A 57,671-nucleotide genomic window follows, 5' to 3' on the forward strand; every position below is an offset into this window, starting at 1 on the left:
CCGGGCCCCGTGGCGAGCCGCCGCGCGGGCGACGTGCTGGGCCCCGACGGCGTTGACGGCGAAGGCCGTCGCCTCGTCCGCCTCGGCGGCGTCGACGGCCGTGTACGCCGCGCAGCTCACCACGACGTCCGCACCGGCGAGCGCGCGCGTGACGGCGTCCCCGTCCGTGACGTCGAGCGCCGCGCGGTCGAGCGCGCGCACGGGCTCCCCGCCGGCGCGCAGCAGCGCAACCACCTCGGTCCCGAGCATCCCGCCGGCCCCTGTCACCGCCCACCGCACCACGACCACCTCCGCACGGCACCCTACCGAGGAGCACCATGAACGTCCGTGAGCTCACCGTCCCCGGCGCGTGGGAGCTGCTGCCGCGTCAGCACGCCGACGACCGAGGGGTCTTCCTCGAGTGGTTCACGGCCGCAGCCCTGCGCGAGGCGACAGGGCGCGACCTCGACCTCGCCCAGGCGAACGCCTCGGTCTCGAGGGCGGGCGTCGTGCGCGGGATCCACTACGCCGACGTCCCGCCCGGGCAGGCGAAGTACGTGACGTGCGTCGCGGGGTCCGTCCTCGACGTCGTGGTCGACCTCCGCGTCGGGTCGCCCGCCTTCGGGCGCTGGGACGCGGTCCTGCTGGACGCCCACGAGCGCCGCGCCGTGTTCCTCCCCGAGGGCGTCGGGCACGCGTTCATGGCGCTCGAGGACGGTGCGACCGTCGTCTACCTGTGCTCGAGCGGGTACGCCCCCGAGCGGGAGCACGGCGTCGACCCGACCGACCCCGAGCTCGCCATCGAGTGGCCGGCCACCGGCCCGGACGGGCGCGCCCTCGTGCCGTCGTTCTCCGCCAAGGACGCGGCGGCGCCGTCCCTACGGGAGGCGCTCGCGGCGGGAGCCCTCCCCCGTGCGGACGAGGTCGACGCGTTCGTCCGGACGCTGCAGGCGTAGGTCAGTCGGCCTCGGCGCGCAGGACCCGCAGGTGCCCGCGGCGCCCGACCTCGGTGACGTCCGGCGGCTCCGGCTCGGTGCGGACCTTGCCCGCCTCCCGGACGGCGTCGGCGAGCGCCGAGAGGTCGTCGTCGCTGGGACCGGTCTCGACGAACTGCGGCGACAGGCGCACGACCTCCCAGCCGCGCGGGGCGGTGAGCCGCTCCGCGTGCTCGGCGCACAGGTCGTAGCTGTGCGGCTCGGCGAGGTGCGCGAGCGGGCCCAGGACCGCCGTGGAGTCGGCGTAGACGTAGGTGAGGGTCGCGACGGCGGCACGGACGCACGCCGTGCGCGAGCACTGCCTGACGGATCTCACGGCCTGACCTTACGCCTTCCGGAGGGGTCCTGGGGACGGCACACGCCGCCCGCCTCCGGCGGAGGCCGACTAGAGTCGGGGTGTGCGTGGCAACTCTTCGTCCCCCGGCTCGCGCCCCGACCCAGCCGGCGCCGGGCGCCGGGCCCGCGACCGCTGGTCGCGTCGCAGCGCCGTCACCCCTCCCCCGGTCTCGTTCGACGAGCTCCTCATCCCGCCGCGCGCCCCCGGGCCGGGCGGCCACGGACCGGTGCCACGACGGCGCGACCGCCGGGGACGCGGCATCCGAGGTCCTCTCCTCCCGCCGACCGCGCCCGCGAGCCGCACCCGCGCGGAGAAGTTCGACGACGTCGTGCTCGACGTCGTGGAGCGCGTGCAGCGCTCGTGGGCGAAGCAGCTGCGCGGGACGGAGTTCGCGGTGGAGGACGTCCCGCCGTCGGACCCGGCGCCCTGGGAGGACGGCGGCGTGCCGCTCGGCCGGTGCTTCCCGGCCGAGTCGGGCCAGCCCGCCCGCATCGTGGTCTACCGGCGGCCCGTCGAGGCGCGCGCGTTCGACGCCGAGGACCTCGAGGACCTCGTCCGCGACGTGCTCGTCGAGCAGGTCGCGCACCTGCTGGCCCGCACCCCCGAGGAGATCGACCCGCGCTACACGGGCGACCGCTGACCGTCGCCTAGCGTCCCAGCCCGGCCGTGTCCGACGCGCGGACCGCGACCTCGTGCGCGGCGGGCGCGTCCGTGACCGGCAGGAGCACCGACACGAGGCTCGGCAGGCCGTCGCCCTCGTCGCCGCTCGTCGGGCCGGCGCTCGCCGTGAGCGACCAGACGGGGAGCAGGCCGTCGTCCTCCCCGACGACGTCGACCGTCACCGCCGCGGGGACGGCCTCGGACCCCTCCGCCCGCACCGTCGCCGGGTCGAGCGTCTGCGTCGTGCCCGCGCGGAGGGTCAGGGTCGTCGTGCCCGCCTCCGCGCCGCTCTCGTCGTAGACGCGCACGAGGAGCTCGAGCGAGCCCGTCGGCTCGTCCTCGTCGGCACGCGCCGCAGGGACGGCGGCGAGCGTGAGCGCGGAGGACGTGCCCGGGACGAGCGCCACCTGACCGGCGGGAGACGTGTCGTCGGTGGACCCGGCACTCTCGTCGGCGCCCTCCGCGTCCGTCAGGGACGGCAGCGGTCGCGCCGCGACCCAGGCGCGGTCGTACTGCCGCTCCTCGTGGAGCAGGTCGGGATCCGGCTCACCGCGGCGGTCGACGGACGCACCGCCGACGACGGGGACGTCGGCGTGCACGGAGACGGCGTACGCGCCCGCGGGCAGGCCGCCGAGCGACACGTCCGTGACGACGCCGGGCGCGAGCGCGACCTCCTCGGCCCCGCGCAGGGGCACGGCGCCGTCCTCCCCGTACACCGTGACGCGCGCGGTCCCGGCCTGCTCGCCGGGGGCGAGCAGGCGCAGCTGCGGCGCGTGCGGGTCGTCGACCGCCTCCCCGACGCTCGTGACGCCGGCCAGCGCGAGGTCCGTCGTCGGCTCCCCGCCCGGGACGACGTGGTCGACGCCGAGCGGCACCAGGCCGTCGAGCGTCGAGTGCTGCAGGTACGCCGACACGAGTCCGCCCGACGCGGCCACGTGGACGACGAGGCGGCGCTGCTCGGGAGCCGCTGCCTCGACCAGGGTCACGACCTCCTGCCCCGGACCGACCAGCTGCTGCCCGCCCCCGGAGAGCGCGACCTCGCCCCCCTGCCCCCAGACCTGCACCTGGACGACCGCGGGCGTGAGGCCGGGGTTCTGGAGCACGAGCTGGGAGCTGCTGCCGATCTCGGTGCTCCCGCCGACGAGCCACTGGCTGATGCCCGGCCGCGTGCAGCTCGCCGCGGCGAGCCCGCGCAGGTCGCCGTCGGTCGTCACGGAGCCGACGGACGCGGCCACGCGCGGCGACGAGTCCTGGGCGGGGCGCACGGTCAGGACGGTGCCGTGCGCGGGGTCCTGGACATCGCCCACGGTGACGTCGGCGCCCGACCCGGGCGCGAGCTCCTGCTCCTCGAGGTCGCCGCCGTCGAGAACGCCGAGCCCGGCGGCCCCCTCGCCCTCGACCACCGCGCGCAGCCGGCTGGACGTGCCGACCGGGGCGGGACCGAACTGCGCGTCACCCACCGTCTCCGGGTCGGTGAGCCGCGCCGGTCCCGGGCAGACCGAGACCTCTCGGGCGGGCTCGACCGTGACCTCCTCGACCGCGTCCGCCGGGGCCGGGGCCGCGGGCAGGAGCGCCGCGCCCGTGCCCCCGAGCACGACGACCGCACCCACCGCCAGGATGCCGACCAGCCCGGCGCCCGTCGTCGTGACGCGGCGCACCACCGCCCGGGCGCGCCCGGGGCGCGCGTCCGTCTCCGGAGCCTCGTCGGGGCTCGTCCCGTTCGTCGTCTTCACCGTTCCTACCTCGTTCCCGCGCGACGGCGCCGGACCGGCACCGCGAGCAGCACGTACACGACCAGGGTCACGCCCGCCGCCGCCATCCAGCCCGACCGGTGGTCCGCGGCGTGGTACACCTCGAGCCGCCCGGCGTCGGCCCCGAGGGCGAAAGCCTGCAGCCCGCCGGTCGTCGCCGGGTCGACCGCCCCCAGCGGGCGGCCGTCGAGCGTGGCGCGCCACCCGGACGACGCGTCCTCCGCGAGCACGACCTGCCGGTCCTCGGCCCCCTCCGGCACGGTCGCGACGACCGGGCGCAGCGCCTCGCGGTCCGCGGCCAGCGGCTCGACCCCCGCAGCGGACTCGACGCGCGCCCACGACGGCTCGCCGCCCTCGGGCACGACGCGCCAGAGCAGCGCTGCCCGGCCCTCCGTCATGCGCTCGAGCCCGGGCACCATGTCGAGCCGGGCGACGAGCTCGGCCCGCGCCTGGTCCTCCGGCGCGGACGCCGGCAGGAGCACCGCCCCGACGCCCAGACGGCCCAGGCCGCCGGCGACGTCCGCCGAGGTCCCGGAGACGAGCTCCGCGACGAGCCGGGGCAGCTCTCCCTCGGTCACCGCGGGGTCGGCCGCCTGCCACGCGTGCACGACGGCCGACGAGTCGACCGCCTGCGGACCGTCCGAGCGCAGCGCCGCGTACTCGACGACGCCACCCGGCCCGTGCTCCAGGGTGAGCACGCGCGCCTGGCGCGGCGAGGACTGCATCTGGCGGCCGACCGGCGGCACGACCGGCTCGGTCGTGGCCACGACCGAGCCGACCCGGGCGTCGTCCCGGTCGAGCACGCCCACGGTCCACGACGCGGCGGCCCCCAGGGGCAGCAGGGTGACGACCAGGGCGAGCGCGACGACGGCGCCCGAGCGCCAGGCCGGGGCGCCGGCACCGGGCCACCGCGGGACGCCGACGAGGGCGGCGCCAAGCAGGGCGAGCAGCGCGAGCGACAGCCCGGCGCCGGGCCACCCCGTGACCGGGGCGTCGGGCGACACCCCGGCGGCCACGACGGTCGACCCGGCGAGGACGGCGGCGGCCAGCCCGAGCGCCGCGACGAACCACGCCCCCACGGCCAGACGCCGGCCGCGCAGCACGGCGAGCACGGCGAGCACCACGACGACCGCGCCGGCGGCGAACGGAGCCCAGCGCGCGAGGAGCTCGCCCGCGCCGCTCCCGTCGAGCCCGAACCACGCCTCGGGCGCGGTCGGCAGCCCCAGGAGCTGCTGCCACGGCGCGGCGGGCGTGGCCGCGACCGGCGCGCCCGGGTCGGCGAGCAGCAGCCGCCACCCGCCGTCGTCCGCGGTGCGGGCCACGTGCACGAGGAACGGGGCGAAGAGCACGAGGGCCGGCACGGGGACGAGGGCGAGGTAGCGGCGGTGCGCCCGGACCCCGAGCGCCACGACGACGAGCACGACCACGCCGACGGGCAGGAGCACGGGCGCCCCGGCGACGGCGACCGCGAACAGCAGGCCCGCGGTGGCGGCGGCCGCGAGCGACCCCGGCTCGCGGCGCGCAGCCCGACGGACGACGTCCTTCGTCGGGGGCGCGACGACGTCGAGCCGCTGGAGACCGAGCGCGCGGACGACCGCGAGCGCGAGCCACGGGAGCGTCGCGTGCACGAGGACGGCGCCGACCCGGCCGGCACCCACGGCGGTGAGGAGCGCGGGAGCGGCGACCCAGACGAGCGTCGCCCAGGCGCGGAGCGGCACGGAGCGCGTGACCGCGCCCGCGGCGAACCACGCGCCCAGGCCGGCCGCGAGGAAGCACGCGGGGACGAGCAGGTTCACGGCGGTCTGCGTGGCGCCGCCGGCGAGCAGGGACGCCGGGACCAGCGCGGACACGAACGGGTCCGCCGGCGCGGGTGCGCCGAGCCCCGTGGTGACCCAGCCGGTCGTCGCCGCGCGCCACACGTCCCCGAGCGTCCCGGTGGCCGGGAGCAGCGAGCCGCCCACGAGCCGACCGCCCGCGAGGAGAGCCCCTGCCAGCGGCCCGAACACGACGGCGGTGAACCCCGCCAGCCCCACGGCGGCTCCGGCGAGCCCGGCCCGACGCCGCACCGCGAGGGCGCGCAGCTCGCGCCGCTCGATGTCGGTCGGCGCCCACGCGGTGCGCCGCTGCTCGGCACGCGCGAGGCGGCGGTCGCGCCGCTCGACGAGCACCTCGCGCCACGTGCCGCGCAGCGGGCGCAGCGCCCGGCGCGGGAGCGTCCGGGTCCGGCGCGCCACGCGGCGCGCCCGCACGACGGGCCCGACCCGCACGAGTGCCCACAGCGGCGCGAGCAGCTCGTCCCGGGCCTGCCCCGGCTGCTTGACGAGCAGCCGGAACGCGGCGTGGAAGGGTGCGCCGACGACCATCGCGAGCGCGACGAACGGGAGCCACGGCGCCGCGACGCCGACGAGCCGCGCGTGGAGCTGGGAGTGACGGCGGGCCGCCGAGGACGCGTCGGGGTCCGGGGCGGGGAGCGCCGTCGTCCCGCGCCGACGCTCGCGCAGGCCGAGCAGGGACGCCTGCGCGTGCCGCACCACGGCCGACGGCACGACGACGACCCGGTGCCCCGCGAGGCGCGCCCGCCGGCACAGGTCCAGGCCGTCGCCGAACGGGCCGAGCTCGGGGTCCGTGCCGCCGAGCTCCTGCCACACGGCCCGCCGCACGAGCGCCCCGGCGAGCCCGACGGCGAGCACGTCCTCGCGCACGTCGTGCTGCCCCTGGTCGACCTCGTCCTCGTCGATGCCGGTCAGGCGGCGCCCGAGCGGCGTCGTGGTCACGCCCACCTCGACGAGGCGGCTGACCGTACCCGGCTCGAACGGCGCCGCCACCTGCGCGTCGGTGCCGGGCACCCAGCGCTCCTGCTTGGGGCCGGCCACCGCGACAGCGCTCGAGTGCTCGACGGCCCGCAGCAGCTCGGCGAGCGCGTCGGGCGCGGGCGCGGAGTCGTCGTGCAGGAGCCAGAGCCACGTGCCCGGCTCGACGTTCGCGAGCGCCGCGTCGACCGCGTCGCCGAACGAGCGGGCGCGCGGGGCCGCGACGAAGCGTGCGTCCCCGAGCTGCAGGCCCTGGTGCTCGCTGCTGGCGTCGCCGATCGCGGCGTCGACGACGACGACCTCGTGCGGGCTCGTCGTCTGGGCGCGCAGCGCCGCCAGCGTGTGGGCGAGGAACGGGGTGCGGCCGCGCGTCACGACGACCGCCGTGACCGTGGTCACGACGGGGAGCGCGCCGGTCACGGCGGCGACGATCCCGGGTGCCGCGACGACGCCCGGCACGGCGGCGGCGCGCGCGGCGGCCCCCGGCGTGACGTCGCCGGGACGGGCGCTGCGCGCGGACGTGGTGAGGTCGGAGGAAGTCATGTCCCGTCGATCATGCGACGGACACGGCTCCAGGCGCGGCATTTGCGCGCCCCGGTGTGGCGGGTGTCGGCCACCCGTCACGACGCTGCTCGTCGGCGACGCCGACGAACCCTCCGGGCCGGGGCCCGGTCGTCAGACGACGCGGCGCTTGAGCTTGCGGCGCTCCCGCTCGGAGAGCCCGCCCCAGATGCCGAAGCGCTCGTCGTGCTCGAGCGCGTACTCCAGGCACTCGGCCCGGACCTCGCAGCCCGTGCAGACCTTCTTCGCCTCGCGCGTGGACCCGCCCTTCTCCGGGAAGAAGGCCTCCGGGTCCGTCTGGGCGCACAGCGCGCGCTCCTGCCACCCCATGAGCGAGTCGTCGACCGGCTCACCGAAGAGCGGCAGCACCGGTGCCACGCGCTCCACCTCTCGCTCAGCGTCGGAGGGGAAGACCCCGCCCGTCCCGTCCAGCATGTTCCACATTGCTCGCCCCTTCATGCCGTTCGCCGGGCCTCGAGCGAGAACCAGGCAGGAAACTGCATTGAAGAAATTACACGCGTGTCATCCGCGGGCGTCAAGCCGAAATGTGATAGCCCCGCGGAGGCGGCGGGTGAAACCATCACATCTCGGGTGTCGATATCGGCACCCTAGGGTGGTGTCCATGGTGTCCGCTCCCCACGCCCCCGCCCCTCGCGGCGACCGCCCCACCCACGTCGCTGACCTGCTCCGACTCGTCACGCGCGACCCCGGTCGGCCCCGGCTCACGTGGTACGGGGACGACGGCGAGCGCGTCGAGCTCTCCGGCGCGGTGCTCGAGAACTGGGTGAACAAGACGACGAACCTGCTCGTCGAGGAATTCGACGCCGGTCCTCGAACGCAGGTCGTTCTCGATCTTCCCGTGCATTGGCGGACCGTCGTCTGGGCGTTCGCTGCATGGCGCGTGGGAGCGACCGTGGTCCTGACGGACGAGAATGCCACCGGTGCGAGCACGCCGCACGCCGACGTGGTCGTCACCGACCGCCCGGACCGGTGGACGGCGTCCGGCGCGGAGCTCGTCGCCGTCGCGCTTCCTGCCCTCGCCCGTGCGTTCGACGGCGCGCTCCGGGCCGGTGCGATCGACGCTGCGTCGGCGGTGATGACGTACGGCGACCAGGTCGGGTGGGTCCCGCAGGTCGAGCCCGCAGCACCGGCGTGGGTCTCCGGCGCCGGCAGCGCGGCGCACGAGGAGCTCGTGCCGCGCACCGGGACCGCGCCCGGGGCGCGGACGCTGGTCACTCCGGGCGCGGGCTCCGCTACCCTGGGGGCGTGCCTCGCGGTCCTGGCCGACGACGGGTCGGTCGTCCTGGTCTCCCCGAGGTACGCGCGACGGCTCCGCACGGACGAGGACGCGGCGCGGCGCCTCGCCACGGGCGAACGGATCGACGCCGAAGCGCACGTCGACAGGGACGCCCCCCAGCCGGACCGACCCCGGTCCCCGACGACCTCGACCTGAAGCAGGGGAGCATCATGCCCGTCCGTCGGATCGGCCCTCGGGCTGCCGAACTCCTCACCAGTCTCGGTGTCGCCGTCGGCGTCGTCGTCGCCGCCGTCCTCGTCAAGGCGTTCGACCGGATGTTCGGGTTCTGGGGGGACAACGCAGAGTCGTTCGCCCCCCTGTGGCACCACCTCGGGACGGAGCTCCGCGCCGGCCGCTGGCTGCCGATGGACCCCGCAGGCTGGGCCGGGGGCAACTACGTCGCCGAGGCGGCCTACGGCGTGCTCAACCCCGTAAGCCTCGCCAACTTCGTCCTGCTGTCCGGCTTCGACGACCTCGCTCGAGGGATCTTCGTCGTCATGACGGAGTTCCTCGCGCTCCTGGGCGTCGCCACCTACCTGCTCGCACGGTCCTACGGTGCGGCGCGGGGCCCGGCGGTGAGCGTCGGTCTGGCCATGCCGCTCGCCGGCTTCACGCTGTTCTACGGTGCCGGCAACTGGGCGTCCGGCCTCATGGCCACGACCTGGGTGGTGTGGTTCTGGTGGGCCTCGCACCGGTACTCCCGCGGCACCCTGAACCCGCTCGTCGCGTTCGCGTTCGGCGGGCTGGCCGTGACGGTCGGCAACCCCTACGCGATCCTCGGCATCCTCGTGGTCCTGGCGGCCCTGGCGGCGGACCTCGTCGTGCGGCGGCGGTGGTCGACGCTCGGGCGTCTGGTGGTCCTCGGAGCGAGCGTCGGGGCGCTTGCCGCCGTCGTGTACCTGCCCCTGGTGGGGACGCTCGGGGTGACCGTGCGTCAGGCTCCCGAGGCCGTCTCCAACGACGGGTACATGGTCCCCGACCTCCAGGACCTCGCGGGCATGAGCAGCCCCTCCTACTTGCCGTCCATGCTGGCGTGGTACTCCCGCTCGGACTACGTGCCCTCGACGTACCTCGCGTGGTTCGTCCTCCCGCTCCTCCCCTGGCTCCGCTGGGGAGCGGCGCGAGCACTCGGCAAGCGTCTCGTAGGACCGCTCGTCTTCACCTCGCTCATGCTCCTCCTCACCGTCGGACCCGCCCAGATCTGGCTTTTCCGGTGGCCCATCCGGTTGGTCGAGTACACGTACGTCGGGGTCTGCGTGCTCTTCGCAGCGCTGCTCTCCCTCGGTCTCGCGCGCTCCCACCGGGGTCTCCGCGCCGCGCTCAGCGCGACCGTGGTCGCCTTCGGTTTCTTCAACGCCTGGGCCGTCACGCCGCAGGACTGGACCGTGCACCTCGCGTTCGCCGGCACGGTGCTCGCGCTCGTCGCGGCCGCCGTGCTGGTCGCACGCCGCTTCGGGGCGCGCTGGGTCGTGGTGCCCCTCGTCGCAGGGTGCCTCGTCGTGGCGCCGGCGCAGGCGTCGCTGTTCGGGTGGAGCCACCAGCAGCTCGGCGTCGCCGCCGACCGCGGGGCGGCGCACGACCTCACCGAGCTGCGCGCCGCGACCGCGCCCTACTTAGGAGCGGTGCTGCAGCTCGGCTCGATCGAGGCGCTGGAGCCCGGTTCCAGCGCCGTGCGGGAGGGCCACCTCGTGTTCGGTCATCAGGGCGCGGCGGCGGGACTGGAGACGCTCGGCCGCTACACCGGCATCGACTTCCCGTCCTTCACGTCGCCGCTGTGCATGGACTACCGCGGCGGCACGGGCTGCGCGAGCCTCGCGGAGCGCCTGCAGGACCCGGTCGAGGGCGGCTACGACGCCACGCTGCTCGATGCGCTCGGCGTGGACACGCTCGTCTACAGCAAGGCCTCGTTCGAGCCGGAGGAGATCGTGCGGCCCAGCGGCTGGCGCGAGGTCGTGGACGACGCCGACCGTGTCGTCTTCGTCCGTCCCACGCCCGCACCCGACGTCACGGCCACCCCGTCGGAGGAAGTCGTCTCGGCCGAGGCGACGACGGCCGAGGACGGCTCCGTGCACGTGCGCGTCGTCGCCGACAGAGACGGGACGGTGCTCCTCGACCGGCTCGCGTGGCCGGGGTACGGCGCTCAGGACGGCGAGGGTCGTGCGCTCGCCGTCCGCGAGGGGCCGTACGGACTCCTCGAGGTGAGCGTCCCCGCCGGGACCACGGACGTCACCCTGTCGTTCCGCAGTCCCGGGCTGACGACCGGAGCGGCGATCGCCGCTGGCGGGCTCCTGGCGGCTCTCGTGCTGGCCGTCGTCCACGTGCTGGGCGGCCGACGCCGGGCCCGCCCCTTCCCGCCCGAGGACGACCGGGTCGTGCCCCTTCAGGCGGTGACCGAGTCCAGCTCGTCGACGATGTGACCGGCGATCTCGAGGGCGCACGTCGCGGCGGGTGACGGGGCGTTCAGCACGTGCACCTGGCGCGACGTGCCCTGGACGAGGAAGTCGTCGACCATCGTGCCGTCCCGGCGCAGCGCCTGCGCGCGGACCCCGGCCTCCGCCGGGCTCAGGTCGTCGACACCGATGCCAGGGACGAGCTCGGAGAGGCTGCGCGCGAAGGCGCGCCCCGAGACGGACCGCAGACCCTCCTTCACGCCGGCGGCGACGTTGCGCGCCGCGAGCCTCCACAGTCCCGGCCACGCGAGGGACCCGGCGAGCTCCTTGACGTCCACGTCACGCCAGCGGTATCCCTCGCGCGCGAGCGCGAAGACCGCGTTCGGGCCCGCGTGCACGGACCCGTCGACCATCTTCGTCAGGTGCACGCCGAGGAACGGGAACGCCGGGTCGGGCACCGGGTAGATGAGTCCGTTGACGAGGTAGCGACGCTCGGGGACGAGCTCGAAGTACTCGCCTCGGAACGGGACGATGCGCGCCTCGGGCTCGAGCCCGGAGGCCGCCGCGACACGGTCGCTGTAGAGGCCCGCGCACGCGACGAGCGAGTCTGCGCGGACCTCGCCCCGGGTCGTCTCGACCACGACGCCGTTCGGCTCCGTCCGCGCGGAGACGAACTCCGCGCCGTAGCGGATCTCGCCGCCCCGCTCGAGGACGAGGTCGAGCATCGCCCGGCACACGCCGACGTAGTCCACGATCCCGGTGCTCTCGACCCGGAGGGCGCGCACCGCGCGGACGTACGGCTCGTACTCGCGTGCCTCCTCGGCCGAGACCACGCGAGCGGGGACGCCGTTCTCCACCGCCCGCGCGGCCAGACGATCGAGCTGGGCGACCTGGTCGTCCGAGGTCGCGACGACGAGCTTGCCGCAGATGTCGACCGTCACCCCGTGCTCGCGCGCGAAGGCCGTCATGGACTTCGCGCCCGCCACCGACATCCGCGCCTTGTGCGAGCCCGGCGTGTAGTAGAGACCGGAGTGGATCACGCCGGAGTTGCGCCCGGTCTGGTGCGCCGCGGGCCGCTCCTCCTTCTCGAGGACGACGACCTCGTCCCCACGCCGCGAGAGCCTCTCGGCGACGGCAAGACCGACGATTCCCGCACCTACCACTACGACTCGCGACATGACGACCCTTCACCGACGTGACTGACGCGGCGACGGGGGCGGGACGGAGTTCCGTCAGCCCGTGACAACTCCGTCGCGCACGGTCAGGGTACCCCCTTCGAACCGCTGGGTCGTCGTCCCGCCGGTCGTCACGGCCTCGGCGACCGGAACTCCGAGACGACCCGCGTAGCCTCCCCGGTCCGACCAGCCGCGAGCGACCGCCGCCGGCACGAGGAGAGCGCCCGTCGTCGGCGTCCACGCGACCTGCGCACCTGACGAGAACGAGCTGTACCCACCGGCGCGCCCGGCGTAGTTGACCGGCTCGGAGACCGGGTAGCCCGGCCCGCGGGTCCCTCCGGCAGCACGCCACCGGTCACGGATCGCCCCCCACACGGTGTAGGTCGCGCCCGACGGGGCGGAGACCGTCGTCACGCCGGCGGCCAGGTCGATCTCCCACCCGCTGCCGTCCGCGGTCCGCTTCTGGTCCGTGGTGGGGTAGCCGAGGCCGTTCACGCCGCCGCGCCCGTACCAGTAGTGCCGTACCGGGCCGTGGATCACGTGCGCACCGGTCGACGCCGTGGCGAGGATGGTGCCGCCGCCCTCGAACTCGGCGAACGTCCCGACGCCGTCCCCCACCGGTCCCTCGGACCGCGTGGGGTAGCCGAGGAGACCCGTGGCTCCCCCGCTGCGCCACCACGCGGCGCGGACACCGCCGGTCAGCGTCCTGGCCCCGGTGGTCGGGGTCCACAGGACGGAGCCCCCCTTCTCGAACTCCACGAAGAGACCTCTGCCGTCCCCGACCGGGGACTGCGTCCGGTTCGGGTACCCGAGGGTTCCCGTCGCACCGCCCGTCCGCCACCACTCCGAGCGGAGCGCCCCCGAGATCGCGGCGGTGCCCGTGGTCGGCGTCGACAGGAGCGAGCCGGTGCTCTCGAACTCGATGAAGACTCCGCGGCCGTCCCCGACGAACCGCTGGGAGGTCGTGGGGTAGCCGAGCCAGCCCGTCGCGCCGCCCTCGCGCCACCAGCCCCGGCGGAGGTCACCGCCGATGGCCTGGCTCCCGGTCTGCGGGCTCCAGACGACGCTCGCGTCGGCGCTGAACTCCTGCGCGCGCCCGCGCCGGTCGCCGACGTCGAACTCGAAGCTCCGCGGGAACCCCATGCCGGTGAACCCCGACCCGGCGAGCCAGCCCGGTCGGATGCGCGGCGAGATCGAGTGCACCCCCACGCCGGGCTCGTACGTCGCGCTGAACCCGTTCGTGAAGTACGCGGCCGACCCCGTACCGACGTCGGACTCGAGCTGGCCCACGTCGCCCCACGTGCGGCCGAGCGCCTGCCAGTTGCTCCAGATCTGCGTCTTGGCCGCGCCGGTCAGCTCGCCGACCCGATTCCGGAGCCACGGGAGGATCGAGTACCCGGCGTTGCCCGGGCAGGACGTGTACGCGACGTCCCGGTGCGCCAGGATCCGGTAGATCCGCACCCCCGTACCCGGTGAGAAGCGGGAGGTGGAGTGCCCCGGGGTCACGTAGGTCGAGACCTCCCACGGGTCGAACAGGTAGGACCCGCCCAGCCGCCACGCGATGATCCGGGCGACCGACTCGCGCAGCGCAGCCGACGGCGCGACGGAGGAGTAGTCGCCCATCATCGAGACGCCGAACGTGCCGGAGTTGAACCCGCCCGCGTGCGCGGCGACCGTCGCCATCGTCAGTCCGCCGAAGCGGCCCTCGAAGATCTGCCCGTACTGGTCGACGAGCACGTTGTAGCCGATGTCGCCCCAGCCTCGCGACTGGGCGTGGTAGGCGTAGATCCCGCGCACGATCCCCGGCGACTGGGCAGGGGTGTAGCTGTTGGACCCGGCGGTGTGGTGCAGGACTGCGGCCACCGTCGTCTGCGCGTACTGGGGGGTCCACGTCATGAGTGCCGGGTCGGCGCCCCACTGGGCCCGCGAGATCACGGTCGGGGGCGCAGGCGCGGTCCCCGTCCGCAGCGGGCCTGCCAGGGCGGCCGAGCGGCCTGCGCTGCTCCCCCGGGACCCGACCAGCTGCACGCCGGGAGCCTGGGCACCGAGCTGCTCGTCGACGTCGGTGACGTCGGTCGAGATCGCCGCGACGTCGAGGCCTTCCGCCATCGGGCCGTCAGGCCCCCACGCGCGCACCTCGACGCGAGCGGCCCCGCCGGTGAACCACGGGTCGGTGCCGCCGCCGTCGCCGTCGGGGTCCTGCTCCGGCTCCAGCGCCGTCCACTCCGACCACTCGTCGTCCGCACCCTGGGCCCGGACCTCGACCCGGTCCGGCGACACGGTGCCCTTCCACGTCACCCCGACGATGGTCGCGCCGTCGACGTCGACCGCCCGTGCGGGGACCGCTCCGAGCACCGGTGCGTCCTGTGCCGCGGCCACCTCGGCCGAGACCTGCGCGTCCGGTGCGGCAGGCTCGTCGGCCGGCACGACCGGCGCGTCGCCGAGGTCGAACGCCGCGACGTCGGTGCTCGCGTCCTGCTGCGCGTCGACCGCGGGGTGCGTCACGTCACCCGGGACGGCCACGGTGACGTTCGGTGCCGGGCCCTGCGCCGTCGGCGCCGCCGACGCGGCGCCAGCCGTCGTGGGTACGCACAACGCGGCGCACAGCACCGCCCCTGCCGTCCTTGCTGCCAGCATTCCGTTACCTGCCCCTTCGGCGGACGCCGTGTCCTGCCCCTCGGCAGTCTAGGCAGCGCCCCGCGTCTCCGCAGGTCGGGAGCGGTGCCGGTCAGTCGATGCCCGGATCCCCGTGGTAGTGGCCGAGACGACGCTTGGCGACGACCGCGAGGCCGGCCGCACCCCCGGCGGTCATCAGGTCGGCCACGGTGAAGAGCAGCCGGGATACCGTCGCGTAGGCCACCGCGGCGGGCGTCCCGACGAGGGGTGCCAGCGCGGCCACGATGACCAGCTCCCTGACGCCGGCACCGGAGGGCAGGATGAACGCGAACAGGCCGGCGAGCATCGCGAGCGCCATCACGCCGGCGCACAGCAACCACACCGACGGACCCACCTCGGCGCTCGAGCGCGCCAGGAGCCAGAGGTGGGCACCGCTGCACAGGTACGAGCCGAGAGCCCAGGCCAGGGAGGCCAGCACGGTGCGGTAGGAGACCGGGTGGTCGGGGCGCGGGCGGCGCAGGATCTTGAACCCGAAGCGCGCGGCGGCCGTGAGGATGCGCGGGTGCAGGCAGATCAGCGCGACCGGCAGCATGAGGTACAGCCAGTAGAGCCAGGAGAGGTCGCCGTTCTCGCGCACGATCTCCGGGACGGCGAGGGCTCCCGCGAGCAGGGCCGCCACGATCGTCACGGCGATCGAGAAGAGCGTCCCCGCGAAGACGCGCGCCCGCGCCAGCCCGGCCTTGCGGCCCAGCTCGAGCTGGAGCACGTAGGCCCAGACGGATCCCGGCAGGTACTTGCCGAGCTGCCCCACGAGGAAGACCTGAGCGCCGCGCCCGGGTCCGATCGGCTTGCCCAGGTCGTCGACGAGGACCTGCCAGCTCATCGTCGCGCACCCGATCGACGCGACGACAGCGACCAGCGAGAGGACGATGGACCAGGGAGAGATGTCGCGCAGGTACGGCAGCACCTCGTCCCAGTTGGTCCACAGGTAGAAGACGGCCGCCCCGACCACCGTCGCCAGGAGCACGTACCGCGCGACGTTGAGGATCTTGTCGCGCGCCCGCGGCTCGGCGGCGGGCGCGCCGTCCTGCGCGGGTGCGGCCGGCGGGGCCGGCTCCGTCGACGGGTTCTCCGGCGCGAGCTCGGACACGTGCTCGCGGTCCAGGGCGTCCTCCATCAGACCGCCTCCCGAATCTCGCGGGCCGCCCGCTCGAGCGACGACCGCACCGGTCGGGTCGGCGCCGCCGCACGCCATGCCGCGCGGTCCGCGGCGATCGCGTCGAGGCCTGCCGCGTCGTCCAGCAGGAGGTCGCCGTCCGCGTAGCGCGACGCGAGGAGGTCCGCCACCTCGGGCGCGGCTCCAGCCCTGCTCAGGCCGACGGCGTTCACCCCGTGCAGGCGCGGCGGCACGCCGAACACCTTCGTCCACGGGGGGACGTCCCCCGTCAGCGCCGTGCCCATGCCGACCATCGCACCGGGGCCGATCACGCGGCGCTGGTGCACGACCGCGTTCATCCCCAGGGTCGCGCGGGACCCGATCGTGCAGTGACCACCCACGCTCACGCCCGCGGAGACGGTGACGTCGTCGCCGAGCTGGACGTCGTGGGCGAGGTACGCGCCGTTGAGGAGCCAGCACCGGGCGCCGACGACAGTGCGCCGCGCGCTGCCCTGGTGGATCACGACGCGCTCGCGCAGGACCGAGTCCGCACCGATCTCGACACCCTGGTGCTCGAGGTCGCCCGTCCAGGCGGTGTTCTGTCGTAGGGACGCGATCTCCGGCGGCGCACCCACGCTCGCCCCCGCCCCGATCCACACCCTGTCGCCCACGCGCAGCGGGCCGAACAGGGTGACGTACGGGCCGAGCGCCACGTCGGCGCCGAGCTCCACGCCTGGTCCGACGTACGCCGTCGGATGGATGCGGGGATGTCCCTGGTGGGTGGTCACGGTACTCCTTCAGAACGAGGTCGCCGACGAGAATCCCCCTGGCGCCTCAGGACTCGTGCACTGCGTCGAGGGGCCGTTGGTCCGTCCCCAGCAGCGTCGTACGGGTGACTAGGATGGGGCGGACGGCAACTGACCCGGGTGATTCTACCCAGGAGCCGGGGGGCACCGACGTAGGCGCCTCACGCATCGCGCACCCGGTGACGTCTGAGCGTCGACGCCCGTAGAGGACCGTGGAAAGTAGGCATGATCGATGATTCCGATTTCCGTCGTGCGGCTCAGCCCCCAGGCAGAGGAGCTCGCCGTCGACGTCATCCGCTCGGGCACGATCGCCCAGGGCCCCAAGGTCGCCGAGTTCGAGCGGCGCTTCGCCGAGCTCGTCGGGGCTGAGCACGCCGTCGCCGTGAACAACGGGACGACCTCGCTCGTGGCCTCGCTGCAGGTCCTCGACCTGCAGCCGGGGGACGAGGTCGTCACGAGCCCGTTCACCTTCGTCGCGACGCTCAACGCGATCCTCGAGGCCGGGGCGACGGCGCGGTTCGGCGACATCTCCACGGACGACTTCAACCTGACCCCCGAGTCGGCGCGCGCCGCGGTGACGGACCGCACCAAGGTCCTCATGCCGGTGCACCTGTACGGCCAGACGGCGGACATGACCGGTCTGGGCGCGCTCGCCGAGGAGCGCGGGCTGCGCATCGTGGAGGACGCGGCGCAGGCGCACGGCGCGACGTTCGAGGGCCGCGGGGCCGGGACGTTCGGCCTGGGCAGCTTCTCGTTCTACGCCACCAAGAACCTCACCACCGGTGAGGGCGGGATGATCACGACGAACGACGCGGACCTCGCCGACCGGCTGCGGGTCCTGCGCAACCAGGGGATGCGCCAGCGCTACCAGTACGAGGTCGCCGGCCACAACTACCGCATGACCGACCTGCAGGCGGCGCTCGTCCTGCCGCAGCTCGACTCCTACGGCGACAACCTCACCAAGCGGCGGGCGAACGCGGCACGGCTCACCGAGCTGCTCGGCGACGTCGACGGGCTCGTCCTGCCCCAGCAGCTCCCGGGGCGCGAGCACGTGTGGCACCAGTACACCGTCCTGCTCCCCGAGGAGCGCGCGGAGCACCGCGAGAGCATCATCGAGCGCCTGCGCGACGAGCACGGCGTGGGCAGCGGCGTGTACTACCCGAAGACGGTCTACGACTACGACTGCTACCGCGACCGCGAGGACGTCGTCATCGGTGACGCGCCCGTGGCGGACGCCGTCGTCCGTCGTTGTCTCTCGATCCCGGTGCACGCGTACCTCTCCTCGGAGGACGTCGAGACGATCGCCGACTCGCTCCGGAAGGTCCTCGCCTGATGGCGGCGCCGAAGCTCGCCCTCGTGGGCGCGGGCTCGATGGGGCAGAACCACGCCCGCGTGATCGCCGCCTCTCCGCGTGCCGAGCTCGCGCTGGTGGTCGACCCGCACGAGCAGACGGGCCGCGCCGTCGCGGAGCGCTTCGGGGCCCGCTGGGCGCCGGACACCGACGGCCTCGCCGGCGTGGACGCGGTGGTGGTCGCCGCCTCGACGGAGTACCACTACGACATCGCCAAGAACGTCATCGAGGCGGGCCGCCCGCTCCTCGTGGAGAAGCCCGTCTGCCCCTCGCTGGAGCAGACCGAGGAGATCCTCGCGGCCTCCCTCGCGGCCGACGTCCCCCTGATGTGCGGCCTCCTCGAGCGGTACAACGCCGCCGTGATGGTCGCGCTGTCGATGGTCGAGCAGCCGCACCTGATCCGCGCCGAGCGGCACTCGCCGTACGCGCCCCGGATCAAGACCGGTGTGGCGTGGGACCTCCTCGTGCACGACGTCGACCTGGTGTCGCGGTTCTTCGGGAACGCCGATCCTCGGTCCCTCTCGGTCGAGGTGGGCCACTTCAGCCCGCAGTCGGCGCCGGGTGCGGAGGACGTGATCGAGACGTCCATGCGGTTCGACGGCGGCGGGATCGCGACGGTCTCCGCGAGCCGGATCGGCCAGCGCAAGGTCCGGACGCTCGTCATCCAGGAGCTCGACCGCATGATCGAGGTCGACCTGCTGCGGCGCGGAGTCACCGCGTACCGCCACACCACGATCGAGGAGGCGCGGGACGGCGGCCCCGGGTTCCGTCAGGCGACGGAGATGGAGGTGCCGGAGATCGTCGGTGCCGAGCCCCTGGTCACCCAGCTCAACCGTTTCCTCGACCTCGTCGAGGGCACGGCCGACGCCGAGGAGGAGCGCCGCTCGATCCTGCCCTCGCACCGGATCGTCTCCCGGGCGCTGCAGGCGAAGGCGGACGCCGCCACCGAGGCGGCACTTCAGGCCTGACCGGTCTCCTGACGCGCGAGAGGGGCGCACTCACACGCGGTGTGAGTGCGCCCCTCTCGTGCACGCAGGCCCGTGTCGCGTCAGCCCTGCGTGAACTCCGGGACGCCGTCAGGGCCGAACGCGACCGAGGCGACGCGACGCGCCGGGACGCCCGCGACCACGGTCCGGGCAGGGACGTCCTTGGTGACCACCGCTCCCGCGCCGATCACCGCCTCGTCCCCGATCGTGACTCCCATGTTGATGACCGCCCCCGCGCCGACGAAGACGCGGTCCCCGATCGTCACGGGCGCCCGGTCCACGGTCGGGTGGCGACGTCCGCTGACGCAGCGCCGTGCCGACGAGTGGGTGTAGATCTGGACGCCCGACGAGATGTCGCAGCCCTCCCCGATGGTGAGCCCACCGGAGCCGTCGATCACCGTGAACGCGCCGATCCACGTGCCCTGGCCGATGGTCGGCTCCCCGACGATCCACGCGAGCGGGTTGTACGGGTTGGCGGGCAGGCCGGCCCGGTCCTCGGCCAAGGTCAGCCCCCGATGCGGATGAGCTCGGTCATGCCGTCCTTGACGTTGATGGTCGGCTCGAAGCCGAGCACGTCCTTCGCGCGCGTGGTGTCTGCGGCACGGCGGCTCACGAGGACGTCGCGCGGGTTGAAGATCGGCTCCACGTCGGCGCCGACAGCGTCGATCAGGATGCGGGCGAGGTCCGCGATGGACGTGTCGATGCCCGTCCCGACGTTCACCGGCACGTTGTCCTTCTCCGCCTCCATGGCGAGCACCACGGACCGCGCGATGTCGTGGACGTGGATGAAGTCCATCGACTGCTCGCCCTTGCCGTCGATGACGGGCGGCTCGCCGTTGCGGATGCGGTTCACGAAGTGGTTGATCACCGACGTGTAGTAGGCGGTGGTCTTCTGGCCCGGTCCGTAGACGTTGAAGAACCGGAGCGCGATCCACGACAGCCCCGTGCGGCGCTGGTAGTACCCGAGCAGGTCCTCACCGGTGCGCTTCGAGATGCAGTAGGGCGTGAGCGGCGAGAGCGTGTCGTCCTCGTGCATGGGGAGCTTCTCGGGGTCGCCGTAGACCGACGCGCTCGACGCGAAGACGAGCCGCTTCACGCCGTGGTCGGCCGCCGCGGCGAAGACGTTGTGCTCGCCGATGGTGTTGATCTCCATCGACTCGTACGGGTCGGCCTGGCTCTTGTTGATCGAGACGGCGGCGAGGTGCACCACGTGGCTCGCACCCTTCATCGCCGCGTGGACCGCCCCGCCGTAGCGGATGTCCTGGTCGATGAGCTCGACGTTGCCCCGCTCGGCGAGACGCGCGACCGCGTCGCGGTCGCCGCGGAACATGTTGTCGAAGATGCGCACGTCGTAGCCCTTGTCGAGAAGCTGCGAGACGACGTGCAGGCCGATGAACCCGGCACCGCCGGTGACGAAGGCCGTGCGGTTTTCAGACATGGATGAAGAGCTCCCTCAGTGGCGGTGGTTCGGTGGGCTTCTGGTCAGCGACGAGTCGTCGCGGCCGTCGAGACGACCTCGCGGACGACCTGCGCGACGTACTCGACGTCGTCGTCCGTGAGGTTGGCGTGCATCGGGATGGCGATGTGCCGGGCGAACAGGTCGGCCGACACAGGGCACGCCTCCGTGGCGCCGTAGAGCGGCTGGACGTGGCTCGCATAGGTGCCGAAGTTGCAGCCCACACCACGCGAGCGCAGCGCGAGCGCGACGGCACCCCGGTCCAGCCCCGGGTCGAGCGTGAGCACGTACGACTGCCACGGGTGGGTCCGGTCCTCGAGCTCCACCGGCAGGGTCACCTGCTCCAGGTCACCGAGCAGCGTGGCGTAGCCCGCGGCCGCCTTCGTCCGGTTCTCGAGCAGCTGGGGCAGGCGTCGGACCTGCACGCGCATGATGGCCGCGCTGATGTCGGACAGGCGGTAGTTGTAGCCGAGCTCGTCGAAGGACGGCACCGGGAGCTCGGTCGAGGCGTCGCGCACGATCGCCGGCGCGATCCCGTAGGTGTGGAGCTTGCGCGCGTGGTCGACGAGGTCGGCGCGGGCGCTCACGAGCGCGCCGCCCTCCCCCGCCGTGATGCCCTTGCGGCCGTGGAAGCTGAAGGCGGCGACGTCGGCGAGGCTCCCGGCCGGGCGGCCCTTGTACGTCGCGCCCGCGGCGCACGCCGCGTCCTCGACGAGCCACAGGCCGTGCTTGTCGGCGATCGCACGGAGCTCGTCGTAGTCGGCCGGCTGCCCGAAGACGTCGACCGCGACGATCCCGACCGTGCGCGGCGTGATCGCCGCCTCGACGGCTGCGGGGTCCATCGACCAGATGTCCGGACGAACGTCCGCGAAGACCGGCTTGGCGCCGGTCCACATGACCGAGTGCCCGGTCGCGGGGAAGGTGTAGTCGCCGACGATGACCTCGTCACCCGGCCCGGCCCCGAGGGCGAGGAGCGCGAGGTGGAGGGCCGACCCGCAGTTCGACGTCGCGAGGACGTGGGGCACCCCGGCGACCTGGGCGAAGTCCGCCTCGAGCCCGAGGCAGGCGGGCCCGGCTCCTGAGAGCCATCCGGACTCGAAGACGCCTGCGACCGCGGCAAGCTCCTCCTCTCCGACGGTGGGCTGGCCGAGTGCGACGTTCCGTGTCATGTTCCTCCTAGGTCCGTCGAAGTCTACCAACGCCCACGCCGCGCAGCGGCCCGCGACGGCGCCAGGGCGTGTCAAGGAAGGTTGCTCATGGTCGTGGGTCGTCTGACGAGGGCGCTCGTCGTGCTCGTCGCCAGCATCGCGTTGCTCCTCCCCCTCTCCGGACCGGCCGCGGCGGACGAGACCGCGGTGCCCGACGCCGGTGGGAACTTCGAGCTGTGGGGGCACGGTTACGGCCACGGTCGAGGGCTGTCCCAGTGGGGCGCGCGCGGCGCCGCCTCGCTCGGGCAGTCGTCGGCGCAGATCCTCGGGTTCTACTACCCGGGGACGATTCTCACGGGGCAGCCGGACGAGCCGATCGTGGTCCGGCTGTCGACCGGCAGGTCCGGGGAGGTCGTCGTCGACGGCGAACCAGGGCTGGTGCTGCGCTGGGGCGGAGGCGACCTCCCGCTCCCGACGGTGTCTCCCCGGGGCAGCGCCGTGCTCAGCTGGCGCCTGGTCCGCCAGGGCTCCTCGGACCTCGTGCTCGACTACGTCGACGCATCCCGCGCGACGTGGGAGCGGTACAGCCTGGTCCCGGGCGTTTGGGGCACCTTCTACGCGGCGGACGGCGCCGTGCGGCTCGTCCGGCCGTCGTACGACCGGCGCGAGTACCGCGGCGGGGTCGGTGCCACCGTCGACAAGGGGGCGCTCGTCACCGTCAACATCGTCCCCCTGGAGAGCTACCTCCTGTCGGTCGTCCCTGCCGAGATGCCGTCGAGCTGGCCGGCCGCGGCGCTCGGGGCGCAGGCGGTGGCCGCCAGGACCTACGCGAGCCACCAGCGTCAGAACGCCGGGGGCCAGATCGACACGTGCGACACCACGGCGTGCCAGGTCTACTCCGGCAGGGCGTCGTACACGATGAACGGCACCCTGACGGCGACGCACGAGGCCGCCGCGACGACCGCCGCCATCGCGGCGACGTCGGGCAACGTGCTCATCACCGGGGGTCCTCGCAGCTACGCCTTCACGCAGTTCTCGGCGGCGAACGGAGGATGGACGGCCGCGGGCTCGTTCCCGTACCTCTCCGCCCGCCCCGACCCGTACGACGGCGTCGTGCCGAGCACCGCGAACGCGTGGACGGCCGTCGTCTCCTCTGCATCGGTCCGGTCGGCCTACCCGACCGTCGGCACTCCCACGCGCCTGACCGTGCTCGGGCGGTCGGGCAACGGCCGCTGGGGCGGTCGCGTCACGCAGGTGCGCGTCGAGGGGACGGCCGGGTCGGTCACCGTCACCGGTGACGCGTTCCGGTCGGCGTTCGGGCTGCGCTCCACGTGGTGGGCGGTGGCGGGCGGCACGCAGGGCAGCGGCGGGGTCGTCGCCGACGTCACCGGCGACGGCGTCCCCGACGCCTACGGCCGCGACGCCACGTCGGGCACGCTGTCGTTCTACCCCGGCCGCGCCGACGGGACGTTCTCGCCGCCGCGGGTGGTCGGCTCCGGATGGGGGATGCACGACTGGATCGGCTCGCCCGGCGACGTCGACAAGGACGGTGTGCCCGACCTGTACGCGCGGGAGCGCAGCACCGGCACGCTCTGGCTCTACGGACAGGCCCGCGACGGCCGGTCCACGTCCCGGCGTGCTGTCGGCACGGGCTGGCACACGGTCGACATGATCGTCGCCGCGGGCGACGTCACCGGCGACGGACGGCCCGACCTGTACGCGCGGACCACCATGCTCGGTGACCTGCTGCTGTACGCGGGCCGCGCCGACGGGACGTTCGACCCTCCGCGGACCGTCAACTCCGGGTGGCACGCGCTGGACGCCGTCGTCTCCGTGGGCGACGTGACGGGCGACGGACGACCGGACCTCCTGGGGCGGCTGCGCTCGAACGGGTCGCTCGTGCTCTACCGCACCGGGCCCGGCGGGACGATCCTCGACGCGAAGGTCGTCAACTCCGGCTGGGGAGGGTTCGACCTGCTCGCGGGGTCGGCCGGCTCGGGCGGCTCCGCGCTCCTCGCTCGGGAGCCTGGGACCTCAGGCGGCCTGCTGCGCCGCTACCCGGTCGGTCCGGGCGGGACGATCCTCCCCGCCGGGCTCGTGGGCAGCGGGTGGGACCTGCACTCCGCGATCTCCTGATCAGGCCTGCGGGGCGCCGTCGCGGACGGCTGCGGCGCGCCCCGCACGCACGACGTCGCGCACGACGAAGACCGGACGCCGACGCGCGTCGTCGCCGGCGCGCCAGACGTACTCCCCCACCACACCCAGGGCGACCATGTTCGCGCCGCCCACGGCGAGGACCAGACCCGCCACGAGGGCGATCCCGGCGGGCGCCCCCGGGAAGAAGGCCAGCACGAGGGACGTGAGGAGCGTCAGCGCCCCCAGGGCGCCGATCGCCAGCCCCGCCGTGGTGAGCCAGCGGACGGGCGCGAAGGAGAACTCGACGAACGAGTCGACGACCAGCTTCACCTTCTTGGACGAGGTCCACTTGCTCACGCCGTGGGGGCGCGGGAGCTGCTCGAAGAACACGCGGCGCTGCTCGAAGCCGGACCAGGCGATCATCGCGAGGACGTTGCGGTTGTTCTCCGGCATGCGGGTGATGACGTCGATCACGCGACGCGTGACGAGGATCTGGGACGGGCCCTCGGCCGGGTAGGTCGGGACCGTCGACGAGCGGTTGAAGACCTTGGAGAAGGTCTGCGCGAACGTCTCGGACGGCCCGCGACGCGTCGCGCGGACCGAGCGCAGCCCCCACACGACGTCGGCACCCGACCGCCACTCCTCCACGAAGCTCGCCACCGCCGAGAGCGGCTCCTGCCGGTCGGCGCTGAGCGTCAGCGCCGCGTCGCCCGTGCAGTGCGTGAGGCCCGCCGTGATCGCGGCGTGCGAGCCGAAGTTCCGGGAGAGCGACACCACGAGCGCCAGGTCGTCGTCGCGCAGGTGTGCGCGCACGGCGTCCGCGGTGCCGTCGGTCGACCCGTCGTCGACGAGCACGAGCTCGATCTCCAGGTCGTCGTGCGCAGCAACGATGTCTCGGTAGAAGTCGACGATCTCGCCCGCGCTCTCGTACTCGTTGAGCGCGGGGATGATCAGGCTCAGTCGGCCTGCCGTCGGGTTCATGGTTCTCCGTCCTCGTGTCACGCTCCGCCTCGGGCGCCGTGCCATGGTAGCGATCGTCGCCGGTGCTCGACGACGGCCCGACGGGCCGGGACGCCCTCGCCCGGAGGCTAGACTGTCCGACCGAGCCCGTGCCAGACCGCCCCCGGCGGTGGAACCGCTTCCTGGAGGATGTGCTGGAATGAGCGTCGTCGCGCGCCCTGGACGACTTCGACAGTCCCTGCCGGCGGTGCTGACGCCGCTCGTCACCGTTCTGCTCGGGGTGGTGGCCGCGTGGCGGGGCAACGACTTCTTCTACGACGGCGACGCGCCGGAGTCGTTCGTCCCGCTCTGGCACCACTTCGGCGAGCAGCTGCGTGCCGGTGTCTGGCCGCAGATGGACCCGGCCGGGTGGATGGGCGGGAACTACGCCGCCGAGGCCGCCTACAGCCAGTGGAACCCGGTGATCCTGGGGAACTACGTCCTCACGTCGTTCTTCGACGACCTCGCGCTCGCCGGCGCGGTCGTCGCCATCGAGATGCTCGTGCTGCTCGCGGTGTGCACCTATCTGCTCGCCCGGTCCTACGGGGCCGGGTCATGGCCGGCCTTCGCCGTCGCGACCGCCCTCCCGGTGTCCGGGTTCACCCTCTTCTACGAGGCGGCGGGGTGGCCGGCGGGCCTGGCCGCGTTCGTGGGCGTCACCGCCTTCTGGTGGGTCGCCCACCGACAGGTCACCCGCGGCGGCTCGCCGCTCTTCACGTTCGTCGTCGGCTTCCTCGCGATGACCACGGGCAACCCCTACGCAGCCCTCGGGCTGGTCGTCGTGCTGGCTGCTCTCGGCGTGGAGCTCCTGATCGCGCGCCGCTGGCAGGGGCTGGTCTCGCTGGTCGTCACCGGCGCGCTCGTGGGCATGACCGCGTGGCTCGTCTTCGGTCCCCTGCTCGGCACGCAGGACGTGACGTCGCGACAGGAGCTGGCACGGATCGCCAACGACACCTTCATGGTCCCGGACCTGGGTGACATCGCCGGGTCGAGCACCGCCTCCTACCTGCCGTCCATCACGAACTGGGGCGGCGCCCTCGTGGAGCAGCTGCCCTCCGTGTACCTGGCATGGTTCGTCCTGCCGCTCCTCCCGTGGCTGCGCTGGGGGGCGCTCGGAGCGCGCCTGCGCACCGCGCCGAGCCTGGCCGTGTTCGGCCTCGTCTTCGCGGTCATGGCGCTCGGGCCCTCGAACTTCTGGCTCTTCCGCTGGCCGCTGCGCGTCATCGAGTACCTGTACCTCGGTGTCCTCGTGGGCCTCGCCGTGGCGCTCACCGCGGGGCTGGCGACGTCGCACGCCCGCGCCCGTGCGCTGGGCAGCCTCTCCCTGGTGCTCCTGGGCGCCTACCTCGCCTTCGCGGTCCGGCCCGAGGACCAGCTGCGCCACGTCGCGGTCCTGGTCGTCACGCTCGGCCTGGTCGCCCTCGCCCTCCGTGTCGGCCGCCGCTCGACCGAGCAGCTCGCCGGTGTCCTGGCCGCGGGCACGCTCGTCTTCACCTTCTTCCAGACGTCGGTGTTCCCCAGCGACGGGAACCTCGGCACCTATCCCCCGTCGTCCGTGAGCGCGATCCGTGCGCAGGCGGACGGGTTCCGGGGCACGGTGCTCCAGCTGGCGAACCAGGGGCAGGCGACGTCCGAGTCGATCGAGTCGGCCCAGGTGCTGTTCGGCAACCTGCCCGTGGTCTCCGGCCACGAGTCCGTCAACCGCTACACGGGCATCGGCTACCGCGACTTCGCGAACGCGCTGTGCATCGACTACAAGGGCTCCGTCTGCCCCGAGGCGCTCGAGAAGGCTCTGCGCCCGGTCCGCGGCACGGAGGGGAACCTCCTCGACGCCCTGCGGGTCGAGACCCTCGTCCTCCAGCAGACGCAGTTCGAGGAGCAGATCGCGGACGGTCCGCCGGACGGCTGGCGCGTCGTGGAGGAGGACGACGAGCGTGCCGTGTGGGAGCGGATCGACCCCCTGACCCTCCCCGGGCGCGTCTCAGGCACGACGGGCGACCTCGAGGTCACCTCCTCGGACTCCTCGTTCGCCACCGAGACGGTCTCCGTCAGCGGCTCCGGGACGCTGACCTTCGCCCGCCTGGCCTGGCCCGGCTACACCGCCACCGCGGACGGCGACGTGATCCCGATGAAGGTGAGTCCGGAGGGGCTGCTGCAGGTCGACGTCCCCGACGGCGCCGACCAGGTGACGGTCCAGTACACGACGCCTGCGGTGCGTTCGGGCGCGATCCTGGCAGGGCTCGCTCTCGTGCTCGCGCTGGGTCAGTCGGTGGCCCTGGGCATGGTCCGGCGCCGCCGCCGCGTCGCGCCGCCCTCGGTCCCCTCCTGAGTCATCCTGAGTCCTCCCGCGTCGGCCCGCGTCGACCCCTGAGCGGGGGGCGTGGACGACGGGCGCTCCTCGGTCCGCGCCACCGCCGCGCCGAGGGCTTCCCGGAGCGGACCGTCGCGTCCTGTCGTCAGCGTCCGGCTGCGCCCGAGCCGGGTGGTCGAGGGCGGCCCCGGGCCTCAGCCCGTCGCACGGGGAAGCCAGGTCCGAGCCCAGGCGCCGCGAAGGGGCGCAGCTCGTCGTCCACGCGCCGACGGGAGCGCACGGCTCGACGCGTGTCGGGGATCGCACGGCGACGAGCGACGGGGCCCCGCGCGTGGCGGGTGTCGACCCGGCGGCGCGCAGCACGACGACGCCGAGCGGCCCACCCGTAGGCGGACCGCTCGGTGTCCTCTGCCGGCGTCGTCCCCGGCGTCACTCCGTCAGTGCGACGACCTCATGCGCTCGACGATCTCCACCGTCGGCCCGTCCCCGGTCAGCACCCCGCCCTCGAGGAGGACGCCCCGGTCGCACAGCTTGGCAACCATGTCGAGGTCGTGGCTGACGATCACCAGCGTGCGCCCCTCGTCGCGCAGCGAACGCACGCGGTCGAGGCACTTGCGCTGGAACGGCTCGTCGCCCACCGCGAGGATCTCGTCGATGAGGAACACCTCGGGGTCGCTGTGCACCGCCACCGCGAAGGCGAGCCGGAGGAACATGCCCGAGGAGTAGAACTTCACCTCGGTGTCGATGAACCGCTCGATCTCGCTGAACGCGACGATGTCGTCGAACCGTCGGGTGATGTCCTCCTCGGACATGCCGAGGATCGCACCGTTCAGGTAGACGTTCTCCCGCCCGCTGAGGTCCGGGTGGAAGCCCGCACCGACCTCGATGAGCCCGGCGACCCGGCCGCGGGTCCGCACGGTGCCCCGGTCGGGCTTCAGCACACCGGAGATGAGCTTGAGCAGCGTCGACTTGCCGGACCCGTTGAAGCCCAGGAGCGCGACCGTCTCGCCCTCGTCGATGGTCAGGTCCAGCGTGCTGAGCGCGACGAACTCGTCCGCCAGACGCTGGCGCCGGATCGACGACATCGCGAGCTCCTTGAGGGAGCGGTTGTGCCGGAGCGTGAACGTCTTCTCGACGCCTCGCACCTCGATGCTTGACACCATGTCCTACAGCTCCTGTGCGAAGCGCCCCTCGAGACGCTTGAAGACGGACTGCCCGGCGAACAGCACCAGGAGCGAGATGACGAGCCCTGCGACCGCGAACAGCCACAGGTGCGGCGGCATCTCGACCGTGCCGCTCGTGGTCCCCGGGTACCAGAACGCGTAGTGGAACAGCTCGACCGCCGCGGTGAGAGGGTTGAGCTGGTAGACGACGAACAACCACTCGGGCACGACGTCGCGCACCGCCTGCCACGGGTACAGCACCGGGCTGAGCCAGGTCGCGACCATGACGATGAGGTCGACGAAGTTCTCGGCGTCGCGGTAGAACACGTTGACCGCGCCGAACAGCAGTCCGAGACCCAGGGCGAGCACCGCGACGATGCAGAAGCCCAGCAGCCCCGCGCCCAGCTCGGCGGCGTTGGGACGCCAGCCGAACAAGATCGCCCCGACGAGGAGCACGAGCAGCTGCGGGAAGAAGTGCACCGCGGAGACCCACAGCGACGAGACCGGGAACAGCTCGCGCGGGAGGTAGATCTTCCGCACGAGCGCGGCGTTGCCGACGACCGAGCGCGTGGCGTTCGAGAATCCCTCGCCGAAGAAGTTGACGACGACGATCCCCGAGAAGAGGTAGACGGCGTAGTCCTCGACCCCCTTGCTCAGGCCGAGGAACAGCCCGAGCGCGAGGTAGAAGACGATGAACTGGACCGCCGGCTTGACGTAGGACCAGAGCATCCCGAGGACCGAGCCCCGGTAGCGGACACGCAGCTCCTTCTTGACGACGAGACGCAGGAGGAACCTGTGCCTGACGACGTCGAGGAGCCCGTGCCCGCGACCGGGCTCGACCAGAGGGCGCTCTTCTGCGGCGGCCGTGCTCACCGCTGTGCAGGGGGGTTGGCCGCGAACGTGCGCTCCCACTCCTCCACCGAGGTGATCACGGGAAGCGCGTCACGGTAGGCGCTGCGGAGCTCGGCCCATCGTGCGAAGAGCTGCGCGTGCAGCTTCAGACCCTCCGTGAGCATCTCGCGGACGACCCGGGGGTCCCGGCGGTGCCAGGACGCACCCGTGCCCTCGGCGTTGGACACGATGGCGCTGTCGTACTGCGACAGCCGCCACCAGCGCGCGTCCTGGTGGGACACGAGGGTCTGCGGGCGGTCGGCCCGCTCGTCGTCGACGGGCACGACGATCTGGCGCACCATCGTCTTGGCCGCCCACGGCACGAGCGCCACCCGGCTCGGCATCTGGACCCCACGGCCCTTGTTACGCGGCTTGCTCGGCGCCGGCGCCGGGAAGGCGTCCGCGTCGGGCGCGTACCGCGCGTCGCTGAAGTCCTGCACCATGCCACGGATCTCGGGCAGCTTGGAGCCGATGATCCCGTGCAGCTGCTCCGGCCCGGCGAGCACGTCGCGCATCGCCATGAGTCGTCCGCGCTCGGAGAAGTACTGCATGGAGATGAGGTGCTTGACGTCCATGTACGTCGACTCGCGGAGGACGCGCCCACCGCGCTCGTACAGGGAGTACAGGAGGGTCGTGATGAGGCGGTTGCGCTCGTGGAAGTACGCCTGCCACCCGACGAGGTCGTCCTTGTCCGCCCACGAGACGTGCCAGACGGCCGCACCCGGCAGAGAGACGGTCGGGTAGCCGTGCGCACGAGCGCGCAGACCATACTCCGCGTCGTCCCACTTGATGAAGACCGGCAGCGAGAGCCCGATCTCGCGGATCACCTCGACCGGGATCAGGCACATCCACCAGCCGTTGTAGTCCACGTCGACACGGCGGTGGAGCCATGGCGTCGCACGCAGGCCCGAGGATCCGAAGTCGTGGCCGTTCTCCATGTCCGCGTGCGGGAGCCCCGGCTGGATGCGCCACGGCTCGACGACCTCGCCGAAGGTGTGCAGCACCGACCGGTTGTACATGTCGAACATGTGCCCGCCGACGATGGTCGGCTTGCGCGTGAAGTCCGCGAAGCTCACCAGCCGAAGGATGCTCTCGGGCTCGAGCACGATGTCGTCGTCGAGCAGGATGACGTAGTCGCTCTTCCCCGACTGCAGCGTCTCGTACATGCCGCGGGAGAAGCCGCCCGAGCCGCCGATGTTGCCCTGCTCGACGAGCTTGAGCTGCGGGCCCATCTCGGCCTCGAGCTCCGGGAAGCCGTCCTGGTCGCGCACGCGCTGGGTGCCCTGGTCGACGACGATCAGCTCGTCGAGGATCTCGCGCACCTCGGGGCTCTCCGCCACCGTCCGGATGGTCTCGAGGCAGTAGTCCGCGCGGTTGAACGTGGTGATGCCGACGCTCGTCGTGCCCTCGCGGCGGGCGGCCGCGTCCACGGACCACTCGGCGTGGGAGAGGAGCAACGGCTCCGCCCCCCCGATCAGGTCGAACCAGTACCAGCCGCCGTCGCCGAACTGGGCGAGCGAGAGGTCGAGGTCCGTCGTCGTGTCGCCGGACACCTGGACCGACGTGACGCGCTGCTGGACCCCGCGGGCGTTCGAGCGGTACACCGTCACGGAGCCGGGACCCGAGGTGGCCACGGTGAGGCGGACGGACTCCACGACGGTCCAGCGGCGCCAGTAGCTGGCCGGGAAGGCGTTGAAGTAGGTCGCGAAGGAGATGCGGCGGCCGGGGCGGACGAGCATGGAGAAACGCCCGTTGATGTCCTGCGACCGGACCTGCTCGCTCGAGCGGGAGAACGAGTCGCTCTGCTGCGACCGGCTCCACAGGGACTCGAGGTCGGTCTGGATCTGCCGAGCCCGCATCTCACCCGCCTCGACGTACAGCGGGAGGCTGTCGGAGTCGGCCTCGATCGGGAGGATCACGCGCTGGACGATCCGGTGCTCGACGCTCTCGGCCGCTTCGTCCGTCGCGGTCTGCTGGGTCTGGGTGCTCATGCGTCAACGCCCCCGCTCTCGATGCTCGTCCCGCGGGCGAAGTGCGGAGCGAGCTTGTTGTCGACCATCGACAGTGCCGAACCGATGGCCATGTGCATGTCCAGGTACTTGTACGTGCCGAGCCGGCCGCCGAAGAGGACGTCCTTCTCACCGGCCGCGAGGTCGCGGTACGCGAGCAGGCGCGCACGGTCCGCCGCCGTGTTCACGGGGTAGTACGGCTCGTCCGCCTTCTCCGCGAAGCGTGAGAACTCCCGCATGATCACGGTCTTGTCCGTGGGGTAGTCCCGCTCGGGGTGGAAGTGCCGGAACTCGTGGATGCGGGTGTACGGCACGTCGGCGTCGGCGTAGTTCATCACCGGGGTGCCCTGGAAGTCGCCGACGGGGAGCACCTCTTCCTCGAAGTCGAGCGTGCGCCACGAGAGGTCGCCCTCGGCGTAGTCGAAGTAGCGGTCGACCGGACCCGTGTAGACGACCGGCACGTTGCCAACGACGTTGCCCTTGCTCACCGGCTGGGACTCGTCGAAGAAGTCCACGCCGAGCCGGACCTCGATGTTCTTGTGGTCCGCCATGCGCTCGATCCACGCCGTGTAGCCGTCGACGGGCAGACCCTCGTGCGTGTCGTTGAAGTAGCGGTTGTCGTACGTGTAACGCACGGGCAGCCGGGAGATGATCGACGCCGGGAGGTCGCGGGGGTCGGTCTGCCACTGCTTGGCGGTGTACTCCCGGATGAACGCCTCGTACAGCGGTCGGCCGATGAGGGACACGCCCTGCTCGTCGAGGTTCTCCGGCTTCTTGTCCCCCAGCTCCGCCGAGAGCTCCTTGACCAGCGCCCGCGCGGCGTCCGGTCCGTGCGCCGACCGGAAGAACTGGTTGATCGTGCCGAGGTTGATCGGCATCGGGAAGACCTCGCCCCGGTGCGTGGTGTACACGCGGTGGACGTAGCTCGTGAACGCCGTGAAGCGGTTCACGTACTCCCACACCCGCTCGTTGGAGGTGTGGAAGAGGTGGGCGCCGTACCGGTGGACCTCGATCCCCGTCGACTGCTCCGGCTCGCTGTAGGCGTTGCCGCCGATGTGGCTCCGCCGATCGATGACCAGGACCTTCCGGCCGTGCTCCTCGGCGATCCGCTCAGCGACGGTCAAGCCGAAGAAGCCTGAACCCACGACGACAAGATCCGCGTCCACACACACTCCTCAGTTGGTTTTGCAGCCACCAAAGCCTAGCGTGCAGGCGGCGCGCGCTCGGACGCCGGGGTCGGGGGCCGGCTTCCCTCACCGAACCTTCACCTCGGGCGCCCGCTCGGGCGGTGCACCGGGCCCGCAGGTGCCGTCGCGCCGGTGGCCGGGGCGTCGGTCCTCGGACGACGCCCCTGCCCGCTCTCATCCCCCGCCGTGCTTGCGGTGGGTGTAGGCCCCGTAGGCACGACGACGCACGGCCTCCGGCACGAGCCGGTAGCCCCCGCGGACGACCGAGTTCCGCAGCTCCTGGGCCGGGGTCGTGATCCCGATGCTCCGCAGCCGACGCTGGAGCTCGAGCTCCGAGCGCAGCAGCCGTGTCCCCCCGCGACGGGAGTACGACCCGGCACCCACCCGGTAGAGGACGAGCGGCTCCGGGACGTTGGCCGTGGCAGCACCGCCCGCGATCATGCGGGCGAACAGCCAGTAGTCCTCCATGAGCGGGAGGTCCTCGTAGCCTCCGGCCGCGGCGACGGCCGACCGGCGGTAGACGACCGACGGGTGGTTGAACGGCGAGCGGAAGCGGACGGCGCGCTCGATCTCCGCACCGGTGAGCGGCGGGACCCGCACCAGGTGGCCCTCGGCGACGCCCTCGTCCTCCGACTCGTCCTCGAACTCCTCGATCGCCGATCCGACGATGTCCAGCCCCGACTCGACGAGGGGAATCTGCCGCTCGAACCGGGCAGGACGGCTGATGTCGTCGGCGTCCTGCCGGGCGACGATCTCGTGCGCGCAGCGCTCGAGGCCCGCCTCGAGCGCGAGCGCGAGCCCGACGTTACGCTCGAGCTCGACCAGCTCCACCGGGACCGGCGACCGGGCGGGCAGGGCCGCGAGGAGTGCGCGGAGCTCGGGGCCGACGGGACCGTCACGCACGATGACCACCTGCGCCGGCTGCCGGGTCTGCTCCGCGGTGACCGACTCGAAGGAGCGGCGGAGCTGCGCGACGACGTCCCCGCGGTAGACCGGGAGCAGCACCGAGAACGGGGCGCTCACCGTCCCCCCGTCCGCACGCCGTCCTCGATCGCGACGACCTCGTCTCCCCAGGGCGTCGCGCCCGACAGCACCTGCGACGTCGGACGCGGGCCGCGCACGAGGCCGTCCCGGAGGCCGCGCGCGGCCGAGCGCACCAGGACCGAGCGCCGCGACGACCGGGCGAAGGTACGAGCCCACCGCCGCGCGGACGACCCCGCGTACAGCACGCGCTCCTCGGGTGCGAGAGCGGGCGAGCGAAGCAGCATCCAGAGCTTGTTGCGCACCTCGTAGTAGAAGCGCTCGCCCGGGTCGACGTCGGTCGCGCCGAAGGTCCGTGTCCGGTGCTCCACGACGGAGCCGGGGACGTACAGGCCGGTCCCGTGCCGCAGGAGGCGGCACGAGAACTCGAAGTCGTCGTTCCAGATGAAGTAGTCGGCGACGGGCAGCCCGTGGTGCCGGACGGCCCGGGCGTCGACCAGCATCGAGACGAAGGACGACGACCGCACCGGGAGCGAGCCGGCCTCCGCCGCGCGCGACAAGGCGCGGGGCGAGGCTCCGGGCCTCGTGCGGGGAGTGTTCATCGGGTGCTCGCGGCCGTCGTGCCAGACGACGCGGCTGCCCAGGAGCGCGACGGGCCCCGGGTAGGCAGCCCTCGCCTCGAGGAGCGCCTCGAGCGCACCGGGCAAGGGGATCGTGTCGTCGTCCATGAGCCAGACCAGGTCCGCGTCCATCGACGCGACGGCGTGCGCTATCCCGGCCGCGAAGCCGCCCGCGCCGCCCGTGTTGCGCGACATCTCGAGGACGGTCGCGCCGACGGGGTGCTCGCCGGCGACGACGGCGGAGTCGTCGTCCGAGCGGTTGTCCACCACGAGCACCGCGTCGACGGCGCGCGTCTGCCCCGCGAGGGCGTCGAGCGACTCGACGAGCAGGTCGCGCCGGTTGTACGCCACGACCACCGCGACCACCCGGGGCTCGGCGGACACCCCACCCGTTCTCGACACGACGAGCAGGCTACCGGACCGCGACCGGGCTCCAGCGCCGCCCCGGGGCGCCGGGCCGTCCGCCTGCACAAGTCCTCCACCACCCGCGCTCCGCGCAGGCGCCGCGCCGTTGCAGGGGCGGCCTATGCTCGACTCCCGTGACATCCCGCACCCGAGCCCAGGACCGCGCCGCGGCAGCCTCCGCGCCGCCGCGCGGGCCCGCGCACGCGCGGACGCTGCGCACCCACCGGGTGGCACGCACCGTCGGCATGGTGGCGACGGCGGTGCTCGCGTTCGGGGCCGTCGGAGGGGCGACGGCGCTGACGAGCATCCAGGGCAACATCACGTCGTCGAACGCGCTGGAGCTGGTGGAGGACCGGCCGGAGCAGACCGTCCCCGACCCCAGCGACCCCAACGCCGGCAAGCCGCTGAACGTCCTGGTCATGGGTTCCGACGCACGCGGAGGGGAGAACGGCCACGAGGTCGAGGGCGTCGAGGGCATGCGCTCGGACACCACGATCCTCGTGCACGTCTCTGCCGACCGCTCGCGCGTGGAGATGATCTCGATCCCGCGCGACTCGCGCGTCGACGTGCCGGCGTGCACCACGACGAACGGGAAGAAGACCGCGCCGGCGAACACGCGCTTCAACGCCGCGTTCGCCGACGGGGCGACGGTCGGCGGGGACGTCGACTCCGCCGCGGCGTGCACGGTGCAGACCGTCGAGAGCCTCACCGACGTGTACGTCGACGGCTTCGTCGTCGTGGACTTCGCGGGCTTCCAGAACATGGTGACCGCGATCGGCGGTGTTCCCATCTGCATCCCCGAGGCGATCGACTCCCCCAAGGCCGACCTGCAGCTCGCCGCCGGGTGGCAGACGCTCGACGGCGCCCAGGCGCTCGGGTTCGCCCGGGCACGCTACGGGGTCGGAGACGGGTCGGACCTCAGCCGCATCGGCCGCCAGCAGCAGCTCCTCGCCGCGACGGTCAACCAGGTGCTGTCGAAGAACCTGCTCTCGGACCTCGGGCAGATCTACGGGTTCGTGGACGCGGGCACCAAGTCGCTGACGATGAGCGACAACCTCTCGTCGATCCCGAGCCTCGCCGGGCTCGCCTTCAGCCTCCAGGGCGCGACCAGTGGCAACATCACCTTCATGACCGTTCCGAACGCGCCGGACCCGCGGGACCCCGACGCGAAGGTCGTCTGGACCTCGGAGGCCGACGAGCTGTGGGCGAAGGTGCGCGCCGACGAGCCGATCGTCGCGCCCGCTGCCCCGGCCTCCCCGCCGGCGGACGACAGCGCGACCGACGCCCCGCCGGTCACGGAGGGAGACGACGCCCCCGCGCCGGACCCGGCCGCCACCGACCCGGCGCCGGTGCAGTCGAAGGAAGCCGGCAAGGAGGCGTTCTCCGCCGCCGACCAGACCTCGCAGTGCGGGTGACCCCATGACCGACCCACGCGACCCCCGGTCCTTGCCGCCGAGCTTCACGCCCCAGGGCGGTCGCTCGCCCCGGCCCTCGTCGGCCGACGACGCGATCGCCGTCGGGAACAGCGGTCGCCCCCGGCCGCCGGCGCGGTCGGTTCCCGACGACGCCGTCCGGGCCGAGCCGCGCATCCGACGTCAGTCGTCGCGAGAGATCCCGGTGACCCCGGCTCGCAAGGGGACGCCGCCGCCTGCGCCGCCCGCCGGACGCACGCGCTCCCGGAGCGAGCCCGCCGCGACGGCGCTGCCTCCGTCCGTCGCACCGGCGCGCTCTGCCGAGCGCTCGGCACCCGCTCGCGTCTCGTCGTCCCCGCACGCGAGCGCACGCGCCGCGACCGCGAGCCCGGGCCGTTCCACGGCGGCCTCTCGTCCGCGCCCGGCCGGGCCCGGCGGTCCGGGCGGCGGGCGGCCCCCGTCGGCCCTCGGGCCCTCTCGTCGCGGCGGCTTCCGCGTCCGCAAGGGCCGCGTCGTCGGCCTCGTCGCCGGCGTCGTCATCGTCGCGATCCTCGCGTGGCCCGTCGGCCTGCTCATCTGGGCCAACGGCAAGATCCAGCACGTGGAGGCGCTCTCCGGCGCTCCCGGCACCGCCGGCAACACCTACCTGCTCGCCGGGTCGGACGCGCGGGGCGACGGCATCAGCGAGGACGGCACCGAGGGCGCGCGCACCGACACGATCATGGTCCTCCACGCACCCCCGAGCGGCCCGGTCGCGCTCATCAGCCTGCCGCGCGACACGTACGCGGAGATCCCGGGGAACGGGTCGAGCAAGCTCAACTCGGCGTACTCCTGGGGCGGCCCGGCGCTGCTGGTGCAGACCGTCGAGCAGCTCACCGGTCTCACGGTGGACCATTACGTCGAGGTGGGGTTCGGCGGTGTCGAGGGGATCGTGGACGCCGTCGGCGGGGTCGAGCTGTGCCTCGACTACGACGTGGACGACCCGAAGAGCGAGCTCGTCTGGACGGCGGGCTGCCACGTCGCCGACGGGCACACGGCGCTCGCGTTCTCGCGGATGCGGTACTCCGACCCGAAGGGCGACATCGGGCGGGCCGAGCGCCAGCGCCAGGTCATCGGCGCGATCAGCTCGCAGGCCGCGAACCCCAGCATCCTCTTCCGCCCGGGCGACCAGGTCTCGCTCCTCGACTCCGGGCTGGGGGCGCTCACCGTCGACGAGAAGACCGGCGTCGTGGACCTGGGCAAGCTCGCGCTCGCGTTCCGCAAGGCCAACGGGCCGGACGGCATCACCGGCACCCCACCGATCTCGAACCCCGACTTCCGCCCCGGCGGCAACCTGGGGGCGACCGTGCAGCTCGACCCCGAGACGGTCGGCCAGTTCTGGGTCGACATCCGCGACGGCAACCTCGCACCCGGCCAGGTGGGCGGGCTGCCGCAGTAGCGGACCACGGACGGGGTCAGAAGACCGGCAGCACGTCCCGCACGCGTTCCTCGAGCACCGGGGCGATGGAGCGGACGTACGCCTGCGTCAGGTGGTTGTTGTCCCGATAGACCATGCGATTGCCCTGCACGTAGGGACACACCCCGTCGAAGCACACGATGTCGTTGAGATCGACGAGCGCGACGTTGGCGGGCAGCTCCATGTCGTCGGCCGGGCTCCGCACGTCGAGCACGCTGGTCGCCTCGACGGCGCAGACCGTCGGGTCGTTGCTGACGGCGACGCAGTCCGGAGCCGACTCCAGCAGCCACGGCGTGTCGCGGAGGGCGACCACCTGGACGCCCACGGCGTCGAGGGCCTCCCAGGCCCGCACGTACCCCGGCGGCACGAACTCGTTGCCCGGGATGCTGTCGTCGTTCCACGAGTACCGCGTCCCGATGGTGAAGACCGCGTCGGGCGGCGACTCGACGAGCTCCTCGACCACCTCGGTGTTCCAGTCCCGGCAGGACTGCCACGGGTTCTCCTCCGGGGTGTCCAGCGAGAACGGGCACCCGCCCTTGAGGTAGGTCACGACCCGGAACCCCGACACGGAGCCGATCCCGGACAGGGCGTCGACCCACTGCTCCGCGTGGGAGTTGCCGACGACCGCGACGACCGTCCGCGCCGTCTCGTCGCCGTAGGTGCACCGCACCACGGTCGTGTCCTCGTTGTAGGTGACGCACTCGTCCCGTGTCGGCAGCGCCACGTCGAACGGTGCGGTCACGGGGTCGGGGACCGGCGTGGCGTCCTTCTCGACGGAGAAGACCCCTGGCGCGGCCACCTCCATCGCCCCCGGGAACCCCTCGAAGCTCGCGGTGTCCACGGTGCTGAACGACCGCCGTTGGATCTCGAGCTGGCCGAACCACCCCAGCGGCAGCGCGACGGCGAGCGCGGCCGCGACCGCGACCGCGACTCGCAGGCCGCGCAGCCCGTCGGTCCGGGGACGTGGCGTGGCCGAACGGAGCGGGACCTCGACCCAGCGCCGGGTCGCGTAGGCGAGCGCCCCGGCGACGAGCAGCACCGCGGTGCCCGCGAGCCACCCCACGGGCCGGTCGCGCACGACGATCGCGAACACGAGCACCGGCCAGTGCCACAGGTAGAAGGTGTAGGCGTAGCCGCCCGCCCGCGCGACGGGCGTCGACGCGAGGAGGCGGGAGACGGAGCCCCGCGGGAGCCGTCCGTCGGACGTCGCACCGGCGAGCACGACGAGCGCGGCACCGGCGACGGGCACGAGCGCCGCGGGGCCGGGGAAGGACGAGCCGCCGTCCACGACGAGACCGGCGGCGAGCAGGACCGCGACGCCGACCCACCCGCCGACGACGCTCCACCCGCGCGAGACCCGCGCGCGCACGACCGCGAGCGCGAGCAGCGTCCCCGTGAGGTACTCCCACAACCGGGCGAAGGTGTCGTAGTACGCGAACGACTGGTCGAGACGCACGGAGACGAGGGCGTAGAAGAACGACGCGACGGCGAGGACGACCACCGTCGCGTGCACCGCCGAGAGCCGAGCGGGCGACGCCCACCGACGGGTGCACCACCAGACCGCGAGCAGCAGGAGCGGGACCCCGACGAAGACCTGGCCCTGGACCGACAGCGACCACACGTGCTGGAGCGGGCTCTGCATCGCGTCCGCGGCACCGTAGGTGTGCTCGCCGACGGCCAGCCGCCAGTTCTCCACGTAGAGGAGCGAGGCGAGGGTCTCTCCCGAGACGTCGCCCCACCGGGTACGCGGCAGCCACACCATGCTGGCGACGAGCACCGCCGCGAGCACGACGACGAGAGCCGGCAGCAGGCGCCGGGCAAGCCGGGGTAGATAGTCGCGCAGGCGGACGGGCGCCCCCCGGGCGAAGCTCCGGAGCAGTCCCCCGCCGACGAAGAACCCCGAGAGCATGAGGAAGACGTCCACGCCGCCGGAGACGCGGTGCACCCACACGTGGTAGACGGCGACCAGCAGCACGGCCACGGCGCGCAGGCCGTCCAGGTCGTGACGGTACCCGGCCGTCGCGGGCGCACCGGCCCCGCGAGGCCGCGCGTGCCGGCGCACCGGCGCGACCGCACCGCTGGCGCGGGCCTCCGAGAGGCCGGCGGCCCAGGGGGGTGGGGTCATGCTGGTCATCCTTGTCGAGGGGGCGGCGGCCTCGCCGACGCGTTCCCCCGGCGGGCGCACCGCACCCGCTCCTCGCGTCGCCGAGGATCCGTTCGAGGCTACCCGGTCGGCGCGCGTGCCCCGAAACGGACCACGCCGGTGGCGCCCGAGGCTTCAGAGGCCGGAGCGCGCCGCCCGCAGTCGCGCACCCTTGGCACGAGCCTGCTCCCCCAGGTCTGCCTGGAAGGCCACCATGCGCTCGCGCAGCCGCGCGGCGTCGTCGTCGGTGCCCGCGGCGAGGATGCGCGCGGCGAGCAGGCCCGCGTTGCGCGCGCCGCCGACGGACACCGTCGCGACGGGGACGCCCGCGGGCATCTGGACGATCGACAGCAGCGAGTCCATGCCGTCGAGGTGGCGCAGCGGCACCGGGACGCCGATGACGGGCAGGGGCGTCACGGCGGCGAGCATGCCCGGCAGGTGGGCCGCTCCCCCGGCGCCCGCGACGATCACGCGCAGGCCGCGCTCCGCGGCGGTGCGGCCGTAGTCGATCATCTCGACGGGCATCCGGTGGGCGGAGACGACGTCGACCTCGACGGGCACGTCGAACTCGGCCAGCGCGTCGGCGGCGGCCTCCATGACGGGCCAGTCGGAGTCCGACCCCATGACGATGCCGACGACGGGGTTCTGGCTCATGCGCGCTCCTCGCTCGGGTCGGTCGCGGGGCGCTCGCCCCGCAGGGTCGCGGCGGCGGCCAGCGCCCGGCGCCGGACGTCGTCCAGGTCGTCGCCGCTCACGTTGACGTGGCCGAGCTTGCGCCCGGGGCGCACGCCCTTGCCGTAGAGGTTGACTCGGGCGTCGGGGAACGCGGCGAGGACGTCGGGCAGCGCGTCGGTGAGCTCGTCGAGGGTCGAGCCGAGGACGTTCGCCATCACGGTCCAGCGCGCGGTCGCCGCGGTGTCGCCGAGCGGGAGGTCCAGGACGGCCCGCAGGTGCTGCTCGAACTGGCTCGTCATCGCGCCGTCGATCGTCCAGTGGCCGGAGTTGTGGGGACGCATCGCGAGCTCGTTCACGAGCACGCGCGGGCCGTCCTCCCCCGCGACCTCGAACATCTCGACCGCGAGCACCCCCGTGACGCCGAGCCCCTCGGCGATCCGCACGGCGGCGTCGCGCGCACGCTGCGCCTCGCCGTCGGTCAGACCGGGCGCGGGCGCGATCACCTCGGCGCACACGCCGTCGCGCTGGATCGACTCCACGACGGGCCACGTGCGCACCTCGCCCCGCCCGTCCGCGCCGCCGCTCGGGCGCCGGGCGACGAGCACGGCGAGCTCGCGCGCGAACGGGACCTTCTCCTCGACGAGGAGCTCGGGGCCGTCCGTCGCGGCGGCCTCGATCCACTCCGCCACCTGCTCGGGGCCGCCCTCCGCGGCCGAGACCACGCGGACGCCCTTGCCGTCGTACCCGCCGCGCGCCGTCTTCACCACGGCCTCGCCCCCGACCTCGGCGAGGAAGCCGGTGAGCGCTGCCCGCGCCGCCGTCGGGTCCGTGGGGAGCGCGGCCCAGCGCGGGCACGGCACGCCGAGCTCGGTGAGCCGGCGCCGCATGACGATCTTGTCCTGGGCGTGGACGAGCGCGTCCGGGCCCGGGCGCACGGGCGTGCCGTGCTCGAGGAGGTCGGTGAGCAGCGCGTTCGGGACGTGCTCGTGCTCGAACGTCAGGACGTCCGCCGGGGCGGCGCCCGCGGGGGCGATGAGGGAGCGGACCGCGGCCTCGTCGGACGCGACGCCGACGGGCGCGTCCACGACGACCTGGGCCGCGGACGAGTCCGCGGCCTCCACGAGCACGCGCAGGTGCACGCCGAGCTCTCCGGCCGCGGGGGCCATCATGCGTGCGAGCTGTCCTCCGCCGACCACGGCGATCACTGGGGCTGCCACGTGCACCCACCCTAGTGCCTGGCCGTGGGGCGACCCTCCTTCGACCGCCCGTCGGACGGACGGCGGACGGCACCCGGGCGGGGGCCAGGACCGGCCGGTAGCCTCGAGGGGTGGTGAACGACCTGGACCGACGAGCGGAGACGTCCGCGACGTCCGGGTCGCGCCGCGAGCGCGTGCTGGCGCGGGTCCGCGAGCTCGCGAAGTTCGGGTCGGTCGGCGCGCTCGCGTACGTCGTCGACCTCGGCCTGTTCAACCTGCTCAGCTTCGGCCCGGGCGAGCTGCTCGGGCACAAGCCGCTCACCGCGAAGATCGTCTCCGTCGCCGTCGCGACGCTCGTGGCGTGGGTCGGCAACCGGTACTGGACGTTCTCGGACCGGCGCACGCAGTCGCGCGGGCGCGAGCTCGCCGCGTTCGTCGTCGTCAACGTGGGCGGCATGCTCATCGCGGTGGGGTGCCTCGCGATCTCGACGTACGCGCTCGGGCTGACGTCGCCGCTCGCCAAGAACATCTCGGCGAACGTCGTGGGGCTCGCCCTGGGCACGGCGTTCCGCTACGTCGCGTACCGCCACCTCGTCTTCACGGGAGACCGCCCCGACGCCGCGACCCCGGCGAAGACCGCGGACGGCGCGACGCGCCCCCCTGCGGACGTGCGGGCCGACTGAGCCGCGCGCGTCCCGGACGTGTCAGCCGCGTCGGCGCCGACGCCGGCCGCCGGCCGCGACCGCCGTCCCGGTCGGCAGCACGACGCGCGGGTCGAGGCGCCGCGGCACCCCCGCGAGGAAGAGCGCGAAGACCGCGGGCCGACGCTGCGCGAGTTCCAGGCGACCGCCGTCGGACGCGGCGAGGTCCCGGGCGAGCGCGAGGCCGAGACCGGTCCCCGCGCCCGAGGTGACCTCGCGCTCGAAGATGCGCGGCGCGAGGTCGTCGGGGACGCCCGCGCCCTCGTCGGACACCTCGGTGACGATGGCGCCGCTCGTGCCGGACGGGCGCGCGCGGACGGTCGTCGTGCCGCCGCCGTGCTTGAGGGAGTTCTCGATGAGCGTGGCCAGGACCTGCGCGAGCGCACCGGGCGTCGCGAGCACCTGGTACTCGGGGGGCACGTCGACGACGAGGCGGCGCCCCGCCTTCGCGAACGTCGGCACCCACTCCTCCTCCTGCTGGTGCACGACGTCGAGCAGGCTGACCGCCTCCGTCGTCCCGCCCTGCGCGCGCCGGGACGACGCGAGGAGGTCGTCGACGACGCCGACGAGGCGCTCGACCTGCTCGAGAGAGATGCGCGCCTCCTCCTGGACCGCCGGATCGTCGGAGGCGAGCGAGATCTCCTCGAGCCGCATGCTCAGGGCCGTGAGGGGCGTGCGGAGCTGGTGCGACGCGTCGGCCGCGAACTGGCGCTCCGCGGCGAGCCGGCCCGCGAGCCGGTCGGAGCTGCGCGCGAGCTCGGCGGCGACGAGATCGATCTCCTCGACGCCCGAGGGTTCGAGCCGTGGGCGTACCTGCCCCGAGCCGAGCTGCTCCGCCGACGCCGCGAGGTACACGAGCGGCGCGGCGATGCGGTTCGCCTGCCACACCGCCATCCCGATGCCCGCGGCGAACGCGACGATCGCCGCGGCCACGACGAGCAGCACGACCTGCGCGGCCTGGAGATAGGCGTCCCAGTAGGAGACGGTGAGGGTCACGAGCGCGCCCGAGTCGGAGTGCAGGGGCTGCTCGATCTCGCGGCCGGTGACCTCGTCGCCCGCCGTGAGCACCGTGCCGTCGGGCAGCGCGACGTAGACGTGCGCCGGCGGGTCGCTCGCGCGCGGCTGGACCGCGTCCTCGATGACGTAGTCGGGGATCTCGTCGCCCGCCGCGAGGCGCGCGTCGATGGACCGGGACAGGCGCTCCACGCGGGAGGAGACGTCGTCGACCTCGCCCTGGAGCACGAACCGGGCGCCGTAGAAGGCGAGGGGGAACCCGAGGAGGATCACGGCGACGGCCACGGCCGCCACCGTCGCCTGCAGCATCCGACGCCGCACGCTGCTCCTCGCTCCCCGTGTCCCTCGTCCCGTCAGGGGACGGTCAGCTCTCGCCGGTCTCGAAGCGGAAGCCGAGGCCCCGGACGGTCGAGATGTAGCGCGGCGCGTTGGCGTCGTCGCCGAGCTTGCGGCGCAGCCACGACACGTGCATGTCGAGCGTCTTCGTCGAGCCGACGGGCTCCGAGCCCCACACGTCGCGCATCAGGGCGTCGCGGACGACGACCGAGCCCGCGCTCGCGACGAGCACGCGCAGCAGCTCGAACTCCTTGGTGGTCAGGTGGAGCTCGCGCTCGCCCTGGAACGCCCGGTGCGCGGAGACGTCGATGCGGACGTCCTGCGCCGCGAGCTCCTCCTCGTCGACCTGCTCGCCGTGCGAGCGGCGCAGGAGCGCCCGGACCCGGGCGAGGAGCTCCGCGAGGCGGAACGGCTTGGTGACGTAGTCGTCGGCGCCCGCGTCGAGCCCCACGACGAGGTCGACCTCGTCGGCGCGCGCGGTGAGCACGAGCACGGGCGTGGTCAGGCCCTTGTGACGGATCTCGCGTGCGACGTCGAGGCCGTCCATGTCCGGAAGGCCCAGATCGAGCACCACGATGTCCGCACCGCTGGCCGAGTCGATCGCCCCTTGACCAGTTCCTTGGACGACGACGTTGTAACCCTCACGTGTCAGTGCGCGCGCCAAAGGTTCGGCAATCGCCGGGTCGTCCTCCGCTAGCAGTACGTGGGTCATTCGCTCATGCTAGGGCATCAGTACGACTTCGGTCCCATCGTGCCCGGTGAACTCTGCGACCCTGGTCGGACGCCGCGCGACCGCCCGCTGCCTAGGCTGGACGCATGGGTTGGTACGAGCGCCTCGGGCAGTGGTCCGACGAGCACCGCTTCGGTGTGGACCTCACCGTCACGCTCGTCCTCGCGGTGGTGTTCGTGCCCGCGTCGGCGGCGTTCTCCGCGTCGGGCGCGAGCGGCGTCGGCACGAGCGGCGGCTGGGCCGCGTTCTGGGCCGTGCTGCTCCTCGCGCCGCTCCCCTGGCGACGCTCGCACCCGCTCGCGTCGGCGGTCACGGTGTACTCGGTCGCGCTCGTGCACCTGCTCGCGGGCTACCTCCTCATCTTCCCCGCCGACTTCGCCGTGCTCGTCGCGCTCTACTCGGTCACGGTCTACGGGCCGCGCTGGGCGCACCGCACCGCGATCGTCGCCTCGCTCGTCGGCGCGGTGGTCCTGGGCGTCGCGCTCGGGCTGCTGTCGGGCCGGCTCCAAGACCTCGCGCTCATGGTGTTCCTCACGTCCGCGTTCGGCGGCATGACGTTCCTCGCCGTCTGGGCGTTCGGCCTCGTGCGGCGGTCCCGGCGCGAGACGATCGCCGCGCTCGTCGACCGCGCCGAGCGCCTCGAGGTCGAGCGCGACCAGCAGGCACAGATCGCGACCGCCGCCGAGCGGGCGCGCATCGCCCGCGAGATGCACGACATCGTGGCCCACTCGCTGTCCGTCATCATCGCCCAGGCCGACGGCGGCCGGTACGCCGCCGCCCACGACCCCGACGCCGCGGCCCGCGCGCTCGCGACCGTCTCGGAGACGGGACGCACCGCCCTGGCCGACATGCGTCGTCTGCTCGGCGTGCTGCGGTCCGAGCCGCCGCGCCCGCCCGCGCCGGGGGCCGCCGTCGGGCCCGCGGGCACCCTGGCGCTGCCCGCGGGGCGCGGCGGTGCCCCCGGCCCGGGCTCGCCGTCCGGACCCGGTGCGGCCACGCAGCAGCTCCCGGGGAACCCGCCGCCGGCCGCGCTCGAGCGTGCGCCGCAGCCCGACGCCGCCGACCTCGAGAGCCTCGTGGCCCAGGTGCGCGACAGCGGGATGCGCGTGTCGTTCGTGCGCGTGGGCGAGGCGCGCACCCTGCCGCCCGGGGCCGGGCTCACGGTCTACCGCGTCTGCCAGGAGGCGCTCACCAACGTCCTCAAGCACGCGGGGCCGGATCCGGAGGTCACGGTCGTCGTGCGCTGGGGCGCCACGGCCCTCGACCTCGAGGTCGAGGACGACGGCCGGGGCGCCTCCAGCGCGGCGGAGGCCCGGCAGGACGCCCGCTCCGGCGGCTACGGCGTGCTCGGCATGCGTGAGCGGGCCGCGCTCTTCGGCGGGTCCGTCCAGGTGGGGCCGCGCGCGGGCGGCGGCTTCCGCGTGCACCTGCGCCTGCCCGTGCCGCCGGTCCCCGGTCGCTCGCCCGCGCCGCCCGGCTCCGCGCCGTCGGGACCCGCGCCGTCGGGCCCCGTGCCATCGGGCCCCGCGCCGTCTGGCCCCGTGCCGTCGGGGCCCGCGCTGCCGGGCAGGTCGGGACCGTCGGGCAGGATGGGACCGGGCAGGACGGCCGCGGGACCGGCTCCGGGCCTGTTCGCCCCGCCCCCGCCGCCCCCCTGACCCGCGCGCGAGCCCTCCGACCGGACCGACCGACAGGACACCATGACCGACGCCCTCCCCGTGCCCGGCGACGCGTACGCCGCCGAGCCGCACGCCCCCGTGCGCATCGCGCTCGTCGACGACCAGCAGCTCGTGCGCGCGGGATTCCGCATGGTGATCGACTCCCAGCCCGACCTCACGGTCGCCGTCGAGGCGGGCGACGGGCTTCAGGCGCTGCGCCTGCTCGCGGACCACCCGGTCGACGTCGTGCTCATGGACGTGCGCATGCCGCACCTCGACGGGCTCCAGACGACGGCCCGCCTCACCGCGGCGGCGGCCGACGGCGCGCACGCCCCGAAGGTCATCGTCCTCACGACGTTCGACCTCGACGAGTACGTGCTCGAGGCGATCCGCTCGGGCGCGAGCGGCTTCCTGCTCAAGGACGCACCGCCGGAGGAGATGCTGGCCGCGATCCGGACGGTGCACCGCGGCGACGCGGTCATCGCGCCGTCGTCCACGCGGCGCCTGCTCGAGCACCTCGTGACGGCGCTGCCCGCCGAGCAGGTCCAGGACTCGCCCGCGCACGCGGCCGTCGAGGGCCTCACCGAGCGCGAGCGCGAGGTGCTCGTGCTCATGGCGCGCGGCCGCTCCAACACCGAGATCGCGAGCGACCTGTTCGTCGCCGAGGCGACGGTCAAGACCCACGTCGGGCGCATCCTCGCCAAGCTCGGCGCGCGCGACCGCGTGCAGGCCGTCGTGACGGCCTACGAGACGGGGCTCGTGCGCCCCGGCGCCTGACCCGCTCCGCCCGCGCCCCACCGGTCGCCGACCGGTGGGGCGTCGTCGTGTCCACCCTGGGCGGGGCACTCCTACGACCAGAGGATGACCCGGCCCGCGGCCATGACCCGACCGTCGCCGGACGCGGCGGGCCGGGCCTGCTCCGTAGCGTCGTCCACGATCCCGACGCACGCCCGCGACCACCGGTCCGCGTGCGGCACGACGAACCAGGAGACGACGTGGACACGACCGTGTACCGACCCACCGACCCGGCCCCCGCCGGCCCGCCCGCGGTGCGGGCTCGCACGCTGCGCAAGACCTACGGCACGGGCGAGGCGGCGGTGCACGCGCTCGACGGCGTCGACGTGGACTTCGAGCGCGGACACTTCACGGCCATCATGGGGCCGTCGGGCTCGGGCAAGTCGACGCTCATGCACCTGCTCGCGGGCCTCGACACCGCGACGAGCGGGCACGCCTTCATCGGGGACACCGAGGTCACGGGCCTCAACGACAACGCGCTCACGCAGCTGCGCCGCGACCGCGTGGGCTTCGTGTTCCAGTCGTTCAACCTCCTGCCGATGTTCACGGCGGAGCAGAACATCACGCTCCCCGTCGAGCTCGCGGGCGGGAAGGTCGACCGTGCGTGGTTCGAGACGCTCGTGCGCACGCTCGGCCTCGAGGCGCGCCTGAGCCACCGCCCGAGCGAGCTGTCCGGCGGGCAGCAGCAGCGCGTCGCCATCGCGCGCGCCCTCATCGCCGGCCCGGAGGTCGTGTTCGCCGACGAGCCGACGGGCAACCTCGACTCGCGCTCGGGCGCGGAGGTGCTGAGCTTCCTGCGCCGCTCGGTGCGCGAGCTCGGCCGCACCATCATCATGGTCACGCACGACCCGACGGCCGCGGCGTACGCGGACCGCGTCGTGCTCATCGCCGACGGGCGCATCGCGGGCGACATCACCGACCCGACGCCCGAGTCGGTGCTCGCGGGGCTCGACGCGCTCCGCACGCTCGACGCCGGCACCGACGGTCCCGCCCCGACGGCGTCGCAGGCGGTGCGCGCCTGATGTTCCGGCTCACCCTGGCGCAGATGCGCCGCAGCATCGGCCGCCTCGTCGCGGCCGGCGTCGCGATCGTCATCGGGACGGCCTTCGTCACGGCGACGCTCATCGCGGGCAACGTCATCACCCAGACCACGAACGACTCGATCGCCGCGCAGTACGCGGACGCCGACCTCGTCGTGTCCGCCCCGGACGACCTCACGGCGCCCGACGTCGAGGCCCTGCGCTCCGTGCCCGGCGTCGAGGCCGTCGACGCCACGTCGTTCACCTACCTCGACCTCTCGCACGGCGCGAAGCGTGTGTTCCAGCTCGGCGTCCCGGCGCCGTCCGACCCGCGCTTCGAGGCGCTCGAGGTCGTCGAGGGCTCGATGCCCACCGCGTCGGGCCAGGTCTCGCTGCCCACCGCCGTGGCCGAGCGCCTCGGCGTCGGGATCGGCGACACCGTCACGAGCTCGCGCAACGTGTGGGACGAGACCGCGCCCGACGGCGGCGACTACACGGAGGTCCACGACAAGCTGACCGTCGTCGGGACGACCGACGACCCGTACGGCGCGTACGCCCAGATGGGCGGCGCCGTGGTCGTCCCGGCCGTGGACGTCGCCGCCTGGGAGGCCGCGCAGGCCACGCCCGACGACCCGGCCCGCACCTACTCGTCGGCGATGGTGGCCCTCGCGCCCGGCACGGACCTCGAGACCGCGCGCGCCGAGCTCGTCGCCGCCTCTCCGGACGGGGCGAAGGCCGTCACGCCGGACGAGCACGCGCAGGAGCAGGCGCGGAAGATGACCGGCGACCAGGACGTCTTCACGTACGTCATCCTCTCGTTCGCCGCCGTCGCGCTGCTCGTCGCCGCGCTCGTCATCGCGAACACGTTCCAGGTCCTCGTCGCGCAGCGCACGCGCACCCTCGCGCTCCTGCGGGCGGTCGGCGCGAACAAGGCGCAGCTCGCCCGGTCCGTGCTCACCGAGGCGACGATCCTCGGCATCGTGTCGTCGCTCGCCGGCATCGTCCTGGGCGGCCTGCTCACGCAGATCGCGCTCCTCGTCGCGCGCGGCGCCGACCTGGGCGTCCCGGTCCCCGCGACCATCACCGTCACGCCCGTGGTGGTGCTCGTGCCGCTCGTGGTCGGCACGCTCGTGACGGTCGTCGCGTCGCTCGCGCCCGCCCGCGCCGCGACCCGCGTCGCCCCGCTCGAGGCGCTGCGCCCGGCCGACGCGCCGAGCATCCTGCGCGGGGGCGGCCGCGCGCGGCTCGTCGTCGCGTCCCTGCTCACGCTGGGCGGCGTCGCCGTCCTCGCGGGCGGGATCTGGCTCGGGCTCACCGACAAGCCCGAGATCGGGCTCCTCGCCGGGGTCGTCGGCGGCGCGCTGTCGTTCGTGGGCGTCCTCGTCGGAGCGGTCTACTGGCTGCCCGCCGTCGTGTCGTTCGTCGGCCGCCTGCTCGCGGGCACCGGGTCGACGGCGCGCCTCGCCACCGCGAACACGCTGCGCAACCCGCGCCGCACCACAGCGACGAGCACCGCGCTGCTCATCGGCGTCACGCTCGTCGCGATGATGTCGACCGGCGCAGCGAGCGCCCGCACCTCGCTCGACGCGGCGCTCGACGACCAGTACCCCGTCGACGTCATGGTCGCGACGGACGCGTACGGGTCGACCGGTGAGCCCGTGCCGTCCGACGTCGTGCGCGCCGTGTCCGGCACCGAGGGCGTGTCCCGCGTCGTCGAGCTGTACGCCGCGACGGTGACCATGCCGGACGGCACCGAGACGTCGTTCCACGGCGCCGACCCCGACGCCGCGCGCTCCGTGGTGCGGACGCCGGACGACCTCGCGGCCTTCGGGCCCGGGACGCTCCTGCTCTCGGAGGGCGAGGCGGAGAACTACGGCCTCGCGGACGGCGAGACCGCCGAGCTCACGGGCCCGACGGGCGAGACGCTCGACCTGACGGTCCGCACCGGGGGGATCGGCTCCGGCGGGCTGCTCACCGTCGACGACGCGCGTGCCGTCGACCCGACGAGCCTCATGTCCCGGCTGTGGGTCGGCCTCGACGACACCGGCGCCGCCGCGCAGGTGGTCCCTGCGATCCAGGACGCCGTCGTGGAGTCGGACACGCCCGTGGAGGTCGCCGGGATCGCCGTCGAGCGCGCGGCGATGCAGAGCGTCATCGACACGATCCTCGGGGTCATCATCGGGCTGCTCGCGGTCGCGGTCGTCATCGCGCTCATCGGCGTGGCGAACACGCTGTCGCTCTCGGTCATCGAGCGGCGACGCGAGTCCGCGACGCTCCGGGCGATCGGCCTGAGCCGCTCCCAGCTGCGCTGGATGCTCGCGATCGAGGGCATGCTCATCGCGGGCGTCGGGGCCGTCCTCGGGATCGTGCTGGGCGTCCTCTACGGGTGGGCCGGAGCGGCCACGGCGCTGAGCGTCATGGGCGACGTGTCGCTCGCCGTGCCGTGGCGCGACATCGCGCTCGTGCTCGTGGTCGCGCTCGTCGCGGGGCTCGTCGCCTCCGTCGTCCCCGGCCGCACCGCGGCCCGGACGTCGCCCGTCGCGGCGCTCGCCGTGGACTGAGCGACACGCCCCACCGGCCGTCGGCCGACGCGCGCCCCTGTGGACGGACTCCCGTCCACAGGGGCGCGGTCGTGCCCGGCCTGCGCGGACCGCCGTCGGGCACGATCGCCGGGTGCTCTCCCCCGCCCCGCCCCTCGCTCCCGGTGCACCGCCGGGCGGCACGCCCGCGCCCGGGACCGACGGCGGGGCGTGGGTGCGCGTGACGGTCCACCCGGGCACGGACGTCCTGCTCGCCGCGGGCACGCGCCTCGGCGACGCGCGACCCGCACTCGCCGACCTCGGGTGCCGTCCCGAGCTGCGCACGGCGCCGCTGGCCGTGGACGGCGTCCCCGTCGACGACGACCAGCGCTGCGGCACGCGCCCGCTGCTCCCCGGGGCGACGGTCACGGTCGTGCGGGCGGGGTCGGACCCGCGCAGTCGCGACGACGGGCCGGTGCCCGAGGACGTGCTCGCGGCGCCCCGGCACGTCGCGGTCCTGGGCGGCCCGGACGCCGGGCGGCTCGTCGCCGTCGGGCACGGCGACCGGGGACGCACCCGCGTCGACCGGCTCGACGTCCGCTGGCGCACCACGCGGCGCGGGCCCCGGGTGCGGGTCCGCGTTCCGCGCGGCACGCGCCGGGTGCCCGACGACGCTGCCCTCCTTCGTACGCGCCCGGCCCGGGCCGGTCGGCGGGTGGGCTCGTGGCGCGCGGTGCGCTGGCGCGTCGGCCGCGCCCTGGTGACGCCCGACGGCGCGTACGCCCTGCGCGCGCGGCCCGCGCTCGTGCACGGTCCACGGTCGGGACCGGCCGTGGGTCCGGACCGTCCCGCCGAGGCCGGCCGCCTCGGGACGGCGCAGCTCGCGACCGCGCTCGTGCCGGCCGTCGCGTCGGTCGGGCTCGCGGTGGCGCTGCGCCAGCCGCTCCTCGCCCTGCTGGCGCTCGTGGGGCCGCTCGCGGTCCTCGGTCCCGCGCTCGTCGAGGCACGCCGCCGCCGCGTCGCGCAGCGCGCCGCACCGCCCGGGGCCCCGCCGGACGTCGGGGCCGCCCCCGGCACCGTGCCGGTGGACCCGCTGGACCCCCGGCCCGCCGACGTCCTGCTCTGGGCGACGATCGCCCGGCTCGCCCCGGGCGCCGACCTGGCGGGGGCGGGAGCAGCGGGGGCGGGGGCGGCGGGCGCTCCCTCGGCGCACGCCGGGTCGTCAGGGGCGGCGCCGGGAACGACGGTCGGCACGACGTCGGGCGGGTCCGTGGGCGCGACCGGTGGCGGGACGGCGGTCGCGGCGTCGGGTGGGACGAGCCCGTCGCGGGTCCGGCTTCCGGACGGGTGCGTGGCCGTCGTCGGGCCCCGGGACGTCGCGCTCGCCGCGGCCCGGGCCCTGCTCGTGGAGGTACTCGCCTCGGGGGCGCCACTGACGGTGCGGCCCGCGGCGCAGGACGCGCCCGCGTGGTCGTGGTGCCGCTGGCTGCCGCACGCCCGCGCCGTCCGGACGCTCGACGCCGTGGCCGCCGCCGACCCGGCCGGCCTCGTCGTCGTCGACGGCCCGGTGCCTGCGGGCGAGCTCGCCCGGGCGTGGGAGCGGTGCGCACCCGCGGGCACGGACGTGCTGCTGGTGCTCGGGGACCGGGCGCAGGTCCCGGCGTGGTGCCGGACGCTCGTCGACGTCTCGGGAGCCGTCGCCGTCGTCACGGGTCCCGACGGAGCCCGGGCGCCGCGCGAGCACGTCGGCGTGAGCGCCGGGTGGGCGCTCGGCCTCGCGCGGCGGCTCGCCGCGGCCGAGCACCTCGGCCGGCTGGGCACCGGTGACGGGGGCCGCGCGGGCGAGCCCGACCCGGGCGACCCCACGGCGCGGTCGCTTCCGTCGGCGGTCTCGCTCGGTCCCCTGCTCGGCGCGCCGCGAGCACCGGACCGGCTCGCGACGTGGGTCGCCGAGCGCTGGCAGGACGCGGCCCGCCGGGACGGGCACGGCCTGCGGACCGTGCTCGGCGTCGGGCCCGGGGGCGCGCCGGTCGCCGTCGACCTCGTCCGCGACGGGCCGCACGTGCTCGTCGCCGGCACGACGGGGGCCGGGAAGTCCGAGCTCCTGCAGACCTTCGTCGCCGGGCTCGCGCTCGGACGCTCTCCCGACGAGCTGTCGTTCGCGCTCGTCGACTTCAAGGGTGGCGCGAGCTTCGGGGCGTGCGTCCGGCTGCCGCACGTCGTGGGCCAGGTGACCGACCTCGACCCGGGGCTCGCGGGTCGGGCGCTGGCCGGTCTCCGGGCCGAGCTGCACCGGCGCGAGCGGATCCTCGCCGCGGCGGAGGCCGCGAGCATCGACGCCCTCCCTCGCGGACGGCTCGCGCGGCTCGTGGTCGTGGTGGACGAGTTCCGCGCGCTCGCCGACGACCTGCCCGACCTCGTGCCCGGGCTGCTGCGGGTCGCCGCGCAGGGCCGGTCGCTCGGCGTGCACCTGGTCCTCGCGACGCAGCGGCCCGCGGGCGCCGTCAGCGCCGACGTGCGGGCGAACGTTACGCTGCGGATCGCGCTCCGGGTCGTGGACGTCGCCGACTCGCGCGACGTCGTCGACTCGCCGCACGCGGCCCGCGTCCCCGCGGCGACGCCCGGGCGCCTGGTCCTGCGCCGTGGTGCCGAGCCACCGGTGGCCGTGCAGTGCGCACGAGCCGGCGGGCCGCTCGCCCTGCCGGAGACGCGCGTGCGGCTCGCGGACCCGTGGGGCGCTGGACGCGGCCCGGGCGGGCCTGCGCCGGGCTCCTCGGACGACCACCTGCCGCTCCTCGTCGCGGCGGCGCACGAGGTCGCGGCGCGCTCGGGACTGCGCCCCCACCCCGCGCCGTGGCTCCCCGCCCTGCCGGTCTGCGTCGGACCCGACGACCTCGCCGGAGTCGAGGGGGTGGGCGAGGGAGGCGGCGGAGGGGCAGACGAGCGCGTGGCGGACGGCCGGGAGATGAGCGAAGACATCGCAGGCACGACGGCGGCCGGCGAGCAGGTGGCGGGCTCCGCGACGGCCGCAGGGACCGAAGGCGCGGAGATGTGCCCCGACGACCGCGCGCTGCCCATCGCGCTGGGCGACCTGCCGGCCCTGCAGCGCCGCACGGTGGTCCGCTGGGACCCGCGCGACGGTCATCTCGCGGTCCAGGGCCGGCCCCGGTCGGGCCGCACCACGGCCCTGCGCACCGTCGGGCTGGCTGCGCTCGACCGCGGCTGGGCGGTCCACGCGATCGGGTCGGGGCTCGCGGACCTCGCGGCGCACCCCGGCACCGGCACGGTCGTGGACCGGAGCGACCCGCGCCGTGTCGTCCGCCTTCTCCGGCTCCTGGCCGGTCACGACGACGGTCAGTCCCGACCCGCGGGGCTCGACCGCACGACAGGGCGCACCCTCCTCCTCGTGGACGACGTCGAGGCCGTGCGCGGCGTGCTCGCCGGCGTCGCGGGCGGGGCCGGCGCCGACGCCCTCGCGGACGTGCTCGCCGACTCCCCCACGGCGGTCGCCGTGAGCGTGAGCGGGCCGACGGTCGGCGGCCTGGCGTCGCTCGTCGGCGTCAGAGCGGTGCTGGCCTCGCGCGACCGCCACGACGACGTGTCGCTGGGCGTGCCGGCAGCGCTCGCCGGGCAGGGCGGACCGCCCGGCCGGGCGGTGTGGCTCGGGCCGGGCGACCCGCTCGTGTGCCAGGTCGCGCTGCCACCGACCGTCGCGCGAGGACGAGCACGGCGCCCGGCACCACCCCGCCGGGGCGCGTTCCGGCTGCACCCGCTGCCCGACGACGTCGACTCCGTCGATCTCGACGTAGCCGGGCACGCGCCGGGCGGGGGCGACCCGAGCTCCGCCGCCGTCGTGGCGGAGCCGGACAGCCGAGCCGTCGCAGAGGTCGCGGTCGGCCGGGGCGGCGACGACGGGCGGACGCTGTGGATGGACGTCGGGCGCGGCGCGCTCGTCGTCGGGCCGCCCGGGAGCGGCCGCACGAGCACGCTCGCGCTGCTCGCCCGGCACGCGGCCGCCACCGGCCGGCTCCGCGCGGTCGTGACCCGCGACGACGCGCTGGCGGGCGCCGTGATGGCCGCCCACGGACGCACGACGCGCACCACCAACCGGACCAGGAGCTCGAGCAGGACGGCCGTCGGGAGAGCGAGCGGCAAGAGCCACAGCAACGGCAACGAGAAAGAGAACGGGAACGGGAACGGGGCGATCGTCGTGCGGCGGTACACGCCGGCAGACGTCGCGCGCCTCCTCGACACGCTGGAAGCAGGTCAGGGCGCTGAGACGTTCCCGAGCAGGGCGACGGCGCCGCGGGTCGTGGTGGTCGACGACCTGGACGTGCTGACCCAGCTCTGCGTGCTGGAGGCCGACCGGCTCGCGGCGCTGTGCCGTGACGGGCTCGTGCTGCTCGCGTCGGCGACCACGGGTGCCGCGGCCTCAGCCTTGCGCGGTCCGCTCGCGGACCTGCGCGGGGCGCGCAGCGGGATCGTCCTCGCGCCGCGCGAACGCGGGAGCGCCGAGGTGTTCGGGCACGGGCTGGAGTGGCTCGCCGAACCCGGCCGGCCCCGACCGGGTCGCGGGGTGCTGGTCCAGGGCGCGCGGCTGGCGCCGCTCCAGGTCGCCCGACCGTGACAGCCGAGTCAGGACCCGGGAGTCAGGCGGCCGGGCGGACGTCGCGCGTGGTCGCCTCGACGACGGGACGCAGCATGAGGAGGACGAGCACCACGACGGCGAGCACGAGCGCCACGACGACCCACGAGGTCACGCCCACCTGGAGCGAGCTCACCGCGACGACCCCCTGGAGGATCTGCCAGGTCGCGACGGGCGACCGCGCCCAGCGCTGCCCGCGCAGCAGCCCGCGCACGCTCGCGGCGAGCACGGCCCCCACGCCCAGGGCGAAGACGACGAGGAAGACGCTCACCCCGAACGACTGCGAACCACCGCGGAGGAGCTCGACGAGGATCAGCACGGCGCCCACCGCGAGCGCGGCGATCTCGATGCCGACCCCGGCGACGAGCGCCGTCAGCGCGGGCGGCCGCGACCCCCCGTCGGACGACGGTCCCGGGGGCGTCGGGCGGGGCTCGGGCGGGGTTCCGGAGGGCTCGCGGGAGGGCACGATCACCCAGCGTACGCGCCGACCTGCGGCTTCACACCCGTGTGACGAAGGCCTCACGATTCATGCGACGGAAACTTTCTCGTAACCCCTTGTGCTGTGCTTCACGAGGTGTGAACCTGGTTCAAGCATCAATCACCCCCCGCCTCGAGCCCTTGGCCCGGGCAGCCCCCTGCCGGGTCGCCCAGCGACGAGTCATCACCTCGCGACCAGGCTCCCCTCTGCCCGAAGGAGACGACGAACATGGACTGGCGCCACCGCGCAGCCTGCCTCGACGAAGACCCCGAGCTGTTCTTCCCCATCGGGAACACCGGCCCTGCTCTCCTCCAGATCGAGGAGGCGAAGGCCGTCTGCCGCCGCTGCGACGTCGTCGACACGTGCCTCAAGTGGGCCATCGAGTCCGGCCAGGACGCCGGCGTCTGGGGCGGTCTCTCCGAGGACGAGCGCCGCGCCCTCAAGCGCCGCACCGCGCGCGCACGCCGCGCCGGCTGAACACGACACGCTGCTCCGCCTCCGGGCGTCGAGCGGCACGACGGGCCGTCACCCTCCGGGGTGGCGGCCCGTCGTCGTGCGGTGCCTCCGCTCCACGACCCGTGCCGTGCGCGCCTCCGCGCGGCGGCCGCCGTCGTGCCGGCCGGTCAGCCCTGGCGGTTGCCGTCGCGCAGCACGAGCGCGAGCACGACCTGGGTGCCCCCGCCGGGCCGCGGCGACCACTCGATGGTGCCGCCGAGCTCGTTCGTCACGAGGGTCTGCACGATCTGCGACCCCAGGCCGCTCTTGGCGGCCTTGCCCGCCCGGGCGACGTCGCCGTCGGGCATGCCGACCCCGTCGTCCGCCACGACGATCCGCAGGGCCGAGCCCTCGCGCTCGACCGCGACCTCGACCGTGCCGGTCTCCTGCTTCGCGAGGCCGTGCTCGACGGCGTTCGTGACGAGCTCGGTGAGGATGAGCGCGAGGGGGGTCGCGTCCTCCGCGGGCACGAGCCCGAAGCTCCCCGTGCGGACGGTGCGCACGCTCGTGTCGGCGGAGGCGACGTCGGCCGCGAGGCGCAGCGCGCGACCGACCATGTCGTCGAACTCCACCTCCTCGTCGAGCGTCTGCGACAGGCTCTCGTGCACGAGCGCGATCGTCGCGACGCGGCGCATCGCCTCCTCCAGCGCGGCGCGCGCCTCGGGGACGTCCATGCGCCGGGCCTGGAGCCGCAGGAGCGCCGCGACGGTCTGGAGGTTGTTCTTCACGCGGTGGTGGATCTCGCGGATCGTCGCGTCCTTGGTGATGAGCTCGCGCTCCCGGCGGCGCAGCTCCGACACGTCGCGGCACAGCAGGACGGCGCCGATGCGCTGCCCGGACTCGGTGAGCGGGAGCGCGCGCAGCGACAGCGCGACGCGCTGCGCCTCGATCTCGGTGCGCCAGGGCGCGCGGCCCATGACGACGAGCGGGAGCGACTCGTCCACCGGGGTCTGGTGCTCGATGAGGTCGGCCGTCACCTCGGCGAGCGACCGCCCGACGAGCGGACCGATGACCCCCAGGCGGTGGAAGCAGCTCAGCGCGTTGGGGCTCGCGTAGAGGACCTCGCCCTCGGAGTTCAGCCGGATGAGGCCGTCGCCGACGCGCGGCGCGCCGCGACGCGGCCCGGTCGCGGCGTTCGGGAAGGGGAACTCCCCGCGCGAGATCATCGCGATGAGGTCGTCCGCGGCCTCGACGTAGTTGAGCTCGAGGCGGCTGGGCGTGCGCCCGCTCCCGAGGTTGGTCTGCCGCGCGACGACGGCGATCGCCTTCCCGGAGTGCAGCACCGGGATGGCCTCCTCGCGCACGGCGTACGCGCCGAACCAGCGCGGCTCGCGCGAGCGCTGCGACCGCACCTCGGTGAGCGCGCGCTCGAGCTGCGGGCGCTGGCCCTCCGGGGCGAACGACCCGACGATGTCGTCGTAGTGGACGGTGGCGCCCGTCGACGGCCGGCACTGGGAGACGGCGACGAAGTTGCCGTCGCTCGTGGGCAGCCACAGCACGAGGTCGGCGAACGCGAGGTCGGAGATCACCTGCCAGTCGCCCACGAGCAGGTGCAACCACTCGTTGTCCGCCGGGCTGAGGTCGGCGTGGCGGGAGATGAGGTCACTCATGGCAGACACGGACCCCAGCGTAGAGGGGCGCGACCGGTAGAGTCCCCTCAGCGCCCGCGTGCGCGGTCGCCCGAACCGTCAGCCGTCCCGTCGGCCGGCCCGTCACGGGCCGGCGCAGGGCCCGAGGAGGTCCCGTGCACCTGAGCGTCGAGCTCCGCTACCCCGCCCCCGTCCACGCCGTCGGGGCGATGCTCGCGGACGAGGAGTTCGTCCGCTGGCGCGCCGCCCGCTCGGGCGGCGAGGGCGCCCACGTCGAGCAGGTGGACGTCACCGGCGGGCCGGACGAGGGGTTCACCGTCACGGTGCGGCGGACGCTGCCCACGGACCAGATCCCGGCGCACGTCCGCTCGTTCGTCGGGGGTCGTCTCGAGATCCGGCAGGCGGAGGCCTGGGAGCCGGAGCGCGACGGCGAGCGGTCGGGCACGGTGTCGCTCGAGATCACGGGCGCACCGGTGCGGCTCACGGGCACCGTGACGCTCTCCCCGGAGGGGGACGGCACGGTCGAGCGCTACGACGGCGAGGTCAAGGCCAACGTGCCGCTCTTCGGCGGGGCGATCGAGCAGGCCGCGGCGGAGGCCGTGCGGACGGCGCTCGCCGCCGAGGAGTCCGCCGG

The 57,671-nt window shown here is 74.3% G+C and carries 44 protein-coding genes (2 of these 44 cut by a window edge); 18 read left to right on the forward strand and 26 right to left on the reverse strand.

What is annotated here, in order from left to right; genetic code table 11:
* Nucleotides 1-279, reverse strand: the start of a protein-coding gene (gene rfbD, locus GWJ10_RS14860) for a dTDP-4-dehydrorhamnose reductase (protein ID WP_163188376.1). The gene continues 576 nt to the left of window position 1, outside the view; the window shows 279 of its 855 coding nt (coding positions 1-279); the start codon lies at nt 277-279; its stop codon lies beyond the left edge, outside the window.
* Between the two features lie 38 nt (nt 280-317).
* Here rfbD and rfbC point away from each other — a divergent pair, with 38 nt between their 5' ends.
* Complete coding sequence (gene rfbC, locus GWJ10_RS14865; RefSeq protein WP_076405935.1) at nt 318-935, forward strand: dTDP-4-dehydrorhamnose 3,5-epimerase; 618 nt, start codon at nt 318-320, stop codon at nt 933-935.
* Between the two features lies 1 nt (nt 936).
* On the opposite strand, the gene GWJ10_RS14870 is transcribed toward rfbC, so the two are convergent.
* Nucleotides 937-1,290 (reverse strand): DUF3499 domain-containing protein, encoded by a 354-nt coding sequence (locus GWJ10_RS14870; RefSeq protein ID WP_009863301.1) that lies wholly within the window; start codon nt 1,288-1,290, stop codon nt 937-939.
* 82 nt (nt 1,291-1,372) lie between these two features.
* On the opposite strand from GWJ10_RS14870, the gene GWJ10_RS14875 reads away from it, so the two are divergent.
* Nucleotides 1,373-1,951, forward strand: coding sequence for a metallopeptidase family protein (locus GWJ10_RS14875; RefSeq protein ID WP_083711936.1), 579 nt, complete (start codon nt 1,373-1,375; stop codon nt 1,949-1,951).
* A gap of 7 nt (nt 1,952-1,958) precedes the next feature.
* Here the strand turns inward: GWJ10_RS14875 and GWJ10_RS14880 are convergent, their stop codons facing one another.
* The 3 genes from GWJ10_RS14880 to GWJ10_RS14890 all read right to left on the reverse strand — a co-directional run bounded on the left by GWJ10_RS14880 (nt 1,959) and on the right by GWJ10_RS14890 (nt 7,537).
* Nucleotides 1,959-3,704, reverse strand: coding sequence for a DUF5719 family protein (locus GWJ10_RS14880; RefSeq protein WP_163188292.1), 1,746 nt, complete (start codon nt 3,702-3,704; stop codon nt 1,959-1,961).
* Nucleotides 3,705-3,709: 5 nt separating this feature from the next.
* Nucleotides 3,710-7,075, reverse strand: coding sequence for a glycosyltransferase (locus GWJ10_RS14885; protein ID WP_163188294.1), 3,366 nt, complete (start codon nt 7,073-7,075; stop codon nt 3,710-3,712).
* 132 nt (nt 7,076-7,207) lie between these two features.
* Nucleotides 7,208-7,537: a WhiB family transcriptional regulator gene (locus GWJ10_RS14890; RefSeq protein WP_021482334.1), complete on the reverse strand. Its 330-nt coding sequence runs from the start codon at nt 7,535-7,537 to the stop codon at nt 7,208-7,210.
* A 178-nt stretch (nt 7,538-7,715) separates the two neighbouring features.
* Between GWJ10_RS14890 and GWJ10_RS14895 the strand changes: the two genes are divergently transcribed.
* A complete protein-coding gene (locus GWJ10_RS14895; RefSeq protein ID WP_163188296.1) occupies nt 7,716-8,546 on the forward strand; it encodes a TIGR03089 family protein in 831 nt (276 codons plus the stop codon).
* A 14-nt stretch (nt 8,547-8,560) separates the two neighbouring features.
* The gene (locus tag GWJ10_RS14900; RefSeq protein ID WP_163188298.1) at nt 8,561-10,807 is read left to right on the forward strand and encodes a hypothetical protein; all 2,247 of its coding nucleotides are present in this window, start codon (nt 8,561-8,563) and stop codon (nt 10,805-10,807) included.
* On the opposite strand, the gene lhgO is transcribed toward GWJ10_RS14900, so the two are convergent.
* The 4 genes from lhgO to GWJ10_RS14920 form a co-directional block, all read right to left on the reverse strand.
* Nucleotides 10,771-11,958 (reverse strand): L-2-hydroxyglutarate oxidase, encoded by a 1,188-nt coding sequence (gene lhgO, locus GWJ10_RS14905; protein WP_061267499.1) that lies wholly within the window; start codon nt 11,956-11,958, stop codon nt 10,771-10,773. The two genes, GWJ10_RS14900 and lhgO, sit on opposite strands and share 37 nt — an antisense overlap.
* Before the next feature lie 54 nt (nt 11,959-12,012).
* Entirely contained in the window at nt 12,013-14,478 is a 2,466-nt protein-coding gene (locus tag GWJ10_RS14910; protein ID WP_163188300.1) for an N-acetylmuramoyl-L-alanine amidase, read from the reverse strand.
* A 205-nt stretch (nt 14,479-14,683) separates the two neighbouring features.
* The gene (locus GWJ10_RS14915; RefSeq protein ID WP_082774385.1) at nt 14,684-15,748 is read right to left on the reverse strand and encodes a lysylphosphatidylglycerol synthase transmembrane domain-containing protein; all 1,065 of its coding nucleotides are present in this window, start codon (nt 15,746-15,748) and stop codon (nt 14,684-14,686) included.
* Nucleotides 15,748-16,515, reverse strand: coding sequence for a DapH/DapD/GlmU-related protein (locus GWJ10_RS14920; RefSeq protein WP_061267497.1), 768 nt, complete (start codon nt 16,513-16,515; stop codon nt 15,748-15,750). Before GWJ10_RS14920 ends, GWJ10_RS14915 begins: the two co-directional genes overlap by 1 nt.
* A gap of 250 nt (nt 16,516-16,765) precedes the next feature.
* Between GWJ10_RS14920 and GWJ10_RS14925 the strand changes: the two genes are divergently transcribed.
* Nucleotides 16,766-17,866: a DegT/DnrJ/EryC1/StrS family aminotransferase gene (locus GWJ10_RS14925; protein ID WP_061267496.1), complete on the forward strand. Its 1,101-nt coding sequence runs from the start codon at nt 16,766-16,768 to the stop codon at nt 17,864-17,866.
* Nucleotides 17,866-18,852, forward strand: coding sequence for a Gfo/Idh/MocA family oxidoreductase (locus GWJ10_RS14930; RefSeq protein ID WP_061267495.1), 987 nt, complete (start codon nt 17,866-17,868; stop codon nt 18,850-18,852). The genes GWJ10_RS14925 and GWJ10_RS14930 overlap by 1 nt, the downstream gene beginning before the upstream one ends.
* 80 nt (nt 18,853-18,932) lie before the next feature.
* Here GWJ10_RS14930 and GWJ10_RS20035 read toward each other — a convergent pair whose 3' ends face one another.
* Genes GWJ10_RS20035 through GWJ10_RS14945 form a run of 3 tightly spaced genes read right to left on the reverse strand, consistent with a single transcriptional unit; the run spans nt 18,933 to nt 21,495 of the window.
* The gene (locus tag GWJ10_RS20035) at nt 18,933-19,373 is read right to left on the reverse strand and encodes an acyltransferase (protein WP_061267494.1); all 441 of its coding nucleotides are present in this window, start codon (nt 19,371-19,373) and stop codon (nt 18,933-18,935) included.
* A gap of 2 nt (nt 19,374-19,375) precedes the next feature.
* The gene (locus GWJ10_RS14940) at nt 19,376-20,308 is read right to left on the reverse strand and encodes an NAD-dependent epimerase/dehydratase family protein (protein ID WP_163188302.1); all 933 of its coding nucleotides are present in this window, start codon (nt 20,306-20,308) and stop codon (nt 19,376-19,378) included.
* A gap of 44 nt (nt 20,309-20,352) precedes the next feature.
* The gene (locus tag GWJ10_RS14945; protein WP_061267492.1) at nt 20,353-21,495 is read right to left on the reverse strand and encodes a DegT/DnrJ/EryC1/StrS family aminotransferase; all 1,143 of its coding nucleotides are present in this window, start codon (nt 21,493-21,495) and stop codon (nt 20,353-20,355) included.
* Between the two features lie 87 nt (nt 21,496-21,582).
* Between GWJ10_RS14945 and GWJ10_RS14950 the strand changes: the two genes are divergently transcribed.
* Entirely contained in the window at nt 21,583-23,610 is a 2,028-nt protein-coding gene (locus GWJ10_RS14950; RefSeq protein ID WP_061267491.1) for a SpoIID/LytB domain-containing protein, read from the forward strand.
* Here GWJ10_RS14950 and GWJ10_RS14955 read toward each other — a convergent pair whose 3' ends face one another.
* On the reverse strand, nt 23,611-24,591 hold the full coding sequence (locus GWJ10_RS14955; protein ID WP_163188304.1) for a glycosyltransferase family 2 protein: 981 nt from the start codon (nt 24,589-24,591) through the stop codon (nt 23,611-23,613). It lies immediately after the preceding gene.
* A gap of 178 nt (nt 24,592-24,769) precedes the next feature.
* On the opposite strand from GWJ10_RS14955, the gene GWJ10_RS14960 reads away from it, so the two are divergent.
* Entirely contained in the window at nt 24,770-26,938 is a 2,169-nt protein-coding gene (locus GWJ10_RS14960) for a hypothetical protein (protein ID WP_163188306.1), read from the forward strand.
* Between the two features lie 419 nt (nt 26,939-27,357).
* Here GWJ10_RS14960 and GWJ10_RS14965 read toward each other — a convergent pair whose 3' ends face one another.
* The 6 genes from GWJ10_RS14965 to GWJ10_RS14990 form a co-directional block, all read right to left on the reverse strand.
* Entirely contained in the window at nt 27,358-28,083 is a 726-nt protein-coding gene (locus tag GWJ10_RS14965) for an ABC transporter ATP-binding protein (RefSeq protein WP_061267488.1), read from the reverse strand.
* 3 nt (nt 28,084-28,086) lie between these two features.
* Entirely contained in the window at nt 28,087-28,956 is an 870-nt protein-coding gene (locus GWJ10_RS14970) for an ABC transporter permease (RefSeq protein ID WP_061267487.1), read from the reverse strand.
* Nucleotides 28,953-30,965, reverse strand: coding sequence for a glycosyltransferase (locus GWJ10_RS14975; protein WP_061267486.1), 2,013 nt, complete (start codon nt 30,963-30,965; stop codon nt 28,953-28,955). Before GWJ10_RS14975 ends, GWJ10_RS14970 begins: the two co-directional genes overlap by 4 nt.
* Nucleotides 30,962-32,149: a UDP-galactopyranose mutase gene (gene glf, locus GWJ10_RS14980; protein ID WP_061267485.1), complete on the reverse strand. Its 1,188-nt coding sequence runs from the start codon at nt 32,147-32,149 to the stop codon at nt 30,962-30,964. The genes GWJ10_RS14975 and glf overlap by 4 nt, the downstream gene beginning before the upstream one ends.
* Nucleotides 32,150-32,344: 195 nt before the next feature.
* Nucleotides 32,345-33,193 carry a glycosyltransferase gene (locus GWJ10_RS14985; RefSeq protein ID WP_061267484.1) on the reverse strand — a complete coding sequence of 283 codons (849 nt, stop codon included), beginning with the start codon at nt 33,191-33,193 and terminating at the stop codon, nt 32,345-32,347.
* Nucleotides 33,190-34,155 (reverse strand): glycosyltransferase, encoded by a 966-nt coding sequence (locus tag GWJ10_RS14990; protein WP_241005835.1) that lies wholly within the window; start codon nt 34,153-34,155, stop codon nt 33,190-33,192. The genes GWJ10_RS14985 and GWJ10_RS14990 overlap by 4 nt, the downstream gene beginning before the upstream one ends.
* Before the next feature lie 155 nt (nt 34,156-34,310).
* Between GWJ10_RS14990 and GWJ10_RS14995 the strand changes: the two genes are divergently transcribed.
* The gene (locus GWJ10_RS14995) at nt 34,311-35,591 is read left to right on the forward strand and encodes an LCP family protein (RefSeq protein WP_241005836.1); all 1,281 of its coding nucleotides are present in this window, start codon (nt 34,311-34,313) and stop codon (nt 35,589-35,591) included.
* Between the two features lie 4 nt (nt 35,592-35,595).
* Nucleotides 35,596-37,026 (forward strand): LCP family protein, encoded by a 1,431-nt coding sequence (locus GWJ10_RS15000; RefSeq protein WP_163188308.1) that lies wholly within the window; start codon nt 35,596-35,598, stop codon nt 37,024-37,026.
* A 16-nt stretch (nt 37,027-37,042) separates the two neighbouring features.
* On the opposite strand, the gene GWJ10_RS15005 is transcribed toward GWJ10_RS15000, so the two are convergent.
* The 3 genes from GWJ10_RS15005 to GWJ10_RS15015 form a co-directional block, all read right to left on the reverse strand.
* Nucleotides 37,043-39,169, reverse strand: a complete 2,127-nt coding sequence (locus GWJ10_RS15005; RefSeq protein ID WP_061267483.1) for an acyltransferase family protein — start codon at nt 39,167-39,169, stop codon at nt 37,043-37,045.
* A 153-nt stretch (nt 39,170-39,322) separates the two neighbouring features.
* The gene (gene purE / locus GWJ10_RS15010; RefSeq protein ID WP_061267482.1) at nt 39,323-39,841 is read right to left on the reverse strand and encodes a 5-(carboxyamino)imidazole ribonucleotide mutase; all 519 of its coding nucleotides are present in this window, start codon (nt 39,839-39,841) and stop codon (nt 39,323-39,325) included.
* Nucleotides 39,838-41,079: a 5-(carboxyamino)imidazole ribonucleotide synthase gene (locus tag GWJ10_RS15015; RefSeq protein ID WP_163188310.1), complete on the reverse strand. Its 1,242-nt coding sequence runs from the start codon at nt 41,077-41,079 to the stop codon at nt 39,838-39,840. Before GWJ10_RS15015 ends, purE begins: the two co-directional genes overlap by 4 nt.
* A 110-nt stretch (nt 41,080-41,189) precedes the next feature.
* Between GWJ10_RS15015 and GWJ10_RS15020 the strand changes: the two genes are divergently transcribed.
* Nucleotides 41,190-41,741 (forward strand): GtrA family protein, encoded by a 552-nt coding sequence (locus GWJ10_RS15020; protein WP_021482252.1) that lies wholly within the window; start codon nt 41,190-41,192, stop codon nt 41,739-41,741.
* Nucleotides 41,742-41,762: 21 nt separating this feature from the next.
* Here the strand turns inward: GWJ10_RS15020 and GWJ10_RS15025 are convergent, their stop codons facing one another.
* Both GWJ10_RS15025 and GWJ10_RS15030 read right to left on the reverse strand, forming a co-directional pair.
* Nucleotides 41,763-43,094 carry an ATP-binding protein gene (locus GWJ10_RS15025; protein ID WP_086150836.1) on the reverse strand — a complete coding sequence of 444 codons (1,332 nt, stop codon included), beginning with the start codon at nt 43,092-43,094 and terminating at the stop codon, nt 41,763-41,765.
* Between the two features lie 43 nt (nt 43,095-43,137).
* Nucleotides 43,138-43,821, reverse strand: coding sequence for a response regulator transcription factor (locus tag GWJ10_RS15030; protein ID WP_031316534.1), 684 nt, complete (start codon nt 43,819-43,821; stop codon nt 43,138-43,140).
* 104 nt (nt 43,822-43,925) lie between these two features.
* Between GWJ10_RS15030 and GWJ10_RS15035 the strand changes: the two genes are divergently transcribed.
* The 5 genes from GWJ10_RS15035 (at nt 43,926) to GWJ10_RS15055 (ending at nt 54,457) form a co-directional block, all read left to right on the forward strand.
* Nucleotides 43,926-45,497 (forward strand): histidine kinase, encoded by a 1,572-nt coding sequence (locus tag GWJ10_RS15035; protein ID WP_163188312.1) that lies wholly within the window; start codon nt 43,926-43,928, stop codon nt 45,495-45,497.
* A 42-nt stretch (nt 45,498-45,539) separates the two neighbouring features.
* Nucleotides 45,540-46,274, forward strand: coding sequence for a response regulator transcription factor (locus GWJ10_RS15040; protein WP_051028602.1), 735 nt, complete (start codon nt 45,540-45,542; stop codon nt 46,272-46,274).
* A gap of 218 nt (nt 46,275-46,492) precedes the next feature.
* Complete coding sequence (locus GWJ10_RS15045; protein ID WP_021482458.1) at nt 46,493-47,314, forward strand: ABC transporter ATP-binding protein; 822 nt, start codon at nt 46,493-46,495, stop codon at nt 47,312-47,314.
* Between the two features lie 23 nt (nt 47,315-47,337).
* Entirely contained in the window at nt 47,338-49,872 is a 2,535-nt protein-coding gene (locus GWJ10_RS15050) for an FtsX-like permease family protein (RefSeq protein WP_241005837.1), read from the forward strand.
* A gap of 112 nt (nt 49,873-49,984) precedes the next feature.
* On the forward strand, nt 49,985-54,457 hold the full coding sequence (locus GWJ10_RS15055) for an FtsK/SpoIIIE domain-containing protein (protein ID WP_163188316.1): 4,473 nt from the start codon (nt 49,985-49,987) through the stop codon (nt 54,455-54,457).
* Between the two features lie 22 nt (nt 54,458-54,479).
* Here GWJ10_RS15055 and GWJ10_RS15060 read toward each other — a convergent pair whose 3' ends face one another.
* Nucleotides 54,480-54,941, reverse strand: coding sequence for a hypothetical protein (locus GWJ10_RS15060; protein ID WP_241005838.1), 462 nt, complete (start codon nt 54,939-54,941; stop codon nt 54,480-54,482).
* 240 nt (nt 54,942-55,181) lie between these two features.
* On the opposite strand from GWJ10_RS15060, the gene GWJ10_RS15065 reads away from it, so the two are divergent.
* The gene (locus tag GWJ10_RS15065; RefSeq protein WP_021481972.1) at nt 55,182-55,430 is read left to right on the forward strand and encodes a WhiB family transcriptional regulator; all 249 of its coding nucleotides are present in this window, start codon (nt 55,182-55,184) and stop codon (nt 55,428-55,430) included.
* Between the two features lie 146 nt (nt 55,431-55,576).
* Here GWJ10_RS15065 and GWJ10_RS15070 read toward each other — a convergent pair whose 3' ends face one another.
* A complete protein-coding gene (locus GWJ10_RS15070) occupies nt 55,577-57,058 on the reverse strand; it encodes a PAS domain-containing sensor histidine kinase (RefSeq protein WP_043653374.1) in 1,482 nt (493 codons plus the stop codon).
* A 134-nt stretch (nt 57,059-57,192) separates the two neighbouring features.
* Here GWJ10_RS15070 and GWJ10_RS15075 point away from each other — a divergent pair, with 134 nt between their 5' ends.
* A protein-coding gene (locus GWJ10_RS15075; protein ID WP_021481970.1) for a DUF2505 domain-containing protein crosses the window boundary here: on the forward strand, nt 57,193-57,671 show its 5' portion. It continues 22 nt past the right edge of the window; the window shows 479 of its 501 coding nt (coding positions 1-479); the start codon lies at nt 57,193-57,195; the stop codon falls past the right edge of the window.

The organism is Cellulosimicrobium sp. SL-1 (genome assembly GCF_011033075.1).
Taxonomy (GTDB): domain Bacteria; phylum Actinomycetota; class Actinomycetes; order Actinomycetales; family Cellulomonadaceae; genus Cellulosimicrobium; species Cellulosimicrobium funkei.

Coding starts and splice junctions, on each gene's coding strand:
- rfbC (WP_076405935.1), top strand. CDS start 318: ATGAACGTCCGTGAGCTCACCGTCCCCGGCGCGTGGGAGCTGCTGCCG.
- GWJ10_RS14885 (WP_163188294.1), bottom strand. CDS start 7,075: ATGACTTCCTCCGACCTCACCACGTCCGCGCGCAGCGCCCGTCCCGGC.
- GWJ10_RS14890 (WP_021482334.1), bottom strand. CDS start 7,537: ATGTGGAACATGCTGGACGGGACGGGCGGGGTCTTCCCCTCCGACGCT.
- GWJ10_RS14895 (WP_163188296.1), top strand. CDS start 7,716: ATGGTGTCCGCTCCCCACGCCCCCGCCCCTCGCGGCGACCGCCCCACC.
- GWJ10_RS14900 (WP_163188298.1), top strand. CDS start 8,561: ATGCCCGTCCGTCGGATCGGCCCTCGGGCTGCCGAACTCCTCACCAGT.
- lhgO (WP_061267499.1), bottom strand. CDS start 11,958: ATGTCGCGAGTCGTAGTGGTAGGTGCGGGAATCGTCGGTCTTGCCGTC.
- GWJ10_RS14915 (WP_082774385.1), bottom strand. CDS start 15,748: ATGGAGGACGCCCTGGACCGCGAGCACGTGTCCGAGCTCGCGCCGGAG.
- GWJ10_RS14925 (WP_061267496.1), top strand. CDS start 16,766: ATGATTCCGATTTCCGTCGTGCGGCTCAGCCCCCAGGCAGAGGAGCTC.
- GWJ10_RS14930 (WP_061267495.1), top strand. CDS start 17,866: ATGGCGGCGCCGAAGCTCGCCCTCGTGGGCGCGGGCTCGATGGGGCAG.
- GWJ10_RS14940 (WP_163188302.1), bottom strand. CDS start 20,308: ATGTCTGAAAACCGCACGGCCTTCGTCACCGGCGGTGCCGGGTTCATC.
- GWJ10_RS14945 (WP_061267492.1), bottom strand. CDS start 21,495: ATGACACGGAACGTCGCACTCGGCCAGCCCACCGTCGGAGAGGAGGAG.
- GWJ10_RS14950 (WP_061267491.1), top strand. CDS start 21,583: ATGGTCGTGGGTCGTCTGACGAGGGCGCTCGTCGTGCTCGTCGCCAGC.
- GWJ10_RS14955 (WP_163188304.1), bottom strand. CDS start 24,591: ATGAACCCGACGGCAGGCCGACTGAGCCTGATCATCCCCGCGCTCAAC.
- GWJ10_RS14960 (WP_163188306.1), top strand. CDS start 24,770: ATGAGCGTCGTCGCGCGCCCTGGACGACTTCGACAGTCCCTGCCGGCG.
- GWJ10_RS14965 (WP_061267488.1), bottom strand. CDS start 28,083: ATGGTGTCAAGCATCGAGGTGCGAGGCGTCGAGAAGACGTTCACGCTC.
- GWJ10_RS14975 (WP_061267486.1), bottom strand. CDS start 30,965: ATGAGCACCCAGACCCAGCAGACCGCGACGGACGAAGCGGCCGAGAGC.
- GWJ10_RS15000 (WP_163188308.1), top strand. CDS start 35,596: ATGACCGACCCACGCGACCCCCGGTCCTTGCCGCCGAGCTTCACGCCC.
- GWJ10_RS15005 (WP_061267483.1), bottom strand. CDS start 39,169: ATGACCCCACCCCCCTGGGCCGCCGGCCTCTCGGAGGCCCGCGCCAGC.
- purE (WP_061267482.1), bottom strand. CDS start 39,841: ATGAGCCAGAACCCCGTCGTCGGCATCGTCATGGGGTCGGACTCCGAC.
- GWJ10_RS15030 (WP_031316534.1), bottom strand. CDS start 43,821: ATGACCCACGTACTGCTAGCGGAGGACGACCCGGCGATTGCCGAACCT.
- GWJ10_RS15035 (WP_163188312.1), top strand. CDS start 43,926: ATGGGTTGGTACGAGCGCCTCGGGCAGTGGTCCGACGAGCACCGCTTC.
- GWJ10_RS15040 (WP_051028602.1), top strand. CDS start 45,540: ATGACCGACGCCCTCCCCGTGCCCGGCGACGCGTACGCCGCCGAGCCG.
- GWJ10_RS15050 (WP_241005837.1), top strand. CDS start 47,338: ATGCGCCGCAGCATCGGCCGCCTCGTCGCGGCCGGCGTCGCGATCGTC.
- GWJ10_RS15065 (WP_021481972.1), top strand. CDS start 55,182: ATGGACTGGCGCCACCGCGCAGCCTGCCTCGACGAAGACCCCGAGCTG.
- GWJ10_RS15070 (WP_043653374.1), bottom strand. CDS start 57,058: ATGAGTGACCTCATCTCCCGCCACGCCGACCTCAGCCCGGCGGACAAC.